This is a genomic window from Colwellia sp. MB02u-9, assembly GCF_014077085.1.
In the GTDB taxonomy this organism is placed as follows: Bacteria; Pseudomonadota; Gammaproteobacteria; order Enterobacterales; family Alteromonadaceae; genus Cognaticolwellia.
The window spans coordinates 1-57,671 of sequence record NZ_JACGVF010000066.1 but is presented as its reverse complement, the minus strand read 5'-3'; the positions used below and the strand labels follow the sequence as shown (position 1 = coordinate 57,671).

43 protein-coding genes and 1 tRNA gene are annotated in these 57,671 nt (G+C 38.4%); 23 read left to right on the top strand and 21 right to left on the bottom strand.

Annotated features, from left to right (window positions below; all coding sequences use genetic code 11):
* The first annotated feature begins 99 nt into the window (after positions 1-99).
* Positions 100-309, top strand: coding sequence for a TIGR02922 family protein (locus H4J65_RS01890; RefSeq protein ID WP_182135611.1), 210 nt, complete (start codon positions 100-102; stop codon positions 307-309).
* 463 nt (positions 310-772) lie between these two features.
* Complete coding sequence (locus H4J65_RS01885) at positions 773-2,284, top strand: DNA recombination protein RmuC (protein WP_259367469.1); 1,512 nt, start codon at positions 773-775, stop codon at positions 2,282-2,284.
* 510 nt (positions 2,285-2,794) lie between these two features.
* On the opposite strand, the gene H4J65_RS01880 is transcribed toward H4J65_RS01885, so the two are convergent.
* Together H4J65_RS01880 and H4J65_RS01875 are read right to left on the bottom strand one after the other, a co-directional pair.
* On the bottom strand, positions 2,795-4,132 hold the full coding sequence (locus H4J65_RS01880; protein ID WP_182194733.1) for a sodium-dependent transporter: 1,338 nt from the start codon (positions 4,130-4,132) through the stop codon (positions 2,795-2,797).
* Between the two features lie 365 nt (positions 4,133-4,497).
* On the bottom strand, positions 4,498-5,769 hold the full coding sequence (locus H4J65_RS01875; protein WP_182184242.1) for a glutamate-5-semialdehyde dehydrogenase: 1,272 nt from the start codon (positions 5,767-5,769) through the stop codon (positions 4,498-4,500).
* A 1,363-nt stretch (positions 5,770-7,132) separates the two neighbouring features.
* Here H4J65_RS01875 and proB point away from each other — a divergent pair.
* Complete coding sequence (gene proB, locus H4J65_RS01870; RefSeq protein WP_182135614.1) at positions 7,133-8,311, top strand: glutamate 5-kinase; 1,179 nt, start codon at positions 7,133-7,135, stop codon at positions 8,309-8,311.
* Between the two features lie 573 nt (positions 8,312-8,884).
* Complete coding sequence (locus H4J65_RS01865; RefSeq protein ID WP_182194728.1) at positions 8,885-10,357, top strand: NAD-dependent succinate-semialdehyde dehydrogenase; 1,473 nt, start codon at positions 8,885-8,887, stop codon at positions 10,355-10,357.
* Between the two features lie 245 nt (positions 10,358-10,602).
* On the opposite strand, the gene H4J65_RS01860 is transcribed toward H4J65_RS01865, so the two are convergent.
* Positions 10,603-11,400 (bottom strand): ion transporter, encoded by a 798-nt coding sequence (locus tag H4J65_RS01860; protein WP_182184244.1) that lies wholly within the window; start codon positions 11,398-11,400, stop codon positions 10,603-10,605.
* 396 nt (positions 11,401-11,796) lie between these two features.
* On the opposite strand from H4J65_RS01860, the gene H4J65_RS01855 reads away from it, so the two are divergent.
* Positions 11,797-14,682 carry a response regulator gene (locus tag H4J65_RS01855; RefSeq protein WP_182194725.1) on the top strand — a complete coding sequence of 962 codons (2,886 nt, stop codon included), beginning with the start codon at positions 11,797-11,799 and terminating at the stop codon, positions 14,680-14,682.
* Between the two features lie 322 nt (positions 14,683-15,004).
* The gene (locus tag H4J65_RS01850; RefSeq protein WP_182194722.1) at positions 15,005-17,809 is read left to right on the top strand and encodes a response regulator; all 2,805 of its coding nucleotides are present in this window, start codon (positions 15,005-15,007) and stop codon (positions 17,807-17,809) included.
* 312 nt (positions 17,810-18,121) lie between these two features.
* Here the strand turns inward: H4J65_RS01850 and H4J65_RS01845 are convergent, their stop codons facing one another.
* Complete coding sequence (locus H4J65_RS01845; protein WP_182135619.1) at positions 18,122-18,439, bottom strand: DUF962 domain-containing protein; 318 nt, start codon at positions 18,437-18,439, stop codon at positions 18,122-18,124.
* A gap of 9 nt (positions 18,440-18,448) precedes the next feature.
* Complete coding sequence (locus H4J65_RS01840) at positions 18,449-19,093, bottom strand: LysE family translocator (RefSeq protein ID WP_182135620.1); 645 nt, start codon at positions 19,091-19,093, stop codon at positions 18,449-18,451.
* Positions 19,094-19,680: 587 nt separating this feature from the next.
* On the opposite strand from H4J65_RS01840, the gene H4J65_RS01835 reads away from it, so the two are divergent.
* The 3 genes from H4J65_RS01835 to H4J65_RS01825 all read left to right on the top strand — a co-directional run bounded on the left by H4J65_RS01835 (position 19,681) and on the right by H4J65_RS01825 (position 21,700).
* Positions 19,681-19,866 carry a hypothetical protein gene (locus H4J65_RS01835; protein WP_259363118.1) on the top strand — a complete coding sequence of 62 codons (186 nt, stop codon included), beginning with the start codon at positions 19,681-19,683 and terminating at the stop codon, positions 19,864-19,866.
* A 391-nt stretch (positions 19,867-20,257) separates the two neighbouring features.
* Positions 20,258-20,926, top strand: coding sequence for a YoaK family protein (locus H4J65_RS01830; RefSeq protein ID WP_182184247.1), 669 nt, complete (start codon positions 20,258-20,260; stop codon positions 20,924-20,926).
* A gap of 180 nt (positions 20,927-21,106) precedes the next feature.
* Positions 21,107-21,700 (top strand): HD family hydrolase, encoded by a 594-nt coding sequence (locus H4J65_RS01825; RefSeq protein WP_182194719.1) that lies wholly within the window; start codon positions 21,107-21,109, stop codon positions 21,698-21,700.
* 77 nt (positions 21,701-21,777) lie between these two features.
* On the opposite strand, the gene H4J65_RS01820 is transcribed toward H4J65_RS01825, so the two are convergent.
* Positions 21,778-22,428, bottom strand: a complete 651-nt coding sequence (locus H4J65_RS01820) for a methyltransferase (protein ID WP_182135623.1) — start codon at positions 22,426-22,428, stop codon at positions 21,778-21,780.
* 336 nt (positions 22,429-22,764) lie between these two features.
* Here H4J65_RS01820 and metA point away from each other — a divergent pair, with 336 nt between their 5' ends.
* The 3 genes from metA to H4J65_RS01805 all read left to right on the top strand — a co-directional run bounded on the left by metA (position 22,765) and on the right by H4J65_RS01805 (position 28,680).
* Positions 22,765-23,715: a homoserine O-succinyltransferase gene (gene metA, locus H4J65_RS01815; protein WP_182135624.1), complete on the top strand. Its 951-nt coding sequence runs from the start codon at positions 22,765-22,767 to the stop codon at positions 23,713-23,715.
* A gap of 28 nt (positions 23,716-23,743) precedes the next feature.
* Positions 23,744-27,436 (top strand): methionine synthase, encoded by a 3,693-nt coding sequence (gene metH / locus H4J65_RS01810; RefSeq protein ID WP_310649900.1) that lies wholly within the window; start codon positions 23,744-23,746, stop codon positions 27,434-27,436.
* A gap of 824 nt (positions 27,437-28,260) precedes the next feature.
* Positions 28,261-28,680 (top strand): BLUF domain-containing protein, encoded by a 420-nt coding sequence (locus H4J65_RS01805; RefSeq protein ID WP_182194696.1) that lies wholly within the window; start codon positions 28,261-28,263, stop codon positions 28,678-28,680.
* 294 nt (positions 28,681-28,974) lie between these two features.
* Here H4J65_RS01805 and radA read toward each other — a convergent pair whose 3' ends face one another.
* Entirely contained in the window at positions 28,975-30,363 is a 1,389-nt protein-coding gene (radA, locus tag H4J65_RS01800; protein ID WP_182184250.1) for a DNA repair protein RadA, read from the bottom strand.
* Positions 30,364-30,730: 367 nt separating this feature from the next.
* On the opposite strand from radA, the gene H4J65_RS01795 reads away from it, so the two are divergent.
* Positions 30,731-33,184, top strand: coding sequence for a PilZ domain-containing protein (locus H4J65_RS01795; RefSeq protein ID WP_182194693.1), 2,454 nt, complete (start codon positions 30,731-30,733; stop codon positions 33,182-33,184).
* A 165-nt stretch (positions 33,185-33,349) separates the two neighbouring features.
* Here H4J65_RS01795 and serB read toward each other — a convergent pair whose 3' ends face one another.
* Positions 33,350-34,384: a phosphoserine phosphatase SerB gene (serB, locus tag H4J65_RS18160; protein WP_310649899.1), complete on the bottom strand. Its 1,035-nt coding sequence runs from the start codon at positions 34,382-34,384 to the stop codon at positions 33,350-33,352.
* A 107-nt stretch (positions 34,385-34,491) separates the two neighbouring features.
* On the opposite strand from serB, the gene H4J65_RS01785 reads away from it, so the two are divergent.
* Positions 34,492-35,094 (top strand): AhpA/YtjB family protein, encoded by a 603-nt coding sequence (locus H4J65_RS01785; RefSeq protein WP_259367471.1) that lies wholly within the window; start codon positions 34,492-34,494, stop codon positions 35,092-35,094.
* Positions 35,095-35,145: 51 nt separating this feature from the next.
* Here the strand turns inward: H4J65_RS01785 and H4J65_RS01780 are convergent, their stop codons facing one another.
* From H4J65_RS01780 to aceK, 8 genes are all read right to left on the bottom strand, one after another.
* Entirely contained in the window at positions 35,146-35,955 is an 810-nt protein-coding gene (locus H4J65_RS01780) for a TatD family hydrolase (protein ID WP_259367467.1), read from the bottom strand.
* 94 nt (positions 35,956-36,049) lie between these two features.
* Positions 36,050-37,789 (bottom strand): arginine--tRNA ligase, encoded by a 1,740-nt coding sequence (gene argS / locus H4J65_RS01775; protein ID WP_182194685.1) that lies wholly within the window; start codon positions 37,787-37,789, stop codon positions 36,050-36,052.
* Positions 37,790-37,918: 129 nt separating this feature from the next.
* Complete coding sequence (gene prfC / locus H4J65_RS01770; RefSeq protein WP_182135630.1) at positions 37,919-39,499, bottom strand: peptide chain release factor 3; 1,581 nt, start codon at positions 39,497-39,499, stop codon at positions 37,919-37,921.
* A gap of 531 nt (positions 39,500-40,030) precedes the next feature.
* Positions 40,031-40,888, bottom strand: a complete 858-nt coding sequence (locus H4J65_RS01765) for a delta-class carbonic anhydrase (protein ID WP_182194681.1) — start codon at positions 40,886-40,888, stop codon at positions 40,031-40,033.
* Between the two features lie 448 nt (positions 40,889-41,336).
* Entirely contained in the window at positions 41,337-41,801 is a 465-nt protein-coding gene (rimI, locus tag H4J65_RS01760; protein ID WP_182194675.1) for a ribosomal protein S18-alanine N-acetyltransferase, read from the bottom strand.
* Positions 41,798-42,271, bottom strand: coding sequence for a hypothetical protein (locus tag H4J65_RS01755; RefSeq protein ID WP_182194672.1), 474 nt, complete (start codon positions 42,269-42,271; stop codon positions 41,798-41,800). Before H4J65_RS01755 ends, rimI begins: the two co-directional genes overlap by 4 nt.
* 142 nt (positions 42,272-42,413) lie before the next feature.
* Positions 42,414-42,490, bottom strand: a tRNA-Trp gene (locus H4J65_RS01750).
* A 212-nt stretch (positions 42,491-42,702) separates the two neighbouring features.
* Positions 42,703-44,433: a bifunctional isocitrate dehydrogenase kinase/phosphatase gene (gene aceK, locus H4J65_RS01745; protein WP_182194669.1), complete on the bottom strand. Its 1,731-nt coding sequence runs from the start codon at positions 44,431-44,433 to the stop codon at positions 42,703-42,705.
* A gap of 224 nt (positions 44,434-44,657) precedes the next feature.
* Here aceK and queA point away from each other — a divergent pair, with 224 nt between their 5' ends.
* The 5 genes from queA to secF all read left to right on the top strand — a co-directional run bounded on the left by queA (position 44,658) and on the right by secF (position 50,337).
* Positions 44,658-45,710 carry a tRNA preQ1(34) S-adenosylmethionine ribosyltransferase-isomerase QueA gene (queA, locus tag H4J65_RS01740; protein ID WP_182135643.1) on the top strand — a complete coding sequence of 351 codons (1,053 nt, stop codon included), beginning with the start codon at positions 44,658-44,660 and terminating at the stop codon, positions 45,708-45,710.
* Between the two features lie 111 nt (positions 45,711-45,821).
* The gene (gene tgt, locus H4J65_RS01735) at positions 45,822-46,964 is read left to right on the top strand and encodes a tRNA guanosine(34) transglycosylase Tgt (RefSeq protein ID WP_182194751.1); all 1,143 of its coding nucleotides are present in this window, start codon (positions 45,822-45,824) and stop codon (positions 46,962-46,964) included.
* A 56-nt stretch (positions 46,965-47,020) separates the two neighbouring features.
* Positions 47,021-47,356 (top strand): preprotein translocase subunit YajC, encoded by a 336-nt coding sequence (gene yajC, locus H4J65_RS01730; protein WP_182135644.1) that lies wholly within the window; start codon positions 47,021-47,023, stop codon positions 47,354-47,356.
* 173 nt (positions 47,357-47,529) lie between these two features.
* Positions 47,530-49,377, top strand: coding sequence for a protein translocase subunit SecD (secD, locus tag H4J65_RS01725; protein ID WP_182184259.1), 1,848 nt, complete (start codon positions 47,530-47,532; stop codon positions 49,375-49,377).
* 12 nt (positions 49,378-49,389) lie between these two features.
* A complete protein-coding gene (gene secF / locus H4J65_RS01720) occupies positions 49,390-50,337 on the top strand; it encodes a protein translocase subunit SecF (protein ID WP_182190630.1) in 948 nt (315 codons plus the stop codon).
* 510 nt (positions 50,338-50,847) lie between these two features.
* Here secF and bfr (H4J65_RS01715) read toward each other — a convergent pair.
* From bfr (H4J65_RS01715) to H4J65_RS01705, 3 genes are all read right to left on the bottom strand, one after another.
* Positions 50,848-51,315 carry a bacterioferritin gene (gene bfr, locus H4J65_RS01715; RefSeq protein ID WP_182135647.1) on the bottom strand — a complete coding sequence of 156 codons (468 nt, stop codon included), beginning with the start codon at positions 51,313-51,315 and terminating at the stop codon, positions 50,848-50,850.
* Between the two features lie 35 nt (positions 51,316-51,350).
* On the bottom strand, positions 51,351-51,815 hold the full coding sequence (gene bfr / locus H4J65_RS01710; protein ID WP_182184261.1) for a bacterioferritin: 465 nt from the start codon (positions 51,813-51,815) through the stop codon (positions 51,351-51,353).
* A 155-nt stretch (positions 51,816-51,970) separates the two neighbouring features.
* Positions 51,971-52,165 carry a (2Fe-2S)-binding protein gene (locus tag H4J65_RS01705; RefSeq protein WP_182194665.1) on the bottom strand — a complete coding sequence of 65 codons (195 nt, stop codon included), beginning with the start codon at positions 52,163-52,165 and terminating at the stop codon, positions 51,971-51,973.
* Positions 52,166-52,423: 258 nt separating this feature from the next.
* On the opposite strand from H4J65_RS01705, the gene H4J65_RS01700 reads away from it, so the two are divergent.
* The 3 genes from H4J65_RS01700 to arsJ all read left to right on the top strand — a co-directional run bounded on the left by H4J65_RS01700 (position 52,424) and on the right by arsJ (position 55,189).
* Entirely contained in the window at positions 52,424-52,774 is a 351-nt protein-coding gene (locus H4J65_RS01700; protein WP_182135650.1) for a metalloregulator ArsR/SmtB family transcription factor, read from the top strand.
* A gap of 77 nt (positions 52,775-52,851) precedes the next feature.
* On the top strand, positions 52,852-53,901 hold the full coding sequence (locus tag H4J65_RS01695) for an ArsJ-associated glyceraldehyde-3-phosphate dehydrogenase (RefSeq protein ID WP_182194661.1): 1,050 nt from the start codon (positions 52,852-52,854) through the stop codon (positions 53,899-53,901).
* Between the two features lie 43 nt (positions 53,902-53,944).
* Complete coding sequence (gene arsJ, locus H4J65_RS01690; RefSeq protein ID WP_182194657.1) at positions 53,945-55,189, top strand: organoarsenical effux MFS transporter ArsJ; 1,245 nt, start codon at positions 53,945-53,947, stop codon at positions 55,187-55,189.
* A 28-nt stretch (positions 55,190-55,217) separates the two neighbouring features.
* Here arsJ and H4J65_RS01685 read toward each other — a convergent pair whose 3' ends face one another.
* Together H4J65_RS01685 and can are read right to left on the bottom strand one after the other, a co-directional pair.
* The gene (locus tag H4J65_RS01685) at positions 55,218-55,865 is read right to left on the bottom strand and encodes a sulfotransferase (RefSeq protein ID WP_182194654.1); all 648 of its coding nucleotides are present in this window, start codon (positions 55,863-55,865) and stop codon (positions 55,218-55,220) included.
* Positions 55,866-56,010: 145 nt separating this feature from the next.
* Positions 56,011-56,613, bottom strand: a complete 603-nt coding sequence (can, locus tag H4J65_RS01680) for a carbonate dehydratase (RefSeq protein WP_182135654.1) — start codon at positions 56,611-56,613, stop codon at positions 56,011-56,013.
* A gap of 239 nt (positions 56,614-56,852) precedes the next feature.
* Here can and H4J65_RS01675 point away from each other — a divergent pair, with 239 nt between their 5' ends.
* A complete protein-coding gene (locus H4J65_RS01675) occupies positions 56,853-57,131 on the top strand; it encodes a peptidylprolyl isomerase (RefSeq protein WP_182194650.1) in 279 nt (92 codons plus the stop codon).
* Positions 57,132-57,671: the final 540 nt, after the last annotated feature.

Genomic DNA, 57,671 nt, shown 5'->3' with positions numbered 1-57,671 from the left:
GATAGTTAATTAATTGCATGACGACTTTGTATTTCTGCTGTAGAATTTTAATTAATTCATCTAGTTATAAAGCTAAATTTGAAAGGTTGCAAATTATTAATGGACGAACATAACGATGTTGAACATCGCCTTATTACTATCATTTTTTATAGTGATATATCATTAAAACTTATGCATGAAGTGCGCACGTTTCCGCAAAGTAAAACCGGTCGAGTCGTGATCCCCGCAAGCTTTAAACTGGATAAATCTATCATTGCGGTTTGTGATGGTGCCGTTGCTATTATCGATAAGTTTGGCGACAGAATCTAATAACATCAGCCATGGCTGTTTCAGGTTAGTGATACCAATCTCACTAATTATCTAATCATTTTTACTGATTAAAATAACCCACTACTGCGTTATTTATTTAATAATTAGCACAACTAGTGATTAAATAAATGCCTTATATTTGGCCATTTTTACTACGTATAAAGTAGACTACCTAATTAATTAAATGGGTATGAACAAATCATTTTTACTACTAGCTGTTTTTATTGTTTAACTAATAGCTAGCTGTTGTGACTAAAATCACGCTATGTGACTAGATAAAACTAAAGTAGTGATTATTTTGTCTGGCATAAATTTAAACGTGTCTTTTTAGGTTATTGATAAATTGTTTGTATTGGCTAAATATGTATTCATTAACCGACCCGAGTTGATGTTAAATAACGATTAACCTTATTAATAAAGTATGCTTTAATAACTGTTAATATTTACAGTATTTGGCTTTACAATGAATTCACTATCCAACTCTTCACTTAACCCGCCACTTGACTTCCCATTCAATTCACCTTGGTTAGCTTTAGATAATTTTCCTGTCTTGGTCTTTATGGTGCTAGTATTAATTATTAGTTTAATTATCATTGCGTTAGTGTTATTTCGCCAAGTAAAAAAAAGCCAAGTATCCTCTCTAGCACAACAGCAACTTTTGCAGCAGTTAGCTGAAAAAGTAAACCTTAGTTATGAAGTTAACGGCAATAATCAGCAGCAACTACAACAACAGTTAAGTTTTAATCATCAGCAATTAGCTCATCAGCAAAGTGAACTAAAAACCTACTTTGAGCAGCAAATCTCTGATTTTAAATTAAAATTATTACGCCAACATGGTGAGCAAGGTGAAAAACAAGCACAGCAACTATATAGCCATAGTGAGCAACTTAAAAAGACCTTATATGAACACCACATCACTTTTAATGATAATCAACGCAACGCCACAGAACAATTATCCAGCCAACTTACAGCAACCTCTAAACTTGGCCGAGAAGAAATGGCAAAATCACTGCATTTATCCAGTGAGCAAATGGCTAAAAGAATTGATGACTTAACGATTTCAACTGATAACCGTCTAAAAGATATTAGTGGCCAGGTCGAAAAGCGTTTAGCCGACGGCTTCGAAAAAACCACCAAAACCTTTAATGACATTTTACAACGATTAGCTTTGATTGATGATGCACAGAAAAAAATTACTGAACTGTCCACTAATGTGGTGAGCTTGCAAGAAGTACTGTCAGATAAACGCTCACGTGGTGCTTTTGGCGAAGTACAGTTAAATGCTTTAATTCGTAACGTATTACCGGAACAGCACTTTTCACTGCAACATACCTTGTCAAACGGTAAAATTGCTGACTGTATTTTGTTTCTACCTAAGCCAACCGGTAATGTGGTGGTTGACTCCAAGTTCCCGCTAGAAAGCTTTAAAAAAATGGCTGACAATACCTTAGGTGAATTTGAGCGTAAAGCAGCCGAGCGGCAATTTAAAATTGATATTAAGAAGCATATTAATGATATCAGCGATAAATATCTCATTGAAAAAGAAACCGCCGATGGCGCGATAATGTTTATTCCAGCAGAAGCTATTTTTGCAGAAATACATGCACACCACGGTGACTTGGTTGATTATGCCAATAAAAAACGCGTCTGGTTAGCCTCGCCAACAACACTGATGGCGATTTTAACCACCGCACGTTCAGTGTTAAAAGACGAAGCAACCCGCAAACAAATACATGTTATTCAAGCGCATTTGTCGCATCTTTCAGCTGATTTTTCTCGCTTTAAGGGCCGCTTTGCCAATTTAGCAAAACATATTGATCAAGCGGCAAGTGACGTAAAACAAATCCATACCTCAGCGGATAAGATTAGCAACCGTTTTGATAAAATAGAGCAGGTAGAATTAAAGCAAGAAGATAAAGAAGAAAGTGAAAAAGAAGCAGAGGAAGAAGAGAGTGTAGCGATAACATCGGAATAAATACGACTATAACTTGAGTGCTCTAGCAGCAGTAGGTTAATGCTCAATCATTATCAGAGCTATAAATTATATGCTCATAGCTAACAGTAAGTGCTAACAGCGAACGCTAAATACCAAGTTGCCCACGTCGATATTTTACCTCGGTATTACGCTTGGGCAATAACATCAAAGCTCAATCCTAAACAAAGTGTAAAGTTAGCCCTCCAATATTATACCGACCTAAAACCGCTCGAAATAATATGAGCCAATAATTGAGATAGTAAACGCTTAGCTTAAGTACTTATAGGTACATCTTTATATACCTATAGGATTAATAAGGCTTGCCAGTTAAGTTTACGGCATAAATACCGAGCTATAGTTGGATGATAATGCTTTTAAAAACGTCCCTATACACTGGTATAGGGACGTTTTTAAATGATGGTTTACGCTAATAGGCTAAAGTAAAGTTAATCGCACAATTAGCAATTCCATCTATTTGACTTACCTTAATTTAACTTAAGTGAAGCGACTTTAATTTAATATAGCAACATTGACAAAAACTACCGTTAACAATAACGGACAAACAAAGCGTAAATAATTGCCCCATATGGGTAACCACTTTCTGCCTTCTTGCAAAGACACATCGCGTAGCTTGTTACCGCGTTTCCATAACCAGCCAACAACAATAAAGTAAAACAAACAGCTCAGTGGCTGTAAAATAGTCGTAAGTAGACGAATTACCATGCCAAACAGGCTATCAAAAAATGTGATTATGGTCATACTGGCGGTTAATACAATGGCTGATACCAACCAAGTTGCCTTAGAACGGCTAAGATTTTTATCTTCAACAAGATAAGCCACAGGTACTTCTGTTGAGGAAATGGTTGAGGTGAGGGCAGCAATTGATAATAACGAAAAAAAGCCTATGGCTACTACCATGCCTATGTTGCCCATAGAGTTAAAAAGCTCAGGCAATATGTTGAAAATAAGTTGACCCTCACCAATTAACTTATCACCTTGAAATACTTGCTGTCCGGCGGCTTCTGCAACATAAAGTGCTGGAATAATTAATAAACCAGCCATAAAAGCAATAAAGGTATCGAGTACGGTAATAGAAATAGCGAGCTTACCTATATCGTCATCTTTCTTCATATAGGAGCCGTAAACCATCATGCCACCAACGCCAATAGAGAGTGAGAAAAAGGCTTGGCCCATGGCAGAAATAATTAACTTTGGATTAGTGACCTGTGAAAAATCGGGTATTAAATATGTTCTTAAACCTTTTTCAGCCCCGGGTTGTTGCAATATGTAAGTAATTAACGCGACTAGCATGATCAATAAAACTGGCATTAATCGCGCAGACCACTTTTCAATGCCGGCGTTAACCCCTTGATGAATAATAGCCGCGCCAAGTAATATAAAAACGGGTGTAAATAATAAATTTCTTAACGTGCTTGATGTAGCAAGCCACTGAGAAATATCATGATAACCTAATAACTCTGCAAGTGGTGATATTGCATGTGCGAGCATCCAGCCAGCCACAATGGTGTAGAAACTTAACATCATGATAGCGCCGCCTAAACCAATCAGACCGGCATATTTACCAAGCCTTGGTGCGGTATCGCGACAAGCATCTTCTAATGCTGAAACTGGGTTTTTCTGTGCTTGGTTGCCAATATAAACTTCGGCATAAAGTGCCGGTAGGGCAAGTAATATGGTAACGACTAAATAAACAAATAAAAAGGCGCCACCACCATTATTGGCTGCTTGAGTTGGAAAACCCCAAATATTGCCTAAACCAATGGCCGAACCTGCGGCAGCGAGAACAAAACCTATTCTCGAATGAAATGAATCTCTGATATTACTCATAAATGATAATTATTATTGTGGTTGTTAATGCTTTGGTTTGAGCTTACCTAGTTAACACGGGTTAGCAAAGTTTTTTTAACGATTTGTTGGTTTTGATTTTATGTTTTTATCATTTTATTTTTGCAGGCTGACTTATGGGCTATTAAGTAAGCAATAGTTAATAAAACGTTAAGGATTAAAAATTTTAAATGTACAAGAAGGGTTTAAAAACATGGACCGTTTCTATAAATAAATTGCTAAGACATTTTTCTATTTCATCATTTTGTCGAAATCGATGGCCTGCACAAAGATAAAATAAACATAAAGCTATTAATCAATAGCGATTAATAGCTTTATGTTTTACTTAGTTCATCTTGTGCTTAGGATTAAGGACGGATTTGTCCTTGGCCAGCAACACGATATTTAAATATGGTTAGTTGCTCAAGACCTACAGGTCCACGTGCGTGAATTTTACCGGTAGCAATACCGATTTCAGCGCCCATACCAAATTCACCACCGTCTGAAAACTGGGTTGATGCATTATGCATCACTACCGCTGAATCAACGGCGCGCATGAAAATTTCTGCGGTTTCTGCGTTTTCAGTAATAATAGCGTCAGTATGTTTAGACGAGTGCTGGTCGATAAAATCAAGCGCTTCTTCTAAATCGGCTACAACTTTGACCGATAAAATAGCGTCAAGATATTCGGTGTCCCAGTCAGCGTCATTAGCGGGATTAATTCGTGCGTCACAGGCTTGAGCTGCAAGGTCACCTCGAACTTCACAATGCTCTAAGGTATTAAGCAATTTAGGCAAAAACTCAGCAGCTATTGCTTGGTTTACGACTAAACTTTCGGTCGCACCACAAACACCGGTTCTACGTAGTTTGGCATTTTTAACAATACTCAATGCTTTTGCTAAGTCGGCGTCTTTATCAATATAAATGTGGTTGTTGCCATCGAGATGCAATAATGTTGGCACCTGAGCTTCGTTTCTCACTAGCTCTACAAGGCCACGGCCACCACGAGGGATAACTAAGTCAACATATTCAGCACAACGCAGTAATGCAGCAACGGCAGAACGGTCATCGGTATCAACGAGTTGTATACAAGTGGTTGGTAAATTAGCTGCACGCAAGCCTGTTGCCATACACTCAACAATAATGCGAGTAGAATTAAGACTTTCAGAGCCGCCACGCAATATCACCGTATTACCTGATTTTAAACATAAGGCACCAGCATCTGCACCCACATTGGGGCGAGACTCATAGATCATGCCAATAACACCGATAGGGGTTGATACACGGGTTATTTTTAGGCCATTGGGACGATCAAATTCTGCTAGAGCTCGACCAATAGGATCGGGTAATTTGGCAATGCTTTCTAAAGCGACAGCCATAGCTTCGACTCTTTCAGGGTTCAATTCAAGGCGATCAATAAATGACTCAGCTTTACCCGCTTTTCTAACACTTAAAACGTCTAAAGCATTTGCTTCGAGTAGTGCTGGCGTATTCTGACGTAAAGCATCGGCGGCAACGGTTAATGCTTGGTTTTTTTGTTCGGTAGTGGCACTGGCCAGAATCTTGGCTGCGGCTTTAGCCTGCTTACCAAGATTTTCAATCATAGTTTCAGTATCGATAATTTTATTACTATTTGACATAAATGAGTTTCCTTTTGCTTATTCGCTTCACTCTAAACTGTTTGGTAAATTCAAGGTTATGCTATTGAATGGTTAACTTTTATTTTTATTGCCAATATTTATATTAAAAATAATATTAAAAAAATAGTAAAAGTTCAGCTTAAAGCACTTAGTAGTATTCACTGTGCTCAATACTACTTTAGATGTTAATTTAATCGTTATTTATTTAACCTTGAGCCACTTCATCACCTTGGCGAAGAAGTATCAACGCAGCGCGACTGGCTGTTGAGCAGTCGCTAAAACGGTCGAGTTAATGAGTGTATCTCATTTGACATTTTATTTAGACGCTGCTAATTCTGTTTCCATTGTACCATTTTTACTGATCACTTAGTTGCATCATATTTAGACGTGCTGTTCGTGCGTCATTGGCAGTTCCATTGAACCACCAAGTGTGTCGAGTAACTATGCTTTGGTGGTGCGAGGTAAAAACCCCATTGTTATCGCTGATTCAATTCAGTAGCGCGTAATTTTAAAAGCATAAACAGAGCCGTTTCTCACCAATACTGTCACTCGGTTTAGCTCAGCTTCGCTGGCAGCCAAATCCGTATAACCCAATGCTTTAGTTAACCCAACGACAGTGTCTAATTGCGCTAACACCTCGACCAATTTGCGCCAGCACATTTTGCATCAAAGACAGAATCGTTTGTTTGCCAACCCGCTTTTCTATTGAAGATACCGAGTAGCCCTCGGCGATAGCAATAAGGTAAGCTGAATCAGTAAGGTAGCGACAATAGGCTAACCATACTTTTTCAATAAGTGCGCTTTAATCGCCATAACCTTGATTAGACAGCTCTTTAATTGCTTGTGTGACAACAATACTGGGAGGCGTTTTGACTAAAGAAGGGTTAATGATGGTCATTGTCTGATCAGTAGAAGTTACCCAGTGAGTCAACAATGAAGCACAATCGTCCTACAACCAATCATAATTAATGACACAAAACTCCTCATGCTTTTAGTTTGCTGTTGAATGAAATACAGCCTGTTTTGCAAGTGTTCAATATAATCTTAAAAACTCGTTTTGCATTCGTTTTGCAAAGGTGATTTTAAGTTCAATTGAAAAAATAGGGTTTTTAGTATATAATCTCCCAACTCATTTGTCGATTGTTGTCAAATTTTAACGTTTTTTAAAACGTTTCAGCAATTTTTTATCTATCTTTTATCTATCATCCCCAAGGCAATATATTGCTAGTAAAACTGATGTTTTGATAATAAGATAATCGCACAACGACAAAAAATATTACGGAAATATCTGTAGACTTATGCACCAACTTTTTATTGGTTCAGCCCAGATGTTTAATTATATTAATCAGAAAACGGAGTCATTTTGCCCTCATTCGAACAACCAAAATCAGAAAAAGTTTCACGAATCAAACCTCGTATAGTCATTAAAGTTGGCTCGAGCCTTTTAGCAAACGTTAAGAATTTAACACCTAGTTTCGCCTTCATGCATGGCTTGCTTAGTGATATTTCTGCGTTACGTGATCAAGGATACGAAGTTGTACTTACGTCTTCAGGATCAGTTGCATTAGGTCTTAATACCGTTGGCTGTACCATTGAAAACGCCAGCGTTCAAGACAAGCAAGCAGCAGCGGCTTGTGGACAACCCATCTTAATGCATGCTTATAAGCAAATTGCATTAGAGTATGGTTTTGATATTGCACAGGTATTAGTTACCTTAGATGATCTCGAAAATCGACGTCGCTTTCTTAACGTCAAAAATACGGTACACCGTTTGATAAAACAGGGTGTAATGCCGATTGTCAACGAAAATGATACCGTGACCACCGAAGAAATTCGTGTTGGTGACAACGATAGACTAGCAGCGAAAGTCGCTCAAATGATTGGTGCTGAGTATCTGTTTATTTTAACTTGTATCGACGGCGTTTATGACCGAAACCCTTCAGAAGAAGGTGCGATATTTGTTGAGTCTATTGAAGATGTGAGCAGTTATATGGAAGCGGCAAGCAGTACCAGTTCTTTAGGTACCGGCGGTATGCTAACTAAATTGCAAGCAGCAAATATGGCACAGAATGCCGGTTGCACCACCATTATTGCGAGAGGAACAATGGAAGATCCTGTTACTGCAATACTACGTGGCGAACGCAAGCACACCAAATGTATTGCCCATTCATCTCCTTCATCGGCATGGAATATTTGGTTAACAGATCGCTTGCAAATGGCTGGTAGCCTAGTGATAAAACAAGATGTAGCTGACTCATTATATGGTGGTGACGATGGTTTTACCTGCCATGATGTTGTTTCTATACACGGAAATTTCGAACGTGCAGACGTACTTCACGTCTATGATGAAAAAGGTGAAGAAATAGCACGTGGTTTGTGTAATTTCTCATCAGATGAAACTGCTATTATTTCAAGCCGTCCAGAAGAGACTGTTGAGAATATACTTGGCTATGCTGCATCACATCGTTTGATTAACAGTGAAAATTTAGTCGTATTGGCTGAACATCATCTTTCTTGGGATGAACCTGTTCAAGGTGAATAGTTAATCACTTTGATATAACAACAAGGGCCGCTGTTGAATACTAATTTCGCTTTATCTGCGTTACTGTCGTATTCAAGCGGCCTTATTTTTATTTAAAAATTCTTACTACCCCTAATTTATTTTCACTTCAAAAAATTTAATAACCTTTATTTTTACTCTTAGCTTAAATGCTTAAGTGCTAATTGGCATAACTGAGTTTAAGTTTTAGCTAGGCTGATGATCACTATATTTCCCCGCACAACAAGATCACAAACTTAATGAAACTGCTAGAGCCTGTTATTTTATAACTTTTTATTAAAGTCATCGTTAGTATCGATTTGATTAATGAGGAACTCAGCTTTTTTATAACTGAAAATGAATAATGACCAGTCATAAAACGTAGTCAGTAGTTAGGCTACTTATAAATCTCATCACAGAGCAGCTGTTTATGTTAACCCTTAACGTGAGCAAGTAATTAATCAAATGGGCATAAATAGCTTTTACTTATTTTAAGATCATCAGCAGAGATGTCAGTTGACGTATTCCTTATTTTAATTGATATTCATAACTAAACAGATTGCAATGGAGCTTAATATGCAAAATAACTCAGATCTTGGTTTACAAGATAGTCAGTTAGTTAAAAATTGTTCATACATTAATGGTCATTGGCGTAGCAGTGAAGCTCAGATCATTGTGACCAATCCAGCTGATGGCAGTGAAGTGGCGAAGGTCAGTAATGCTGGTGTTGTTGAAACAGAATTAGCGGTAAATGCCGCTAAAGGTGCATTAAAAATGTGGTCGGGAAAATCGGCTAACGAACGTGCAGGCATAATGCGTAATTGGTTTAATTTGATGATGCAACATCAAGACGATCTTGGGCGAATATTAACCTTAGAACAAGGTAAGCCACTTGCCGAAGCTAAAGGCGAAGTAGCTTATGGCGCGGCATTTATTGAATGGTTTGCAGAAGAAGGCAAGCGGGTTTATGGTGATACTATCCCAGGACCATCAGGGGATAAGCGCATTATAGTGATTAAACAGCCGGTAGGTGTCGTTGCCTCGATCACACCCTGGAACTTCCCTAATGCTATGATCGCCAGAAAAGCCGGGGCTGCACTAGCCGCCGGTTGTACCTTCGTTGTTCGTCCGGCAACACAAACACCACTTTCAGCGTTAGCCATGGCTGAGCTTGCCGAGCGAGCAGGCATTCCTGCAGGGGTATTTAATGTGGTGGTTGGTGACGATGCTAGTGGTATAGGCAAAGTGTTAACTCAGCACCCTGATGTTGCTAAGTTTACCTTCACAGGGTCAACGCCCGTAGGAAAAACGTTGTTGAGCCAATGTGCTACAACCGTGAAGAAGGTATCAATGGAGTTGGGCGGCAATGCGCCTTTTATCGTTTTTGCCGATGCTGACATTGATGCGGCTGTACAAGGGGCGTTGCTTTCAAAATATCGTAATGCTGGCCAAACTTGTGTTTGCACTAATCGTATTTTCGTTCAAAACCAAGTGTTGGAAGAATTTACTGAAAAATTCACAGCTAGCGTGGCGAAATTAGTTATAGGTAATGGTTTAGATGACGGGACTATTATTGGTCCTATGATTTCTAGCCAGGCGGTTAATGATGTTGATAAATTAGTGCAAGCATCTATTGCCGCGGGCGCGAAAGTCATTTTGGGTGCTAAGAAAGACCCCGCGGGCGAAAACTTTTACCAAGCAACAATTTTGAGTCATGTTACCAATGATATGCCCGTTGCTAAAAATGAAATATTTGGTCCAGTTTCTCCCATTATCGCCTTCGATAATGAAGCCGAGGTCATCGCTATGGCTAATGATACAAAATTTGGTCTAGCCGCTTATTTTTATGCCAGAGATATTGGCAGAATTTGGCGTGTTGCTGAAGGGCTTGAGTATGGAATGATTGGCATTAATGAAGGCATTATTTCTAATGCTGCTGCGCCATTTGGTGGTGTTAAGCAATCAGGTAGTGGCCGTGAAGGCTCGAAATATGGCTTAGATGATTATTTAGAAATTAAATATTTATGCCTGGGTGGTTTAGATAAATAGCGCTATTGTGCCAGTATTATCACTCGCTTTATTGATAATGACGCAGCGGATAATCACTAGGTATTAGCGATTTTCAGCCATGTTAAATAGGGCTTGACTGGTTAAACGATAGGGTTAAATTTGCTGTTACTTGCAGTGACGCCAGATTTTTATGTTATTCATACTGATAATTAAAAGTTGTCGATAAAGTTATCAGTATGGCTAAGGCGTTAACTTGTAACGCGCGTAGCCAAAAAGCCACTTACCTAGTGATCCTTTTTGTTATCCAGCTGCAAAATAAGTGTTTTTAATTCTGTTATCTCTTGTTTTAAGTCACTCAACGTTGGCTGATTTTTGTTCTTTACTTTTGAGCGCTCTTCTTCCATCACATTAACCACAATGCCAATGACCATGTTGAGAAAGGCGAATGCGGTAAAAAAGATAAAGGTCATGTAGTAAATCCAGCTATAAGGATAAATTTCCATCGTCTCATACTGAATGTCGGTCCAATCTTCAAACGTCATCACCCTAAAAAGTGTCAGCATCGATATAGCGATGTCACCCCATAATTTCGGGTTAATGGTATTAAACAAAAAACTACCAACAGCCGCATAGATATAAAAAATTATAAACATCAACAACACGACATAGCCTAATTGCGGCATGGCCTTAACCAGTGAGTTAATGAGTATTCTAAGTTCAGGCACAACAGAAACCATTCTTAAAACACGAAACACTCTCACTAATCTAGCCAGTAAAGCCATTTCAGAATCATTTATCGGGATAAGGCTGATAACAACAACTAGCGTATCGAAGATATTCCAAGCTGATTTAAAAAAGTTTATTTTCTTTTCTTCTGTCAGAAAGCGTAACGAAATTTCAAATAAGAAAAAAAGTGTGATGAAAGTATCGAGCAGTGAGGTAATAGAAATAGCTGTATTTGAAAGCGGGAAAGTCTTAGCGCCAATTTCAAGTGCAGAAATTATAATGACACAGATAACACTTAATTCGAAAAATTTATTGTTTTTTAACTGGGTGAATGCAACTTTAGTTTTCTGATACATTGGGATAACTTTAATCATGGATTATGGGGATATTTAACCTCGGATTATAAGCCTTTTGTTACGCTTTTGGCTAAGTTTTTAGTGAAATTTTTAGTAAAGTTTTAGTAACTATTTATGTTGAAATAACAGCCATTTTTCTGGATAAATTGTCGAGGTCGTACAGCTCTAATGTTAAAGTAAGACAATATAATAAAATATAACACAATATAATAAAACATAAGACAATGTAAGATAAGGTAAAAATCAATTACCCTTTGCATTGTTAGTAGAATAGTAAAATGCTATAACTACCAACCACATATACTTTTATCAATTGAAATAATAGATTATAACTATATGAGCAAATATAAGCATTCACTTGGTAGTAAACAATCAGCGTATTTTAAGGTGTTATGGATGACGGTTCCCAACCGAACGTTGTTAGTATTTTTCTTGATTTTATTTACAAACCTATTGGTTGGCTTTACTGCGCAAAGTCAAGGTCAAAGTCAAAGCCAAGACCAAGACCCAAGCCAATTCGTCGATAAAAACTTTGGTCAGCAGCTATCGACAATCGAAGCCATGGTGGATCAACACCAAGCTTTAGATTTAATCACCTTACTCAGTGCAGACAAAACCTTATCAACCTTAGATAAACTTTCCGTTTTAGCCAGTCAAAGTAGAATATATCATCAATTAGGCCAACTTGAGCACGCCATTGAAACGGCCCAAAAAGAGCAGCAACTTGCCAATGAATTTGACTTAAAAAGGCTTGCTGCTAATGCTTATAAAAGAGTGGGCGTTTATGCCTATTATAACGGTAAAAATCGCTTGGCTTTATACTCATACCAACAAGCACTTAATTACTACCTTACTCTCGACGAGCCTATTGCCCAAGCCAACTTATACAACAACATTGCTTTGGTTTATGGTAGAACAGCCCAAAATGAACTTGAGCTAGCGATATATCAGAAAATTCAACCTATTTATCAGAAGTTTGGCAGTAAAAAAGATCAACTTGACGTCTTAAATAATATTGCCAATTTGCATTTACGCTTAAAGCGCTACGATGCATCAATTCAAATGTTTTATGACATTATAGAAAAACGCAAAGAAATTTCAGATAAAATTGGTCTAGCAATGGCGTATAGTGATTTAGGCTCCTCCTATAAGTATGCTGGCGATTATCAACAAGCTGAACACTTCATGAAATTGGCACTTAGTTTACATCGTCAAAATAAAGATGATTATAATGCCGCGTCTACATTACATAACTTGGCCGAACTTAATAATGATCTTCACAACATCGACCAAGCGATAACTTATGCTAAGGAAGGTATTAACTTAAGTCTTGAACAGGGACACAACAATGCTTATTTGGGGGCAAAATATAGCTTAGCTACCGCTTATTTTTATCAAGGAAAGTATGAACTAGCATTGCAGCATCTTGAACAATCTACTGAAGTGATCAACCAAATCGGCAATAAAGAACAACTTAAGCACAACTTATCACTACAAGCCCTTATATATGCAGCGCAACATCATCCGTTTAAAGCCGTTAAAAGCCTACGTGATTTTATGCAAACACAACTTGAATTAGCCAATAACCAACTTAACTCGCAATTGGCTATTTTTGATTCTGAGCAACTAAAGCAACAAGTTGAGCAGTTAAAGCAACAAAAACGTTTACAAGTACTGGAAATGAGCCGTTCGTCACAAGTGCGTATTATGATTATGATTATGATTATTGCCAGCTTACTGATTGGTTTTTTAATTGCACGTCGACTAATAGAGCGGCGCTCAAAGCAAGCACTTGAGTCAAAAGTCAAACAAAGAACCACCGAACTCGAATATTTAATGCAAGAGCTACAAAGTGCTAACAAGATCAAAAGTCAATTTTTAGCGAACATGAGTCATGAAATTAGAACACCTTTAACCACAGTTATTGGTCAAGCTGAGGCGATAATGAGTGGTGATGTTGAAGATGAATTTATTGGTAAAGAAGTTAAAATTATTCATGGCAATAGCTTACATTTACTTGAACTGACGAACAACATTCTCGATTTAAGTAAAATTGAAGCCAATAAAATAGAACTTGAAATACAAACACAAAACTTGCACGACATTTTGCAAGAACTCGCGAATATGTTCAGCTTACAAGCAAGTTCTAAAGGCTTAACTTTTGACATTATTCATTGCTTGCCTGAGCCTTTTTTAATCGAGATGGATGGTTTTCGAGTTAAACAAATCTTGATCAACTTATGCGCTAATGCCGTTAAGTTCACCCCAAGAGGACATGTAGAATTAAACATTAGTCAAAGCAAAGGTAATTTGATATTTAAAATTACCGACAGTGGCATCGGCATGAGTAGTTCGCAGCTGCAAAGCCTATTTGAAAGCTTCACCCAAGGGGATAGTAGTATTAGTCGACGCTTTGGTGGTACCGGCTTAGGCTTATGTTTATCAGACCAGTTAGCTAAAATCATGGGCGGTAAAATTGAAGTTGAAAGTGAGTTAAATCAGGGCAGTGTTTTTGCCTTTAGCTTACCTTGTACCGCCAATTTCAGTGAGCAATGCGGTGAAAGTAAAATATCGTCCACCGAAGTTACTATTGAGGAAGAACACCCAAAATTGCAGGGCACCATTTTACTGGCGGACGATCACAACGATAATCGACGACTTATTGCTCGGTTATTAGCGTCATTGGGGCTAGAGGTGTTAACTGCCCGTAACGGTTTAGAAGCAGTCGCTTTATTTGAACAACACCAACCTGAGTTGATTTTAATGGATATTCAAATGCCAGAAATGGATGGTATCGAGGCATTTAATATTTTGCGGCAAAAGGGCTGTAAAACGCCGATTATTGCCTTAACGGCAAACGCCATGTCGCATGAAATAACGCATTATTTATCCTTGGGCTTTAATGGCCATTTATCTAAACCTATTGAACGAAATATTTTTATACCAACCATTATAAAATTTTATGACGGTAGTCTTTCGCACGAAAAAGCCAGTGAAATTTTTAATAACCTTGATATGTCAGACTTAGTGCAAAAATTTAAATCAAACCTAGTGTTAGAGCAACAAGATTTAGTCTTACACATTAATAATAATGACTTGGATCAACTGGGCAGACTGTCGCATCGCATTGCTGGTGCCGCGCAAATGTTTGGCTTTGCTGAGCTATCTAAATGTGCCCTGCAATTAGAAACAGTGATTAAAAATAATCCAAACAATCAAAACTCGAGTGTTAGTCATCACACCCAAGAATTATTGAATGAGATAGACCAAGTGCTATGGTAAAACGTAACTAAATAAACTTTGCTATGTAAATTAAAGGTTATTTTTTAATTATTAAGTTGTGTTTTATTGTTGATTAAATGTTGGTGTTATATCTGCTTAAAGCAACAAAATAAATCAATGACCTAGAGCGTTGTTAGTCGAATACTAAAATGCTATAACTAGCGGCTAAATAATATATTTATCAATTGAAATAATAGACTAAAGCTAAATGAGCACAAAGAATAATTTACTTGTTAGTAAAAAACACGCGTATTTTAAGCTGTCATCGAAAGTAATTTTCAAGCGAATATTGTTATTACCTTTATTCATTTTATTGACAAATTTGTTCACCAGTTCTGCGGTGCACAGTCAGAACCAAAGTCAATATATAGGTAAAAACTTTGGCCAGCAGCTATCGATAATCGAAGCCATGGCAGACAAAAAACAAGCTTTAGTTTTAATTACCTCGCTCAGTACAGATAAAACCTTATCTACCTTAGATAAAATCTCGGTTTTAGCTAGTCAAAGTAGAATACTTCATCAATTAGGCCAACTTGACCATGCCATTGACGTTGCCCAAAAAGAGCAACAACTTGCTCAGGAATTTGACTTAAAACAACTTGAAGCTGACGCCTATAAAAGAGTGGGAGTTTATGCCTACTATAAAGGTAAATATGCTTTGGCTTTACATTCATATCAGCAAGCACTTAATTATTACTTTATCCTCGATGAGCCCATTGCCCAAGCAAATTTGTATAATAATATTGCCTTAGTTCATGCAAAAACCAGTGAGTTTGAAAGTGCGCTGTTGAGCTATCAACTAGCGGAAAAAATATATCAAAAATTTGGTAATGAAACCGATAAAATTGATGTGAAATTTAATATTGCCGACTTTCATTTAGAGCTAAAACGCTACGATATAGCGATATCTATGTATCTGGACGTAATAGAAAGTCGGATAAAAATTTCAGATAAAAAAGGTATCGTTATGGCATATAGTGATATAGGCAAGGCTTACAAATATGCTGGTGATTATGAAAAAGCTGAGTACTACATGACACTGTCGCTTAACTCTTCCCGTAAAAATAAATATGATTTTTATACTGCTACGGTGTTATATCACTTAGCCGAACTACATAACGACCTTTATAATATCGACCAAGCTATAGCTTATGCCACAGAAGCTCTTCGCTTAAGTATTGAGCAAGAACACGACACTGCTTATGTAGCTGCATTATATAGTTTAGCTAAAGCCTATTTTTATCAAGGGAAATATGACTTGGCATTACAATATACTGAGCGTTCAAGTGAAATGGCTGAAAAGAGGGATCATAAAGATCAAATGCAATATAACCTTTCACTACAATCACTTATATATGCCGCGCAGCATGAAAACTTTAAAGCAGTTAAAAGTCAACGTGATTTTTTGCAAGTAAAATTTGAGTTAGATAATAACGAACTTAATTCAAAATTAGCCTTATTTAACTCTGATCAATTAAAACAAGAAGTAGAACAATTAAAGCAACAAAAACGTTTACAAGCACTCGAAGTAGAGCAGTCTTCACAAACGCGTATTATTATAATTATTGTGGTTATTGCCATCTTAATGATTGGTTTTTTAATTGCACGTCGACTAATAGAGCAGCGTTCAAAGCAAGCACTTGAGTCAAAAGTAAAACAAAGAACCACCGAACTCGAATATTTAATGCAAGAGTTGCAAAGTGCTAATAATATTAAAAGTCAGTTTTTAGCGAACATGAGTCATGAAATTAGAACACCATTAACCACAGTTATTGGTCAAGCCGAAGCGATAATGAGTGGTGATGTTGAAGAAGAGTTTATTGGTAAAGAAGTTAAAATTATTCATGGCAATAGCTTACATTTACTCGAACTGACGAACAACATTCTCGATTTAAGTAAAATTGAAGCCAACAAAATAGAACTTGAAATACAAACACAAAACTTGCACGACATTTTGCAAGAGCTCGCGAATATGTTCAGCTTGCAAGCAAGCTCAAAAGGTTTAACTTTTAAAATTATTCATTACTTGCCAGAGCCCTTTTTGATCAAGATGGATAGTTTTCGAGTTAAGCAGATTTTGATCAACTTATGCGCTAATGCGGTTAAATTCACCCCAAAAGGCCATGTAGAATTAAACATTAGTCAAAGTGAAAATAACTTAATGTTTAAAATTACTGACAGTGGTATCGGTATGAGCAGTTCGCAGCTGCAAAGCATATTTGAAAGCTTTACCCAAGGGGATAGCAGTATTAGCCGACGCTTTGGTGGTACCGGCTTAGGACTATGTTTATCAGACCAGTTAGCCAAAATTATGGGGGGTAAGATTGAAGTTGAAAGTGAGCTAAATCAGGGCAGTGTTTTTGCTTTTAGTTTACCCTGTACAGCCAGTTTCAGTGAGCAATGCCGTGAAAGTAGCATATCGTCTACCAAAGTCACTGTTGAAGAAGCTGCGCCATTACAGGGCACTATTTTACTGGCTGAAGATCACAAGGATAATCGACGACTTATTGCTCGATTATTAGCGTCATTGGGGCTAGAGGTGTTAACCGCACGTAACGGTTTAGAAGCGGTCGCTTTATTTGAACAACACCAGCCGACGTTAATTTTAATGGATATTCAAATGCCAGAAATGGATGGTATCGAAGCGTTTAATATTTTGCGGCAAAAGGGCTGTAAAACGCCGATTATTGCCTTAACGGCAAACGCCATGTCGCATGAAATAACGCATTATTTATCCTTGGGCTTTAGTGGCCATTTATCTAAACCCATTGAACGAAATGTTTTTATACCAACGATTACAAAATTTTACGATGGCAGTTTTTCGTACGAAAAAGCCAGTGAAATTTTTAGTAACCTTGATATGTCAGACTTAGTGCAGAAATTTAAATCAAATTTGGTATTAGAGCAGCAAGACTTAGTGTTACACATTAATAATAATGACTTGGAACAACTGGGCAGACTGTCGCATCGCATTGCTGGAGCTGCGCAAATGTTTGGCTTTGCGGAGCTATCTAAATGTGCCCTGCAACTAGAAATGACCATTAAAAGCAATCAAAAAAATCAAAGTTTGGTGATCAATCATCACACCCAACAATTGTTGAATGAAATAGACCAGGTGCTATGGTAAGCGGTATTTAAGCAAGCTTATGGGGAGTTAAACTGTGTTTCTAAGGGGGTGTTTAAGTCTGACGCTTTGTTAAATGTGAGCGCTAATGACGGCGAATAGCTTTGAATCACAACTATAATTTGTCACCAGCCCCGACATGTCAGCCAACATTTGTTATGTGATTCTATTGCTCTTAAAGCGCTATTGTTGCGACTGCGCTATCAAGTCTACTATTTTAATTTTATGTTGGTTGGCAAGCTCAATCCTACTAAGTAACCTTTTGCTATACTCAAGTAAACTAAAGCTAAGCAAACTAAAGCCAAGAAAAAACCCTTAGAACTTAAGTTTACCCATCAAGATGTCTTTATACATAACCCAGTCACCTAACAGGCTATACCAAGGATAAGTGAAGGTCGCTGGTGTATTTTTCTCAAAGAAAAAATGACCAAGCCAAGCAAAGCCATAACCTAGAAAAGGTAAGGTCCAGAGCAATATCCAAGCAGCATTAATCAAGACATAGGCCAGAGTAATTATAATTAAACTAGAGCCAATAAAATGTAACCGTCTGCAGGTAATATTTTCATGTTGGCTTAAATAAAACGGATAAAACGACTTGAAATTTTTATATTTTTTAACGGCTGTATTTGTCATGAAAATCACCTAATTTATTTTGCTGAGCAATACTTTTAAGCCGATTAAAATCATAGCGCCACCAAGTACACGGTCGATCCAATGGCCTAAGCGTTGAAATTTTTCATTAACACTTGGCCGAGAAAGTAAAACCACCACAGTAGAAAACCACAGCAGTTGTAATATCATCATCCATATACCGTAAATAACCAAGTGTAAGAGTGGTAAATTCGGTGATAAAACCACAGTAAACAAGGCTACAAAATATATTGGCGCTTTTGGGTTTAAGGCATTGCATAAAAACCCTTTCGCAATTGCGCTTAAATGGGTGTGTTTTTTCAGCACTTTTTGCTCGCTGGCTTTGCCAATAGGGTCAAGGTTACTGACCGGTTTAGCGCTTAAACCTTGCACACCTAAGTAAATTAAATAACCACCACCGATAATTTTTATCGCCCACAATGCGGTTGTTGAGTTAGCGATAACAGCAGCTAAACCTAGCGCAGAATAAATAATATGCACCGACAAGCCCAATGCAATACCAATACTGACCATAAAACCTGTTTGTTTGCCGTTAGACAAAGTTTGTTGCGACACCAAAACAAAATCAGGCCCTGGTGATGCTGCCGCCAACAAATGTATGGAGGTTATTAATAGTAAGCCTTGCATTAAATCCATGAGTATTCCCTAAACAGCCACCTTAAAAATATTCTCGTAAAATAGCCTAAAAAGCGACTAATAACACCTATATCGATAACATGAACAAAACTCATTACTAAATTAACACTGCTAAAATATAGCTGCAAATATTAGTTTAGAAAGCAGACTTATTGATAAAAACACTCATTTGTATTAAACACTTTATAGCGTTGGGCATTTTTTAGGTGCCACTTCAGTCCATCAAGCGCTAAGCCGGCGCTTAATGTGATGGGCCGAATATGTATGGCCAAGTTAATTTCATCTAGACGACATAATGAACGACAACAGAGCAATTAAAACGGATAGATCGTCAGAGATTAATTTGGTTGAAGTTCAGCACAATTTGGCGTTTTTCGCTAAATCTGTCTAGATATTGCGATTTTATGCCATTGGTAAGAGTTAATAAAAACTCGTATGTTACAGTGCAGGTATTATTTAATATTATTGCCAAGAATACTGAAACTCTATTACACGTACTTGGCCAATAAGTAAGGAAATCTGATGAGCAGTTGAGGTTTTATCAGCTATAAAATAAGACTAAGTTATTACTTATATTGAGAAGTTTTATGATGAAAGATGTAAAAAATGAAGTTACGGATGAAATTAAAGCAAAACTATTGTATTGGCGTAATATAAAAAGTAAGAGAAATAAAACCCTGCTCATTGTTTTTCTTTTAAGCTTGGTTGGCTTAAAGGTATTTACCACAGTGTTAACTTTTGAGTGGTTAGCGGGTTTATTTAACTCGGTATAAAGTAAGGTTTAAAATAGATGAGTAATTGCACAACTTAGGTGGCCTTAGTTGTGCTTACTGAGCCTTATTTAAGTCAGGTATATTTAAGTCAGATATATTTAACTCAGATATATGTACCGATGAATTTATATCAAGTTGATTATTTGCTGTTAAAGAAACTTAAGCGGTTATTCAAGATGATTAACTCGAGTTAATTAAACAATAGACCTCGAAAGTTTTTTAAACATGTAAGGCAATATAAATGCTGATCAACTTGTCACTAGGGGAGTAACTCGCTATTTTGATAGCGTTAATTATTTTAGCTAGTTTTTATTTTAACTTATTTAACTTATTTAATTTCAGCTGAGCTTAATTTTATACTCAAATAGGTGCTAGCAGCCTAAGGAATATAGTGACTTCAAAATTACCCCGATGGGTAGAATACGGTGCATTTGTGCTTGCTTTAGTGGCAGGACTTATTAATGCGGTTGGATTGTTAGGCTTTAAACATCAATCTATTTCGCATTTATCTGGCACGGCTACACTGCTTGGCACAGGAGTCGTAAACTCAACATTTACTGATGCTTTTCATTTACTGCTTATTCTATTTAGCTTTTTAATGGGGGCGGGTATATCGGGTTACTTTATTCATGGTGGGGCCTTAAAATTAGGCCGCAATTATAGTGGTTTGCTTTACCTAGAAGCGGCATTGCTTTTTGGCGCTATTTATTTCTTAACCAAAGATTCTTTAAATGGCCATTATTTGGCCTCAGCAGCGTGTGGATTGCAGAATGCCTTAGCCACTACTTATAGTGGTGCGGTGATCAGAACAACTCATGTCACCGGTATTTTTACTGATTTGGGTATTATGTTAGGTGCAAAATTAAGGGGCGATACATTTGATAATAGAAAGGCATTATTATTTCTGTTAATTATTATAGGATTTATTGTCGGTGGGGGCTTAGGTACTTATTTATTTAGTTTGTTTAAATTTTATGCGCTATTTGTACCCGCAGGTATTTGTATTTTATTAGCCTTAATCTATTCAATTTATAATGCTAATGCCCAAGCTAAGAGCTAGCACTTTTACCATTTTTTCAGGTTACCAAGGTAGGTGGTAAATTTATCACTAGTATATTAGCTCGCTTTATCGACACTTCAGCAGATTGTGTTGTTACTAAGGTGGAGTTATCGATGAAAGACCCCATATCAACTTATGTGAGTATAAAATCATCGTGCTAGCTTTCATATAGGAGAAGTAATGCAAGACTTGAAGCAACAATTAGATTTTATTTTAGAGTTAGACCGTCTTAAAGCTGTCTACCGAAAAGTGATGGTAAAGTCGGATAAAAATAGACCAGAAAACAGTGCTGAGCATAGCTGGCATATTGCCATGATGGCGCAAACCTTACATGTTTATGCCGCAGAGCCAGTCAATGTTGCTCGAGTTACCAGCATGTTACTTATTCATGACATAGTAGAAATTGATGCCGGCGATACTTTTGCCTTTGCAGCACAAGCCGAACTTGATGCACAAGAAGCAAAAGAGCTTGCAGCGGCAAAGCGTATTTTTGGTTTGTTGCCTGAACAGCAATGCTCAGAAATGTTAAACTTGTGGCTAGAGTTTGAAGCGGCAGAAACAACCGATGCTAAATTTGCCAAAGCAATGGATCGGGTCTTACCTTTACTGCAAAATATGAAAAATGACGGAGGGAGTTGGGCTAAGCATAATGTTAGCCGATCTGAAGTTATTGCCCGTAACAATCTCTTAGATGGTTTAGCCCCAAAATTATGGATTTATGTTGCTGAGCAAATTGATTTTGCCGTAGAAAAAGGCTGGTTACGCAACGCGTAGCGGTAATAAAACTTCTAGGTGTGTAGAGCAATGCCTTAGCTGCTTGTTAATATATAAGTCAACAAACAGCTAAGCTTCTATCTTTTAAATTTAAGAATATGACCTTTGAAGTCTTGTTTAATGTAATCGGTATGCTCAGGTTTAATATGGGTAGAGCTAAAACCAAAATCTAGCATTTTTGTACTTAATTTAGTTTTGCGCCCGCGACCCGGATCAACAAGAATAACTTCACAACTTTTGTTTGCATGGGCTTGGATGAAGTTGGCAAGCAATTCAATATGTTCATTTTCATATAGTAGGTCACTACCTATGATTAAATCAAAAAGTCCTAAGCTATCTTGTTTATTTGACCAATTAGTTTGCTCATAGTTAATCGGACCGTCTTGATTAAGCAGGGTGTTTCTCAGTAAAAATTTCCCTACTTCGGGGTGGTAATCTGTTGCGGTTATATCCGCTTTTTGTTTGTTTAAGAGTAAGCTACTAAGCGCTATGCCACAGCCTACTTCTAATACCCGTTTTGTGCCAACGGGGTATTGCGAAATAAAATGTGCCAGCACTAAGCTTGATGGCCAAATAACACCAAATAAAGACCAAGTTGCCGATGAAATGCCTAAGTTTTGGGCGATGTCTTCAGGGTCATAAAATTCTTGTTTATCACGTAAGGTACAAAGATGGATATCAGTGTTACCAAACTCGATGGTTTGATAACTGTAACGAAGGTTTGTCATTGTGCTGCCTAGGTAGGCGCGGAGCCAAGTCTCTTAAGACAAATGACAAAGTGCGCGAGTCGGCTAAGAGTACAGTGTTTAGCTTAAATGACAATATATTTCGTGCGCTATAATTTAGCTGATACAGCTTTTTTGTCGCGAATTTTCTTTGCGACTAAACGATAAAATGCTAAATCATATTAAAATGTTTAGACGTCTATACGTTTAGAGGTTGACATAGCTAGCAATCCAAGTCACATTGTAGTTAGATATAAATGGTAAAGAGCAATATTTTTTTTCAGCGTTATTTTATTACTATTACAGATATAACGAATTACCCGACATTAGGTTATTACTATGCCCATAAAAATCCCCGATGAATTGCCCGCTTTAACGATTTTAGACAAAGAAAATATTTTTGTTATGTCTGAACGTCGCGCTGCAGATCAAGAAATTCGCCCAATGGAAGTGGCTATTCTTAACCTAATGCCCAATAAAATTGAAACTGAAGTGCAAATTCTGCGCATGTTGGCCAATACACCATTGCAAATTAATGTTGAATTTGTCCGCATACATGCCAATGAATCTAAGAATACGCCGCAAGCACATCTAGATAATTTCTACCGCTTATTCGACGATATAAAACATAAACAATATGACGGTTTAATTATTACCGGTGCGCCGCTGGCATTGTTGGATTATCAGCAAGTAACCTTTTGGGACAAAATTTGTCAAGTGTTTGACTGGGCAGAAAAAAATGTGACTTCAACCATGTTTTCTTGTTGGGCAGCACATGCCGCGCTTTATCATCATTATGGTTTGAAGCGACATTTGCGTAAAAAAAAGCTCTCTGGCGTCTACCACCACCATTGTTTGAAACCAGAAGAGCAGTTAACCCGAGGCTTCGATGAAAGTTTTAATGTGCCTCATTCTCGCTATGGTTATATCGATAAGTCGGATTATCAAACACTGGAACATCTAGAAATATTGGCGGAGTCAGCTGAGGCAGGGGTGTATTTATCTGCGAGTAAAAATAAGCAGCAAGTCTACCTTACTGGCCATCCAGAGTATGACGCAACAACCTTGAGTGAAGAGTATTTTCGTGACCTTGAAATGGGCCGTACCACGTCAATGCCTGAGCATTATTTTACTGAAAATGATCCCCATTCAACCACAGCAAACACCTGGCGCAGCCATGGTAGTTTGCTTTTTACCAATTGGTTAAATTATTACGTTTATCAAATTACGCCGTATCAACTAGATGCAAACCATATTAAAGCCATCCATCCAGGGAAATCTCGTGTCTAAGCAAGTAAATACTCAATCAAAAGCACCTGTGGTGCAGTCAGTTTCTTATGGCCGATTACAAGCCGAATTAAAAAAGCGCATTCTTATTTTAGATGGTGCTATGGGCACTATGATCCAAGCGTATAAATTTGAAGAGCAAGATTATCGTGGCGAGCAGTTTGCTGATTGGCATAGCGATGTTAAAGGTAACAACGATTTGTTGGTGCTGACTCAACCTGAGGTTATTAAAGCTATTCACCGCGAATACCTTGTTGCCGGTGCTGACATTCTTGAAACCAATACTTTTAACGCCACCACTATTGCCATGTCGGATTACGATATGGCGGAGTACAGTGCTGATATTAATTTCGCGGCGGCGCAATTAGCACGTGAAGTGGCTGATGAATTCACCGCGAAAAACCCAGATAAACCCCGTTTTGTGGCTGGCGTGTTAGGGCCAACAAACCGCACTTGTTCAATTTCCCCTGATGTTAACGACCCAGCGTATCGTAATGTCACCTTTGATCAGCTCAAAGACGCTTACATTGAATCGACCAACGCCTTGATTGACGGCGGCAGTGACATCATCTTAATTGAAACAATATTTGATACCCTCAATGCTAAAGCCGCTATATTTGCTGTTGAAACCGTCTTTGAAAGTCGCGGTGAACGTTTACCTGTGATGATCTCAGGCACGATTACCGATGCCTCAGGGCGAACGTTATCAGGGCAAACCACCGAAGCTTTTTACAATTCTTTACGTCACGCTAGACCGATTTCATTTGGTTTGAACTGTGCGCTTGGCCCGGTTGAATTACGCCAATATGTGGAGGAATTAAGCCATATTTCAGATGTGGCGATTTCTGCTCATCCTAATGCGGGTTTGCCTAATGCTTTTGGTGAATATGATTTTACCGTTGAAGATATGGACGAGCATGTTGCTGAATGGGCCAATGCAGGTTTTTTAAATATTATTGGTGGCTGTTGTGGCACCACACCAGCGCATATTAAAGGCATGGCTGATGCCGTAGCGAATATCGCACCTCGAGAAATTAAAGCGAAAGAAATAGCTTGTCGATTATCCGGCTTAGAAGCACTGACCATTAAAGACGATAGCTTGTTTGTTAACGTAGGCGAGCGTACCAACGTCACGGGATCTGCGGTTTTTAAACGCTTAATTACCGACGAAAATTACGATCAAGCCATCGCAGTAGCCTTGCAACAAGTTGAAAACGGCGCACAGATTATCGATATCAACATGGATGAAGGCATGTTGGACTCACAAGCAGCCATGGTTCGATTCCTGAATTTAATTGCGGGTGAGCCAGATATCGCCAAAGTGCCGATTATGTTGGACTCTTCTAAATGGGATATTTTAGAAGCGGGTTTAAAATGTATTCAAGGTAAGGGCATTGTAAATTCAATCAGTTTAAAAGAGGGTGAAGACAACTTTCGTGAACAAGCCGAACTGCTGCGCCGCTATGGTGCTGCGGTGATTATTATGGCGTTTGATGAAAAAGGTCAAGCTGATACTCGTGAACGTAAGTATCAAATTTGTCAGCGCGCTTATCATATTTTGGTCGATGAAATTGGCTATCCCGCGGAAGATATTATTTTTGATCCTAATGTTTTTGCGGTGGCTACTGGCATCGACGAGCATAACAATTATGCGCGTGATTTTATTGAAGCGGTAGGTGACATTAAGCAAAACTTACCCCACGCCATGATTTCTGGTGGTGTGTCTAATGTCTCGTTCTCATTTCGCGGCAATAACCCAGTGCGCGAAGCAATACATGCGGTTTTTCTTTATCATGCGATAAAAAATGGTATGGACATGGGCATAGTTAATGCCGGCCAGTTAGCGATTTATTCTGATATCCCTGACAACCTACGTCTAGCCGTTGAAGACGTGATACAAAACTCTGATGATGGCGCTACTGAACGCCTACTCGATGTGGCACAAGAATATCGTGGCCAAGCCGGTAGTCAAAATAGCAAAGCTGATTTAACCTGGCGTGAATTAGAAGTGAATAAGCGCCTAGAATATTCGCTCGTTAAAGGTATTAATGAGTTTATTCTTGAGGACACTGAAGCAGCTAGATTAGTCGCTAAACGGCCATTAGATGTTATCGAAGGGCCGTTGATGGACGGCATGAATGTGGTCGGTGATTTATTTGGTGCTGGCGAAATGTTTTTACCGCAAGTGGTAAAATCTGCCCGCGTAATGAAACAAGCGGTCGCGCATTTAAACCCTTTTATTGAAGCAGAAAAAACTGAAGTAAGATCTAACGGTAAAATATTACTGGCAACGGTGAAAGGCGATGTTCATGACATAGGTAAAAATATCGTTGGCGTGGTTTTACAGTGTAATAATTACGAGATTATCGACTTAGGTGTGATGGTGTCATGTGAAGAGATTTTACGTGTTGCCCGTGCTGAAAAGGTCGATATTATTGGTTTGTCAGGGTTGATCACTCCCTCACTTGATGAAATGGTGCATGTTGCTAAAGAAATGAAGCGCCAAGAATTTAACTTACCCTTGCTTATTGGTGGCGCTACAACCTCTAAAGCGCATACCGCCGTTAAAATTGAACCTCAATATCAACATCCTGTGGTTTATGTACCTAATGCTTCACGTTCGGTTTCTGTGGTAAGTACACTACTCTCTGATGAGCATAGAGCGGCCTTTGTTGAGCGCCAAAACGCTGAATACGTTAAAGTGCGTGAGCGCCATTACAAAAAAGGCCCGCGTTCAAGTTTGATTTCTTTGAAAGACGCGCGCGCCAATGCGGTGCCGATTAACTTTGATAACTATACCCCTAAGGTGCCAAATAAATTAGGTGTGACTGTACTGGATAATATCGACTTAAATATTGTTAGGCACTATATCGATTGGACGCCATTTTTTATGACTTGGCAGTTATCTGGTAAGTATCCCTTAATTCTTAAGCATGAAGTCGTCGGCGTGGAAGCAACTAAGTTATTTAATGACGCTAATGCGATGTTAGATGATGTTATTAATAATAAAAAATTAACCGCAAAAGCGGTATTTGGTTTGTTCCCAGCCAATCGTGAGCAAGATGACTTACAACTTTATACCGACGACTCGCGTACTGAACCCTTAATGAAATTGCACCAATTACGTCAACAAAGCAAAAAGCCCACGGGCCAATATAATCGTTGCTTAGCCGATTATGTCGCTGATAAAACCTCAGGTGTTGATGACTACATTGGCGCATTTGCCGTATCGGCTGGTTTTGGTGTTGAGGCGTTAGTGAAAGCCTTTAATGCCGATCACGATGATTATAATAGTATTTTAATTAAAGCGGTTGCCGATAGACTAGCTGAAGCCAGCGCTGAATATTTACACCAGCAAATTCGCAAAGAATATTGGGGCTACGCGCCAGATGAAACCTTGGATAACGATAGTTTAATTCGTGAAAGATATCAGGGTATTAGGCCTGCGCCAGGTTATCCTGCCTGTCCAGAACACACAGAAAAAGGCTTGCTTTGGACCTTACTTAATGTCGAAGAAAACATTGGTATGGACTTAACCTCAAGTTTTGCTATGTGGCCTGGTGCCGCGGTAAGTGGTTGGTACTTCGCGCATCCAGAGTCTAAATACTTTGCTGTGGCAAAAGTGGCACAAGACCAAGTTGAAAGTTATGCAGCCCGTAAAGAAATGACCATGCCACAAGCTGAACGTTGGTTGTCGGCTAATTTAGATTATGAACCTTCGTAAACTATAAATTATAAGCTTTAGCTTGAAGTGACGAGGGGAGATGTTTTATTAGCCTATCTTATAGCGTAGAAGTAACAGCGCAGAAGTAATAGCAAAGATAAGATAATAAATAAACGGTATAAAAGCTAAAAAGCGCTATAGCAAGACAAGCTATAGCGCTTTTTTAATATTGGTCATCAGCGTTATTTTTAGACAAGATAATGTCGTAAGATTCAGGTCATTGTGTACTTAATTCACGTTATACAATAACGCCCCCCTTAAGTGAACCTATGTTGGAGTTAAATTACTTTCAGCAATAATGTAGCTTTGATGATATCAATAGTTATATTGAGTGACACTATCTCAACAAGCAGACTCAGCTAAGGCAAGTGTTTCATCAGTGATGGTGGTTGAGCTAAGTTGAATTTTAAGTTGTCAGATTCAGATTTAGTGAGCGGTTGTTGGACTGAAAATGTTGCACTGAAAAAATTAACGACTTTTTTGTGCATTTAAAGTGCTGACTATTGCTTTAACGCTAGTGCTTCTGCTCGCTAATTGCCATTATTTCATATCAACTAGGTGAATCAGAGGTTTAAATTCTTAGCAGGCGTTATCGACATAACACGGCTCCATTTTGTATGGCCAATCTCATGGGGTAAATAAACCTGTAAAACGATTGTCATGATAGCTAAAGAATATTTTGTGAGATTTTAATAAACATTAAATTTACTCTTTCTAATTATTTAAAATTGTGAAATATTGTTCAGCAGATATTACTGAGAAGTTTGCATAATATTGTTAGGGTTTCAATCTACTTAGAATGATTAAAATGGGGTTAACTTATTATGTTTGAATTGCTTTATACAAGTATTTCTCCTGCAGGCCTATCAGAGGTCGAATTAATGGGTATGCTAAAACAGTGGCGATTAAAAAACCAAGCGCTCGATATAACCGGAATGCTGTTATATCACGACCGTGAGATCATGCAAATTCTAGAAGGAGAAGAAGATAAAGTTAAAGCACTGTTTCAAACTATTCTTATGGATAATCGACATAGAAATATTGAAGTGATCTATGAAGGGAATATCAAAGATAGAGCTTTTAGTGAATGGTCAATGGCATTTAAGCTACTTGACGAAAATATCATCAAAATGATTTCAGCTGGGTATGAGGAATTTAACCTAAAAATGTCTCCTATTACCATGATTAAAGAGAATCCGAACCGTGGTAAGAAAACATTTTTATCCTTACGAGACATGCTTTAAAGTAAAATGAGCTACTTCATATAGTCACCAGCGTTTACAGTTTGATAGCAAAAGCTCAAATTGTGGCATAACTGAAGCCGGCGTTAGCAATATAATATTTAATCAAAATCAAAATCTCTAATCCCTCTCAATTTTTCAACCTGAACCGTCGCTATCGTATTCAAGTGATCGTTAAACAAAGTGATTTTTATCACAATGTAGCGCACTTTGTCGCATTAGTGCCAATTGAACTAATGCTATTTTATGCACATTTACTGTGCAATAATCTCGCTAATTATGTCTGTTACAAAGGCGCTATTTAATCAGTTCAATTAACTCATGAATAGTTTTTACGGGTGATATTTTAGCGCCTAAGCCTTCCATCGATTTATGATAATTTCGAAACGGAATAAATATTTCAGTAAAGCCATGTTGGGCCGCTTCTTTAACCCGCGGCACACCGCTGTCAATCGGACGCACATCACCATTTAAGCTCAACTCACCCATGATGCAGGTGGTTCTTGGGATAACAAATTCATTCAAGCTGCTTAACAATGCTGTCACTAACGCAAGATCAATACAGGTTTCTGACTCGTCTATTTTTAGACCGCCAATAATATTGAAAAATGTATCATGATAAATTTTGGTTTTGGTATGTTTGCGTAAAATTCCGGTTAACATCTTAATACGGTTCATATTGAGGCCAACACAAACGCGTTGTGGAAACTCAGCTTCGGTTTCTGTGGTGAGACACTGAATTTCTAATAATAAGTTTCGATTGCCTTTGCGAATACAAGTAATGGCTGAGCCAGGTGATTCAGTGCTCGAGCCGGATAAAAATATTTCACTGGGATTATCAACACTGAGCATACCGCGTTCACACATTTTAAAAATGCCCACGGTATCAATGTCACCAAAGCGATTTTTATTCGCTCTTAAGGTGCGTATTTGGCCATCATTAGTGTCGATATGTAGTAAGGCGTCAACAATATGCACTAAGGTTTGAGGTCCGGCAATTTCATTGTTTTTATTAACATGGGCAATCAGAAACATGGTGACGTTATTTTGTTTACAGTATTGCGTTAACAACTGAGCAGCACCTTTTACCTGTGATGGTGAGCCCGGGCTACCATTGGCATTGTCGGTAACCACAGCTTGAATGGAGTCAATAACGGCAAACTTGATTTTTTTTAGCTCTAGTTCTTCAATAATGGCTTCAACACTGGTTTCTGACAACAAGTACAATTCGTCTGGATTATACTCAAGCTTTAAACGCTGGACCCTATTTTTGAACTGCGAAAGCGACTCTTCGGCAGTACAATAAAGTGACGGCATTATTTTTGACATACGGGCAACTAAATCGGACAGTAAGGTAGTTTTCCCCGCGCCTGGATCACCTGATACGATATTGACAGAGCCTGTGGTAACGCCGCCACATAATACTCGGTCAAGCTCACCTATGCCGGTTAATTGCTTTTCAGCCTCAGTAGAGGCTATTTCATTAATTTTTTTAGAGCCACCGCCAGTACCACCGGCATAGCCACCGGTTGAGATACGACTTTTTGTTGGGTTTTTACTTTGGCTGGCGGGGATTTTCATCTCAGCTAAGGTATTCCATGCCCCGCATCGGCATTGTCCCTGCCAACGAGGGTAGTTCATGCCGCAATCGGTACAAACGAATTCTAATTTTGCTAACTTTGCCATTGGGCTGCCTATTGTCTAAATTTAAATTTTTTAACCTCTTGCTATGCAATCAGTCAAAATTATGACAAAACATCAAGGTGAAATGCTTAAATGCTGTTTGTCAGAAAAATTATTATGCTTTATATTCAGGGTTTTAGTTGAACTAATGTCAGTATTTAGTTTATGGTAAACAAAGTTTTTTAGTTCTACTGCTTTTAGAGCAAGTTAACCGGTATAGTTATTGCAGTAAAATAAAAACAGTTAAAGATAAATTGTTTACTATTCAACGTTGAATATAGTGTTGTGGTGTTGATTTTATAACATGGTACGGATACTAAGTTAATATACGATGCGTAGTTGGCTTTATTGTAAAGATATTGAAGCGTAAATGAATAAAGATTTTTCAAAATATAAAAAAATTATTGATGAATTTAGTGGCCAAGTCTTAAACAGTGACTTTGAAACTAAATTTTATGCTGTCTCCAAGAACCTTCCGCAGACTGAACGTTTTCTGTTAAAAATGGAATTAAAACGTCTTGCTGCACCTTGTACTCGTTTGATTGATTTACGAGGTCTTGTCGATGGTGAATGTAAGATTTTTCAACATGAACAAAGGATACACTTTTTAGACAATGTGGCCAGTTTAGTTTTTACAGAAGCGTTTACGCGTTATGGCAGCTATAGTTTGGCTGTCTACGAAGCAACGATGAATACCGAAAATAACTTTCGGGTTATTTATCAAAAAGAGAAAGCTCAGCTCAGTAAAGGCTCGCCAGAAGCCAGTACTAAAATACTTGAAAAATCACAATATCCAGCAAAATTTTATAGCTTTGGTCCTTATCATAACCGCATTGAAGAGCGGATGAATTTTGTCATCTCGATTCAAGTCACGATCGGTAATGATCGAACATTTAAATGTAGCACTTTAGACTTAAGTGTCAGTGGCTGTAAGTTCAAAGTGAATGACCTCAGGCCTATTGCTATTGGTCAAAAAATCACAATACGTTTCAGTGGCTTGGAAGACCAGTTTCAACTAATGGCTGAGAGCGACTTTACTTATGAAGTTAAAAATTTGACCGTATTGGATAACATGCAGCTAGTGGGTGTTAAAAGAGCTCATCAAGACAAGTCTGGCCCCAATAGTTTTACCCAATATATGCTTAGCTTTATTCAAGAGAATAAACGTCGCTACAAAATAAATTTAGATAATAGTATTAGTGCCTTGCAAGCTCGCAGTTTTGAACAATATGTGCTGCCTAAATCTAATGAACTAGCTGTTTTTATTGAAAAAAATAATACTAGCTTAACGCCAAAATATGCGCTGACTTGCCCTAATAACCAAGGTCTTTATCAGTATTGGCAGGATGAACAACATAATTCGACATTATTTTGTTTAATTACACCAGAACGAATCACTCGACTTAAAAAGCTGGCGCTATCTGGACAGTCGCTATTAGTGTTTAGTTTTATTCATCAAAGCCAAGGTAAGTCATATTTTTATACTGCCGATGAACTACAGCTTGGCGATGATGCTGAATTTATGACTCAATTTTTGGCTTTTGCAGCGTCAAAAGAAAACTTCTTAATTACCCAACTCGCTTTGTTGGATGTAGTGCCAAGTCGCGGCCAGTCAAATTTTACTTTATCTAATAGTATGACTGAGAAAAACGCGTATTTAAATGCGCCACTATCTAATGAGATTCAGGCATTATTGGCTAAAACACCTTATATTGTTGTGGTAAATGATGTTACACAAAATGAAAGCGTTCAGGCATATCAATCCTTGTCTTATGAGGGCATTAACAGCGTTAAATTGAAAAGATTTGGTCATAAACGCTTAAGTGAAAAGTTGATTGTTGATAACATCGGCATAAACTATAGAAATAAGCGACAAGAGTTACGTTTTACTTATAAAACGCCAGTTCATGTTGAAATTAATGATGTTATTTTAACCGGTGTTTCTCTTGATTTTTCTCCCTCTGGTTTGAAGGTTTCACTCGATAAAACAACCATGTTGCTCAAGGGTGACATGGTTTACTTAAGTTTCCCTAAGCTACAAAAAATAACTTCAGCGTTTGCTTTAACTGACTTACCCTATGAAGTTGTGCGGGTAAATAGTGCTAAAAATATTATTAATTTACGGGTTTTTGTTCAGCAGCATCAACATATTGGCCGTAAATTTTTTAAAGCTTTGATTGATAAAAACAGCGATAAATTGACCTCTGACGAATATGATACGTTTAGCCCCGACTTAGCCAGAGCATTGCGTAATATCTACAGTGCAAGTTCAACCGTTCCTGCGCTTGTTATGCAAACAAGCGGTAGTCGTTATAAATCAGAAGTTATTGCTGGTGGAGACTGTCATAGCAACTTAATGTCAGTAATGCAGCAATTAAGTGATGGGAATTTATATTACAACTTATATCCTATCTTGGGTCACGCGGATATAATGCCAAGCTTAAGTGTTAAGCTAAAAAAAATGCAGGAAATGGACTCGCCCAGTTGCCATGTACTTTATATTGCGCTTAAGGCTAGTGTTGACACGGTAGACAAAGCGGTCAGTATAAAATTGTCTTCAGAGTTAAACAGTGAAGCATTAAAACAAGGCTTTATTCATCAGGCGCTGAAAAATGGCCAATTTTTCTGTCTGATGATAAAGCTTTCACGCGTTGGCGAACCTGACATGAGTTATCTTCATCATGAATTAAGTTATATAAGTGCTTATGCACTTCATCGCGGCAAACAAATTGAACAAAATATTTGGAGTGTTTCCGGCATTGCACAAATTTTTGATATCAGCCAAGAAGCGCTTTTTCGCTATCGTTTAACGCGCAACGCTTAAAACTTTATTACTAGGGCTGATACCAAGTTGATTAATTAAGTGATCAGCTTTCTCATCTTAACCATTAACCATTAACCATGAGCAGATAATGAATCAACTGGCTATGACATATTAACGCTGAAAATGTTGGGGCAAGTTAGCTAAGGGCTAACGGCCCCTGAAGATCTACTTAAGCCAATGCAACAAACAATCTAGGCCTGAGGTGGTAATACAAGCATCAGCTTGCGCTAGTACTAAAGGCTTAGCGTGAAAGGCAACACCTAAGTGTGCTGCGGCCATCATGACTAAATCGTTGGCACCATCGCCCATAGCAACTGTTTGTGTCGGCGCAATATTAAATTCATTTTTCAGCTGCACTAAGCAATTTGCTTTGGCTTTGGCGTCAATAACTTCACCTAGCACTTTTCCGGTTAAAAGATTATTTTTTATTTCTAAAACGTTAGCCACAGCAGCGTCAAGTGATAACATTTGTTTTAAGTGGTCGGCAAAATAGGTAAAGCCGCCTGAGGCAATAGCAACGCGCCAGTGATGTTTTTTCAGTTCGCTAACTAAGGTTTCTAAGCCTTCCATTAAGGGTATGTTACTGGCGACTTGTGCCAAAATGTTTTCAGGCGCATGCTCAAGTTTAGCAACACGTTGATGTAAACTCTGGCTGAAATCTAGCTCTCCTAACATGGCCAGTTCAGTCACTGCTGCTACTTCTTCACCAACACCCGCCAGTGCCGCTATTTCATCGATACATTCAATTTTTATGGTGGTTGAGTCCATATCCATAACCAATAAGCCAGGTATTGAAAGTGTTGGCGCATTCAGTAATAACGCCGATTCAATTTGTTCACTAATATTAAAGTTGGCGAGGCGATCTCGTGCCTGTTTAATATCCTTTACTTGTACGCCAAATCGATAGCTTGTGGCGTTATTACGCTGATTAATTTTATGCAGACAGTGCAGGGTTAATTCACACACGCTCAGCAAATTGACTAAGGTAGTAACTTTAAGATCACCAAAAACAATAAGCTCTAGGGTTTCTGATGAATTTGTTGGGGTTGATAAGTTGTTATTATCAAATAAAACAAAGGCTTGTTGCGTTTTATCAAAAACAATGGCGATATTGTTCGAGCTTGAGTCAACCGGTAGCCATTGTGTTAAATTTAAGTGCTGGATATTGTCTAAAGAAACTGATTTTTTTTGGGTTGTCACGATACTGCCTTATATGAAAAACACGATTTAAAATAACTGTCCTAGTATAAAAAGTTGAAATATGGTTCTATAATGCAGTTATAGAAATATAGGAAGCAATTCGTTTGATGAAGCAAATAGAACAGCCTTTATACCCTAAATTATCACCGATTTATAATAAAATATTACAATTAGCGCTCGCTATTTTATTGTTGGTATTTTTGATGGATTTTTGGGTAACTAGTCGTGATAGTCAGCAACTGCAGATCCAAGCTCATGCCAAGAAAATGGGCAAGCTTTATTTAGCACAAGCAGCAACAAGCACATTGCCTTATTTGGCGCAAAACCCTAGCCAGTTAAAGCAATATACCGACAACTTAGTGCAGCAGCCGTTAGTAAAGAGTGTGCATATTTATGGTATTACTGGACAAAACATCGCCAGTTCAGAGCAAGCAGAATCTATTAATGATCTTTTTGGTCTTAGTCTGCGAAAAATCAACCAAACTGATGATGTGATCCCTTTCGTGCAGGAACTGCGCACAGATAAATTGCACGGCTATATTCGACTCTCACTCTATCGCTCAATATTAGCCGATGAACTGATTAAAAATAGCCGTGATCAATACGATATTATGCGTTTGTTGATGATGGTTGCCGGTGTTATTGGCTTTCTCTTAACCCGTGGTTTAAATCGTTTCAGCCGTCAAGGTTTCAGGCCACCTAGCCGTTAGTGTAAAGCATTTTTTAACACTGTTTAGTAATGTTTTAATATTATGTTTTACCTAGCTTTTAGCGAAAGCTAAAACAGTGTTTATATTCGACTCCAATGCATGGGCAAGTTCACTCGCTGATTCAGAACGAATGCTCACCAGTGCTTGAAATACTTTGATCAGCTGTAAGGGCGAATTATCTTGGCCTTGAAAACCATATAATGGCATTGACGGTGCGTCTGTTTCCAACACTAAGCTTGCTAGTGGTAGTCGCTTTATGGCTTTAATGGTTTTTTCCGCGCGTGGATAGGTAATTGTGCCGCCGATACCCAGCTTAAAACCTAAATCAATATACTGACATGCTTGCTGGTAACTACCTGAAAAAGCGTGAATAATTCCACCTTTAGTGAGGTTTTTTTGTCGTAGCATAGCGACAATATGCTGATGCGATTTGCGATGATGAACAATAATGGGTAATTGGTAGGATTTTGCTAAGGTCAGTTGTTGTTCAAAAATTTGAATTTGTTGCGCTAAATTATTTTCTGCTTGAGCAATAACGCCATCAATACCCGCTTCACCGATAGCCACAATCTCATTGCGGTGGCTTTTAACTAAGTGTTCTAAAACAGTCAGACTATCAGCATGTAAGTCATTGAGAAACCAAGGGTGAATACCTAAACACGGATGCAATGTTAGTGTTTCACTACTGTGATTTTTTGCTAGTGTTAGTGTCTTATGCCAGTTTTTAGGGCCAATGCTAGGTATAACGATATGGTGAATATTCGCTTGCTGGCATTGCTTAAGTAAGTCGGGTAAATTTGCAGAAAAAGCGTCAAAATCAAGATGACAATGGCTGTCGGTAAAGCTTAGCATGTCTGTCATTTGCTCCCCCCACCTTAGGTTAACTAACCATTTTCGAAGTGTTAATTCACTTTTTTAATGAGCGAATCAACACTACCTAGAATGGCTATTTTATTTACATGCGTTCCATTACGTCAATGCCTAAAATATCTAAACCTTGTTTAAGCGTATTGGCAATTATGTAGCTTAGTGCCAGTCGCGATTGCTGTACATCACTGGCTATATCATCTTTTAATATTGGGCAGGCTTCGTAAAAACTCATATAAAGACTGGCCAGTTCATATAAATAATTACACAGCAAGTTGGGTGTACATTCACTAATAACTGAGTCGATAACATTTTCTAGCTGCAATAACTTTAGTGCTAACGCTTTTTCTTGTGGTTCAACAATAGCAATGGCGGGTAAGTTATTATTGGCTGAAAAGTCGGCTTTAGTAAAAATACTTTGAATACGTGAATAAGCATACTGTAAGTAGGGCGCGGTAGCACCTTCAAAACTCAGCATGGTTTTCCAGTTGAAAATATAATCACTGGTACGGTTTTTTGATAAATCAGCAAACTTGACCGCGCCAATTCCCACTTTTTTGGCAATTTCAGTTAAATGTGCTTCGCTGTAATCAGGGTTCTTTTCAGCAATAACGGCTTTGGCTCTAATAACGGCTTCATCAAGTAATTCAGCTAGTTTTATTGTGCCACCCGTTCGTGTTTTAAAAGGCTTACCGTCGTCTCCCATCATCATACCAAATGGGCAATGATCATAACTGACATGTTCAGGTAAGAAACCGGCTTTACGCGCGACAATTTCAACTTGCTTAAAGTGTAAAGCTTGACGAGCGTCAGTAAAAATAATAATACGATCAGCTTTTAACTGACCACTTCTGTAGCGACAAGCTGAAAGGTCGGTGGTGGCATATAAGTAACCGCCGCCAGACTTTTGCACGATAAATACTGAGGGCTCACCATCTTTGTTGGCCATTTCATTAATAAACACAACTTTAGCGCCTTGATCTTCTACCGCTATTTTTTGTGCCATGAGTTCATCAATAACGTTTGATAAATCATTGTTATAAGCACTTTCACCCATAATATCTTTACGGGTTAAGGTCACGTTGAGTTTTTGATAAATATCTTCACTATGGCTAATTGAAATATCAATAAACTGTTGCCAAAGTTTTGCACAATGGCCATCGCCACTTTGCAATTTTACGACGTAATCACGAGCACGATCAGCAAAACCGTCTTCGTTATCAAAACGCACTTTCGCTTCACGATAAAAGTTTTCTAGATCTGACAGGGCAGTTTCTGCCACTTCATTAGACGCCAACTTGTCGCTTAAATGGGCTAATAACATACCAAACTGTGTACCCCAATCACCCATGTGATTTTGGCGGATAACATGTTCACCACGAAACTCAAGCGCGCGCACAACGGCATCACCAATAATGGTCGAGCGTAAATGCCCTACGTGCATTTCTTTTGCCAGGTTAGGAGCAGAGTAATCAACGACAACATTTTGAGGCTTTATTGCTTGTATTACGCCTAAATTTTTGTCATTTGATATTTCATTTAATTGCTTTGCTAACCAGCTTTTGTCTAAATGAATATTAATAAAGCCAGGGCCGGCTAATTCAACTTTTTCAGCGATACCGGTTAAGTCCAGGGCGGCAACGACTTTAGTTGCCAGTTCACGTGGATTGGTTTTTAATTTTTTAGCCGCACCCATGACACCATTAGCTTGGTAGTCACCAAAATTTGCTCGGTTAGATAAACTTATCGCAGGGTTTGTGCCTTCTGGTAAACCTGCCGCTGTCATGGCTGCGCTAACTTTTTCATTCAGGATGTTGCTAATATTCATTTAAATTAACTCTTCTTCGATTAAAGGCTCAAGTGAGCGGCGATAACTTGAGTGAATAAGCGTGATGTTTTTCATTACGCTTATGGATAAATTATCGGCTATCAATGGTTTTCACTTACAAGACACTTATTAATGCTCGCGTGTTTTGTGAAACTCAATATCTGGGTGGCGCTCTTGCGCTAGGTTTAAGTTAACCATAGTAGGGGCGATATAGGTTAAATTATTGCCACCATCAAGTGCTAGGTTATCATAAGCTTTCTTTTGAAATTGCTCTAAAGTACGCTCATTATCACAACTACACCAACGTGCAGTTGCTACGCTGATCGGTTCATAAATAGCGTCAACTTTGTATTCAGTTTTTAAGCGTTGTACGACAACTTCAAACTGCAATACACCTACCGCACCAACGATCATATCGTTAGAGTTGAAAGGTCTAAATACTTGTACTGCACCTTCTTCTGATAATTGGATCAGGCCTTTTTGTAATTGTTTGGCTTTGAGTGGATCGCGTAAACGAATACGACGGAACATTTCTGGCGCAAAATTTGGAATACCACTAAATTTCATATCTTCACCTGCGGTAAAGGTATCGCCAATTTGAATACTACCGTGGTTATGTAAGCCAATAATATCGCCGGCATAAGCTTGCTCAACATTAGCGCGATCACCGGCCATAAAAGTTACAGCATCCGCAATTCTAACGTCTTTGCCGATGCGGACTTGTTTCATCTTCATGCCTTTTTCGTACTTGCCTGAACAAATGCGCATAAAGGCAATGCGATCACGATGTTTAGGGTCCATGTTGGCTTGAATTTTAAAGACAAAACCAGAAAACTTCTCTTCTTCAGCTCTAACAATTCGGGTGTCAGTTTCGCGCGATAATGGCTTGGGAGCCCAGCGAGTTAGGCCGTTTAGCATATGGTCAACACCAAAGTTGCCCAATGCGGTACCAAAATATACCGGTGTTAATTCGCCTTTTAAAAATTCTTCATGATTAAATTCATGAGAAGCGCCAACAACCAGTGCTAATTCTTCACGTAAGTCTTCAGCGTAATTACCAATAACGGCATCTAGCTCTGGGTTATCTAAGCCTTTAATGACGCGTTTTTCTTGAATAGTATGACCTTGACCTGTCTGATATAAAAATATCTCATCAGTCAAAATATTATAGACACCTTTAAACTCTTTACCCATGCCAATTGGCCAAGTAATAGGGGCACATTTTATTTTCAGTATGTCTTCAACTTCATCCATGACTTCCATTGGATCTCGCACATCGCGGTCCATTTTATTCATGAAGGTAATGATAGGGGTGTCGCGTAAACGGGTAACTTCCATCAGTTTAATGGTACGCGCTTCAACACCTTTAGCTACGTCAATCACCATTAAGCAAGAGTCGACTGCGGTCAGTGTTCGATAAGTATCTTCTGAGAAGTCTTCATGGCCGGGGGTATCGAGCAAATTGACTAAACAATTGTTATACGGAAATTGCATTACAGAAGTGGTAATTGAAATACCACGTTCTTTTTCCATTTCCATCCAGTCAGATTTTGCATGTTGTCCCGACTTTTTACCTTTCACGGTACCTGCTTTTTGTATAGCTTGACCAAAAAGTAAGACCTTTTCAGTGATAGTCGTTTTACCTGCATCAGGGTGACTAATAATAGCGAAGGTGCGTCTAAGGTCGACTTCTTGCTGTTGTACAGACATGCAAATTACCTGTTTTTAAAGTGGATGAAAAAAAATTAACTTAAATTTTAAAGCGCAACATTATAGCGAAAACAAGTGCGAAGGGCAGTAACAATATCTTGTATTGTCACTTTATTTGCTATTTTTTACCCTGATAGGCAATAGTTCTTGCTAGCCAAGGCATTTCTTTAATTGTGCTAAGGCAAATTTAAATTATTGATGTGCGCTTAATCAATGTTGGGTTAGCTTTTTTATCTAATGAATATCTAATAAACAACTAAAAAATAGTTAAGAAAGTAGTTAAAAAAATATAAGTATGATCAGCCTTTGAATGTTTTATAACTGATGATGTGATTTTTCTAAATAAGCTTATATTATTTAAAGTTTTTGTCTGTTCAGTGCAGTAGATATTTGATTTGTTTTAAGTAAAGGAAAGGAAGGCGTTGTATTGTCGGTCAATTAGAACCGCCTAAGGTAAAAAAGCAAACCCTATGGATTGCTTTTTGCCTTTTATTTTTGTGTTACTGAGTTATTGATATTATTAACATCTGACTACTTGATCGGTGAAAGTAGTTCATGATTAGTGATTAAGTTTCTGACCCCATGGGCATGATCTTCGTTAAACTCATTGCTTTCACACCACTGAGCTATTGTATCAATATTGACTTTAGCCACTTCAGGTCGAACACTCCAAGTGACTTGAAAAGGTGAGCCTACTTCATTATAACTAGGGCCAGTGGTTGAACCACTATATACCACGGGTTTACCGGTATTGTTGGGCAGGTTTAATGCTTGATACTGTTCGTTTTGTTCGCCAACTAAGGTTAACTGAGTAAAGTTCAAGGCGTTATTATCGTTAACCAGGACATAGACTTGAGTTTCCACTCGTAGTTGGGGGTTTTTAATCGACTCACTTAAACAAGCACCTAAGGTCGCTCCAGGTTTTATCTGCGCAGATGAATGAACGTAATGTACTTCAATGGTATCGCCAGATTGTAAGCCGCCGTGTTTACTAGGACAAACATTTTTAGATACTGGTTGTAGTTGCTGTGCAGTTAACTTGCCTGAATATAGATAGCCGCTTTGATATCCTTGACCATCACCATTACCGGCATATTGGGTAAATTGTCCACCGGTATGCTCAGCATTTTTGTGAAAATGAATGTTACATAAGTTCATGGTTTCGTAGGCGGGTGCTGTGCCAAAATCAATAGTGTTTGTGCCCACAACAGCATCTATATCTCTAGGAGATTGTGGGCCAAAACCTTTATTTTTTGTGTTGTGAGCAAGTGCGGCTCTTTGCTGGCTAACAAGCTCGTCGCTAACCGTGTTTAAGTGCGTTGAATTTGCCTGCACAGTGAGTGATAAAGCCAGTGGCATAATGGCTAGCAAGTAATTTATTTTATTCATTAGAGCTCCAAAATTAGCATTAATCTAGTAATCGAGACATTATTATGTTTTAGACAAGGTGTTGAATAATCGACTATTAAAAATATGAGAAATAATAGGTAAAATATAATTGTAATGACTCAAGATAATATAGCAAGCAGTAATGGTTTAGTTAATGGCTGAGTTATTGGCTATAAATTTAGTGATCGTTATAAGTTGTTAAGGGCTGTGTAATTCTACTGAGGCGGCTAGAGATAGGTTAAGCGGTAATTGCTCAGCTTAACCAGACAATTTTGGCCAGACAGAATTTGCCTGACACTATTTTCCAGACACAATGGCTCGATAATAAAGTCAGTATTATCCCAAGTGTTGAGGAGAAAAATGGTCAGGGTTTTACTGTGCATTATTATGGCAAAATCACACAGACTTTAATTTAACTTCACCTAACTTCACCTAACTTTAGCTTATTTTATTTTAGTTTTTTTGACATCACTATAGCGTCTTCATAACCAAAGCCGGTATTGCTTGGGTAATAGCCGGTTCTGCGTGATATTTCAGTAAAGCCCTGATTAATATAAAGCATTTGTGCGCTAATATTTTTTGCCCGTACTTCGAGGAAAATACTGTCGCTAGCGAGTGTTTTACAGTGTGCGAAAAACTGTAACAACAGAGCTTTACCGTAACCTTTACCTTGTTGCTCTGGGCTAACACAAATATCCATTAATGTTGCTTCACCTAAGATGAACTCGCCAACATAAAAACCGACAATACTATTATCTACAGTTAAATAATCACCAAAATATCGCCCACTGATACAACTTCTAAAGGTTTTTTCACTCCACGGGTGTGGGTGGCAGGCAAGTTCAATCACCATAAGCTGTTCAACTATATCCTGATGCACAGGCGTAAAAGTAGTGTTTATTATTTGTTTCATGTTGAGCTTAAAGATCCTATTGATTGCCACAATAATTTTTTTAATTCTGGCGAGTTGGCAAGCGTGGTTAAATCGGGTGTACTTAAGCAGTTATGCTGAAATTCAATGCGTTCATTTTCCGTGAATTGCCAATTAATAATACCTAAATCGATTTTATTATGGCTAATGGATAAATCGGCGCTATTCGCACCTAAACAACGAATAATATCTTTAAATAGCGGTTGTTTAAGCAATGACTGTAGATCGACAGTAATATAGTCACTTTGTGCTGTTTGCTTAGTTGTATCCGGACTTGATTGTGATAATGCGGGTGAGGTAACTGCGGTGCTTGAGTCGCTATTTGTAGCGTTATTTTGAGCAGTCTCAGTAGCATTAGCTGACAATAAGTTATGGCTGGATAATTCTCGCCTTTGCCAAACGGTGATGCCCATGGCTTGTAATAATTCAAATTGTCTTTTGTTAATGCTCATATCATTTTAGCTACAGTTAGAAATCACAGTTATCATGACAGAGTTTTGAAATAGGAAGAACTAGAATTTGTTATAAATACGATTTGTTAGTTAATTAATCAAATTAGTAAGAACTAACATGATCTAACATAAGAAAGGATATTGGCAGGGGTGGAGAGATTCGAACTCCCAACCGTCGGTTTTGGAGACCGCTGTTCTACCAATTGGAACTACACCCCTGCAACAGATTCGAATTATACTGATGCCGAGCTAAAGGTAAAGCGTAAATTTAAAAAAAATGACTGTTCGGCTAAATAAACAGCAGATGTGCGGGTTTTTATTCATTTCTATTAGTTTTTGTTGGTTTTATAGTCGTTCACTTCAAGGTTCTGCTTGAAGTAGAATAGCGAAATAGCCAGACAACTAAAGTTGTTTGGCTATTTCGTGTGGTTTTATTTACTTTTCCAATGACAAAAACGTGATTCTTCAGGATACGGGTAAACATCGGCAAAAACGCCTTTAGCCACACTCGCTTGGCAGTCTTGCCAATATTGAGCTTGCAGTAAATTAGCATGATGACCTAAAAATGCTTGTCGATAACGCTTATTGGCTAATGCAAAAGTGGCTATTTCTTCTGGAAATACATCACCAGGGTCAACTGAGTACCATGGCTCTGCCGCGTAAATTTGCTCTTCTGTGACGGCTTCTGGTTTAACGCGAAAATTAACCTCATTCATATAGGTAATTTCATCGTAGTCATAAAAAATTACTCGACCATGGCGCGTGACACCAAAATTTTTCAACAACATATCGCCTGGAAATATATTGGCGGCAATTAGCTGTTTAATCGCTTCGCCGTAACCATACATAGCGTTGTCTACTTGGGCATCATTGGCTGTTGCCAAGTACAAATTCAGTGGCGTCATTTTACGTTCGATATACATATGTTTAATGATCACTAAATCATCTTCATATCTTAACAACGAAGGGGCAACGGTATTGAGTTCTTCAAGTAGCTCGGCTGAGAAGCGCTGTTTTGGAAAGGCCACTTCTGAATATTCCATCGTATCAGCCATTCGTCCCACTCGATCATGCAATTTAACTAAACGATATTTGCCTTTAACATCTTCCCGAGTCATATTTTTACTGGGGGAAAACTTGTCTTTAATAATTTTAAAAACATAGGGATATGATGGCAGCATAAATACCGACATCACCATACCTTTGATACCCGGCGCGAGTACAAGTTTGTCATCACTGTTATTCAGGTGGTTTAAAAAGTCACGATAAAACTGGGTTTTTCCCTGTTTGTGAAAACCGATGGCAGAATATAAATCTGCGCTAGTTTTATGGGGGGTTAAACGATTAAGAAAAACAATTAACGCGTGTGGGTGCTGACAATCAACAAAGAAATAAGCACGAGCAAAACCAAAAACCACCGCCATATCTTCACCTTCGGTGATCAAAGCGTCAATAAACAAACCTTCTTTTTCAGTGTTTAATAGCGAAATAATAAAGGGTGTTTCACCACCTGGGGAAATTACCCGGCCAATAATGTAAGCGCCTTTATTACGGTAGAATACAGAATCTAAAATATCGAATTGTAAATCTGATAGCTGATAGAGCGTTTTATCTGCGTGTTGACGAAATTTTGCTATCAGAATATTGATATCTTTTTTCAAGTGCGTAAATGGCACTGAAAAATTTTGTTTATTCATAATGTGGTTGATGGTTTGAAACAATCCTTGTTCGGCAGGAAAGTAACTGGTAAATATTTTTGGTGTCGGTAACGTATCTAAGCGTGTGGCGGTTGATTGCACGAAAATATAGGCATTATGATAATATTCACGCTCAAACAGATGGCAAAATATTGAATTATAAAAACTCTCAGCTAACTCTGGTTGAGGATGTTTACTAAGTATGTCTATATAGCAACTTTTAACATATTGCCAAAGTTCATCACTTAACTCAGTGACCAGAAAATCTTGTTTAATAGTGGTGAGTGTTTCTTCTATACGTTGATCATAAAAGTCAGTACGGGCTTTAGCGGCTAATTGTATGTCATGCCAACGTTGTTGCTCAAAACGTTGTTTTGCCGTTTTTGTTATTTCACTGTAAAGATAAATATGTCGCTCAAAACCGTTGATAATAGTTTTTGCGATAGCGAAAGCAAGATTTTTCATGTGCTTACCTGACTAAGTTATTTTATTTCAGCATACGTCAAAATGAAGGTTTTAGGTGATTAATTTTAAATTATAGTCGCTATTTATGCTCGTGATAGCACTGAGGTACTTTAGGTGATATTGCTGTTATAACCTATGCTGAGTTTTACAAGTTAATACTTGCTATTCGTGACGTGCAGCACTAAAATTACGCGTTTTTTAACCTTTAAACTAGTTTATTTACCATGCGTGTTGCTGATTTTTCATTTGATTTACCCGAAGAGCTTATCGCTCGATACCCAAAAGCCAACCGTTCAGCCAGCCGTTTAATGACCTTAAATGGTAATAGTGGCGTGCTTAATGATGAGAATTTTACTGACCTTGTTGCCCATGTTAAAGCGGGAGACTTGTTAGTTTTTAACAATACGCGGGTGATTCCAGCGCGCATGTTTGGTCAAAAAGCCAGTGGTGGTAAATTAGAGGTTTTAGTTGAACGTTTACTCGATGAACATCGGGTGTTAGCACACATTCGCTGCAGTAAATCGCCAAAGCCGGGTAGTGAAATACTATTAGAAGGTAAAGTTAAAGCCACTATGGTAGCAAGACATGACGCCTTGTTTGAGCTTAAATTTCATGGTGAACAATCAGTGTTATCCATATTAGATGACGTTGGCCATATGCCGTTGCCGCCTTATATTGATCGACCTGATGAAGACAGCGATCGTGAACGCTATCAAACAGTTTATAATGAAAAACCGGGTGCGGTAGCCGCGCCAACAGCGGGTTTGCATTTTGATGATGCACTCATGGCAGCACTGAAAGCCAAAGGTGTAGATTTTGCTTTTGTGACTTTACATGTAGGTGCAGGCACCTTTCAACCCGTAAAGGTTGAGGAAATCGCTGACCATATTATGCATGCTGAATATGTTGAAGTGCCCGCGAGTGTTGTCACTCAAATTGAGCAAACTAAGGCCAATGGCGGTAAAGTTATTGCGGTGGGCACCACGTCAGTTCGTTCGCTAGAAAGTGCCGCTAAAGTGGCTAAAGAACAAGGTAAAGCCTTTAGTGAATTTTATGGTGATACCGATATTTTTATTACCCCAGGTTATGAATTTCAAATTGTTGATAGTTTAATTACTAATTTTCACTTATCGGAATCAACCTTACTGATGTTAGTTAGTGCCTTTGCCGGTTACGACAATATTATCGCGGCTTATCAACATGCGGTTGCACAGCAATATCGCTTTTTCAGTTATGGTGATGCCATGCTGTTAACGAAAAAAGATCACAATACTTAATCGTAAAAAATACAAGTTGGCTAGGTTTAGCCACTTAAACGTAAAAGCAGCTAGCCTGTTTCGCTAGTGGGCGAAGGATGAAATATGACAGATAAAACAGAAAAAAACGCTATGCAGTACGAGTTACTCACCACAGACGGTAAAGCTCGACGTGGTCGCTTAACCTTTGACCGTGGCACAATAGAAACCCCAGCGTTTATGCCAGTAGGTACTTACGGCACAGTAAAAGGTATGAAAGCTGAAGAAGTAGCAGAAACAGGTGCCGAAATTATTTTAGGCAATACCTTTCACTTGATGTTACGCCCAGGTACTGAAATTATCGAACAACACGGTGGCTTACATGGCTTCATGAATTGGGATAAGCCCATTCTAACCGATTCAGGCGGCTTCCAAGTATTTAGCTTAGGTAAAATGCGTAAAATCACCGAAGAAGGGGTTAAATTTAGCTCGCCCGTGAACGGTGAAAAAATTATGCTAACACCTGAACGCTCAATGGAAGTTCAGCGCAGTTTAGGCTCTGACATCGTGATGATATTTGATGAATGTACCCCTTATCCCGCGAGTCATGAAGAATCAAAAGTGTCAATGGAGCTTTCATTGCGTTGGGCGCAGCGTTCAAAAGATGCCCATGAGGGTAACCTCAATGCTTTATTTGGTATTGTACAAGGCGGCATGTATGAAGATCTACGTGAAGTCTCTGTTAATGGCTTAACCAGTATCGGTTTTGATGGCTATGCTATTGGTGGCTTATCAGTTGGTGAACCCAAAGAAGATATGATTCGAATATTAGATCATACCGCGCCCTTGATACCAGAAAATAAACCCCGATATCTTATGGGAGTTGGTAAACCTGAAGACTTAGTTGAAGGTGTGCGCCGCGGTATTGACATGTTCGATTGTGTGATGCCAACACGTAATGCCCGTAACGGACATTTATTTGTTACTAACGGGGTTATCAAAATTAGAAATGCTCGTCACAAAACGGATACTGGCCCATTAGATCCTGAATGTGATTGTTATACTTGTAAAAATTATTCGCGTGCTTATTTACATCATTTAGACAAATGTAATGAAATTTTAGGCTCGCAATTAAATACCATGCATAATTTACGTTTTTACCAACGTGTAATGCAAGGATTGCGTGACGCGATAGAGCAAGGCAAACTAGATACGTTTGTTGCTGAGTTTTATGCGCTACGTGATTTACCTGTTCCGCCATTAGCTAGTTCATTAGCGGACAATGAAACAGCATAAACAGCTGTAATTTCGCCATTTTATAAAATTAATCAGAAAAATAAAAAGAGGTATTTATGAGTTTATTTATTAGTCAAGCCCACGCTGCTGCAGGTCCCGCTCAAGGGGCTGATGGTATGTCAATGTTAATTATGCTAGCTGTATTTGGTTTAGTATTTTATTTTATGATCTATCGTCCACAAGCTAAACGTGTGAAAGAGCATAAAAGTTTGATGTCTGAATTATCAAAAGGTGACGAAGTACTAACACAAGGCGGCATTGTTGGTAAAATTGCTAAAGTTTCAGATGAAAAAGATTTTATCGTCGTAAGCATCGCCGAAGGTACTGAAGTTACAGTACAAAAAAGTGCAATTAATGCTGTATTACCTAAAGGTACAATGAAATCTCTATAATGAGATCTTGTTGGCTTTTTTCGCTATAGCGGTTTTGAAGGTGTGCATTGATAGTGATCAATTGCACGCCTTACATAGCTTATGCAATAGTGATAACAAAAATTATAACAAACTTTCGTGCGATAACTTAGTTTAGTATTAGCGCGCGATTCAAAAGAAAATAGGGTGATATTGTGTTAAACAAATATCCATTATGGAAGACATTGATGGTGCTATTTATAGTAGCTGTTGGTGCTTTGTATGCGACTCCTAACCTTTATGGTGAAGATCCCGCAGTACAAATTTCTGGCTTGCGCGGTATTGAAACAAACGCAGCAACGTTAGACGTAGTTAAGTCACACTTAGATGAAAAGAAAATCTCCTACTTAAGTCTTGTGATGGAAAACGGTCAAATATTGGCGCGTTTCAATGACACAGAACAACAATTACGTGCGCGTGATCTACTTGATGACAATATTGGTGATGAGTATTCAGTTGCCTTAAACTTAACACCTGCAACACCTTCTTGGTTAGCAAGCATTGGCGGTACGCCAATGAAGTTAGGTTTAGATTTAAGTGGTGGTGTTAGCTTCCTAATGGAAGTAAACATGCAGGAAGCGATTGTTAAAGTACAAAAAAGTTTAATTGATGATTTTCGCACGGGTTTACGTGGCGAAAAAATTCGTTATCGCTCAGTTAAAGAAGTTAATGATGCCATTAGTATTCAATTTCGTAATGCTGAAGACTTAGCAAGTGCAGAGTCATATCTAGAAAAACAAAACCGTGATGTAGAATTTGTTAGTGATGAGGATAGCTTAACCTTATCCGCCAGAATGACTGATCAAAAATTAAAAGAAACCCGTGAATATGCATTGCAACAAAACATTACCATTATTCGTAATCGTGTTAATGAGCTAGGTGTTGCTGAGCCGCTAGTACAACGTCAAGGTCAAAAGCACATTGTTATTGAATTACCGGGCGTGCAAGATACAGCGAAAGCAAAAGAAATTTTAAGTGCAACTGCGACGATTGAATTTCGTTTAGTTGATACTGAAGGTGATTTAGGTGCAGCGCTTAATGGTCGTGTTCCAGGTAGCTCAGAGTTACTAAAAGAACGTAATGGCCAACCGGTATTGTTGAAAAAACGTGTGATGCTTACAGGTGATCATATTGTTGATGCGGGTTCAAGTTTTGACGAATATAGCCGCCCACAAGTTAATATTACCTTAGATTCTGCTGGCGGTAATAAAATGTCAAGCAGCACTAAAAGTAATATTGGTAAGCCGATGGCGACGGTATTTATTGAATTCAAACCAACCGACCGTGTTGATGCTGAAGGTAATACTATCTTCGAGAAAGTTGAAGAAGTGATCAGTGTTGCTACTATCCAAGCACGCTTAGGTAAAACGTTTAGAATTACGGGTGCGGGTAGCCAATCTGAAGCACATAACTTAGCCTTACTGCTTCGAGCGGGTGCTTTGGTTGCGCCGATTCAAATTGTAGAAGAACGTACTGTTGGTCCAACATTAGGTGCTGAAAACGTAAGACTGGGTTTCCAAGCCATTATGATGGGCTTTGGTTTAGTCTTCATCTTTATGCTGATTTATTACCGTGCCTTTGGTGTGGTGGCAAACATAGCGTTAGGGGCGAACTTAATCTTAATTATTGGCATTATGTCGTTGATCCCAGGTGCAACACTATCGTTACCAGGAATGGCCGGCATAGTGTTAACTGTCGGTATGGCGGTTGATGCTAACGTACTTATTTTTGAGCGTATTCGTGAAGAAATTCGTGAAGGTAAATCAATTCAGCAGTCAATCCATCAGGGTTATGACGCGGCCTTTTCAACTATCATTGATGCCAACATTACCACGTTAATTGCTGCCTTGATTTTATTTGCTATCGGCACAGGACCCGTTAAAGGTTTTGCGATCACGTTATCAATCGGTATTATCACTTCGATGTTTACCGCAGTTATTGGTACTCGTACTATCGTTAACGCTGTTTGGGGTGGTAAACGTCTCGATAAACTTTCTATATAGGGCTTCAATTATATGCAAATTTTACAATTAAAAGAAACTGTTGCCTTTATGCGCTACCGCAAGGTGGCCTTGATATTCAGCATTGTACTCATGCTAGCCTCGGTTGTTTCATTGGCGACCAATAAGCTTAACTTTGGTTTAGACTTTACGGGTGGTACTTTAATCGAAATTGGTTTCGATGAATCGGCTGATTTGACAAAAGTTCGCGCTATTATGGACTCAAACGGTTTTGATGATGCGGTAGTTCAGTTATATGGTTCAAGTCGTGATGTGGTGATTCGTTTAGCACCACGTGAAGATGTTAAAGCAGAAATGCTAGGTAACCAAGTACTTGATATTTTACAAGCAGGTACTGGGCAAACTATTGATATGCGTCGCATCGAGTTTGTCGGGGCGAGTGTTGGCGATGATTTAGCAGAGCAGGGCGGTTTAGCTATGTTAACGGCGCTGATCTGTATTTTAGTCTATGTTGCCTTTCGTTTTGAATGGCGTTTTGCCTTAGGCTCAGTTATCGCGTTATTTCATGATGTATTGTTAACGTTAGGCTTGTTCTCTGTTTTACAGTTACAGTTTGATTTAACGGTACTTGCAGCGGTACTGGCGGTAATAGGTTACTCACTCAACGATACCATAGTGGTCTCGGATCGTATCCGAGAAAACTTTAGAAAAGTGCGTTCTGGTACGCCTGAAGATGTGATCAACATTTCTTTAACACAAACCTTATCACGGACCGTTATTACTTCAATTACTACCTTGTTAGTACTTGCTGCTTTGTTCTTTAAAGGTGGAGCGCTAATACATGGTTTTGCGACAGCATTATTATTAGGGGTTTTTGTCGGTACTTACTCATCAGTTTATGTAGCCAGCTCGGTTGCGTTGGCATTAGGTATTTCTAAAGAAGACTTAATTCCTGAAGTGATTGAAAAAGAAGGTGCGGATCAAGAAGAAATGAGACCGTAAAACGCCCTTAGCGCTTATGGTTAGATTTCATTAAGGCTCGCATTATGCGGGCCTTTTTTTGATCAGCACTTTATAACTCATGGCTTGATTTACTCGCTGAGCTATTCTATGCGAAGAGACATTGACCAAGGTAAGGGGTATTTTAATCACGTTTTATGCTAATGATTAAATAAGCCATTGATTGCTTATCTAAACCTAGATGAGTGCTGACAAAGTTACAAAGGGTGATTGCTTTTTATTCAGTGAAGATATGGCGTTGGCGCATTAAAAAAGCCAGCGAGCAAACTCACTGGCTTTTTATCTATAGAATGGCGGTCAGGATGTAGGCACTGCTATGATCACGCTGCCGCTCTTAAGTATTAACCATCCATAGCGCTGTAGAGCATTAATACAGCTCTATAATTGCCCCTAATAACTTACCTCCATGTAAGCACATGCAGGTCGGTGTGAAAGTGTGACAATATTAAGGCTACCTATAGACTATTTTAGTGACTATATTGGCTATATTGGTTATAACTGCGATTGAATATAGTTTTGTAAACCGATAGTTTTAATGAGACCTAATTGTTGTTCCAACCAGAAGGCATGATCAACTTCAGTATCGTCTAATAATTTTTCTAGAATCTCACGTGTTACGTAATCTTTTTCCTGTTCACACAGCGCAATAGCGGCTCTAAGCGCTTTTGCATCGGCATATTCCACATCTAAATCACTTTGCAGCATTTCAGGAACCGTTTTGCCAATATTTAAGCCTTGGCGCGTATGCATATCAGGTATACCTTCTAAGAATAAAATACGCTGAATGAGCATTGAGGCATGTAACTTTTCGTCGTCAAATTCGTGATCGATACGTTCAAATAACTTATTCATGCCCCAATCTTCATACATCCGAGAATGAATGAAATATTGGTCCATTGCGGCTAGTTCATAGGAGAGTAGGCCGTTTAATGCTGCAATAACTTGCGTATTACCTTTCATATTATTTTCCTTCTAAATGGTCTAGATTAAGCCGTTTACAGCTGTGCCTGAATAAATTTTTCAATACCCATAGCGTTAATTTGGTATTGCTGAGTTTCCAGCCAATCTAAATGTTCTTCTTCGTCATTGAGTATAGTGTCTAACATTTCACGGCTGACATAATCTTGTTGTTGTTCACAAATAGTAATGGCGTTACGCACTACCGCAATTTGTGCGGTTTGAAAACCAAGATCACAACGGATCATTTCTTCGGTATGTTCACCGATAGCCAGTGGTGCTAATTGTTGTAAGTTAGGTAGGCCTTCAAGAAATAATATCCGCTCGATAACCTTGTCAGCTTGCTTCATATCTAGGATTGATTTTTTATAGCACTTGCTGTTTAAGGCATTAATACCCCAATTTTTGTACATGCGAGCGTGTAGAAAATATTGATTAATCGATGTTAGTTCACTGGTGAGTACTTTATTAAGTATGGTGAGTACTGAGGTGTTGCCTTTCATTAGCATCTCAAATTTAAGTTAATTAAATATTGGCTGCAATTATAGAAAGAAAGTAGGTAAATGAAAAGGATAGATTAAAAAAATATTTAAAAACAACAACTTGAGAATGTTAATCGTTATCAGTTGCAGTCAGGTTATTAACGCAAGTGGGCTCTTTAGCCGACTTCTTTAAATAAGCTCTCATTGATAATAGTGTTATTAATAATATTTTGAGCAACCTTAACGCAAGTACCACACTGTGAACCTAATGGTAAGTGCTGTTTTAGTTCACGGATAGACCCGACACCGGATTCAGTGACTAATTGTTTAATTTGATGATCTGTGATGCTTTTGCAAATACAAACAAACATGATAAAAATTCGCTGGTGATTGATAACACGATTGATAATAGTTCTTATTTAGTTTCGTTTCAACAATTAATTTGTGCTTTTTATTAGTACACTGATAAACCTAATAATTTAAATTATTAAAGCGTGCTGGGCATTTTAATACCCAGGTTCGTTAAGCCACTTTTATTTTAATATAATTGCTTTATTATATAACTATTTCGTTATTAAGTGGCTTGGGTTATTATCACCTAAACTGAGCATTAACCAGAAGAGCAGCAAATGAATCCAACTGAGTTTTATAAAAATTTGGCTGATGATATACGGCTTAAAAGTATATTGCTGATTGCCCAAGAAGGTGAGCTTTGTGTTTGCGAACTCATGGCGGCACTTGCTGAGTCTAGTCAGCCAAAAATATCCCGACATTTGGCGGTATTAAAAAGCTCGGGCTTATTATTAACACGTAAACAAAAACAGTGGGTTTTTTATAGCATTAATCCTGATGTAGCCACATGGGCACAACAGGTTATCAGTTTAACCTTAAAAGAAAATATCAACTTTATTACTCCACATTTGCAAGCGTTACATCTTATGGGCGCTAGGCCTGAACGCATTGCAAATTGTTGTGAGTAAGCGACACCAAGCTTAAATGAGCCAGATCACTTAGCGGGCTAAGTGATTATAAAATAAATTTTGACAGGAAAATCATCATGACAATTAAAATTGGTATTAACGGTTTCGGCCGTATTGGACGTTTATCGATGCGGGTGGCCTATGGCTGGGATGATATTGAAATTATTAAAATTAACGACCCCGCTGGTAACGCAGAAACCTTAGCACATTTACTTAATTTTGATTCAATACACGGTATTTGGCAACATCAGGCGCAGCATAAAGCTGAAAATATAGTGATTAACAACCATGAAATTACCTGTAGCCAAAACAGCACTATTGCCGACACAGATTGGTCAGGTTGTGACGTGGTTATTGAAGCAACGGGTGTGATGAAATCTACAGCATTATTGCAAGCTTATTTAGACCAAGGGGTGAAACGTGTGGTCGTTACTGCGCCAGTGAAAGAAGACGGCGTATTAAATATTGTTATGGGCGTTAATGATGACCAATACGACAGCGACAAGCACCCGATAGTCACTGCTGCCTCTTGCACCACTAACTGTCTTGCCCCAGTGGTAAAAGTGATTCACGAAAATATTGGCATTAAACATGGTTCAATGACCACCATTCATAATATCACCAATACGCAAACCATCTTGGATGCACCGCATAAAGATTTACGTCGCGCTCGTGCTTGTGGCATGAGCTTAATTCCAACCACTACCGGCTCAGCAACGGCTATTACCCATATTTTCCCCGAACTTAAAGGTAAACTTAATGGCCATGCGGTACGAGTGCCACTGGCTAATGCGTCAATTACCGATTGTGTTTTTGAGCTAGAACGAGCTACAACAGAACAAGAAGTGAATGACTATTTACAAGCGGCGGCGAAAGGCGAGCTAAAAGATATTTTAGGTTTTGAACAGCGGCCACTGGTTTCAATTGATTATAAAACCGATCCACGCTCGTGTATTATCGACGCACCTTCAACTATGGTGGTTAATGGCACACAAGTTAAACTTTATGTTTGGTATGACAACGAATGGGGCTATGCAAATCGTACAGCGGAAATCGCTCGTATGGTGGGTCGCTCTGATCTGAACTCTAACCTGAACTCTGATCTGAATTCTGATCTGAATAGTTAGACATAAAACTCACCAAGCTAAAAGCTAAAGTAGATTTGCATAAATGAAAGCACTCAGTGGCCTATCAGTTCAGGTAAAACAATATTTAATGATCACCGGTAATTATTGGGCATTTACCCTAACCGATGGTGCGCTGCGGATGTTGGTTGTGCTGTATTTTTATCAGCTCGGCTATAGCCCGCTAAATATCGCCTTGCTGTTTTTGTTTTACGAAATTTTTGGCGTAATCACCAATTTAGTGGGGGGCTGGTTGGGCGCTCGTATTGGGCTAAACAAAACGATGAATATTGGTTTGGCCCTACAAATAATCGCTTTGGTTATGCTACTGGTGCCAAGTGGTTTTCTTACTGTGGCCTATGTCATGGTGGCGCAAGCTTTGTCTGGTATCGCTAAAGACCTTAATAAAATGAGCGCAAAAAGCGCCATTAAACTTTTAGTACCAGCAGGGCAGAGCGGTAAACTGTATCAATGGGTGGCACTATTAACTGGCTCTAAAAACACCTTAAAAGGCATCGGGTTTTTTCTCGGTGGCGTGTTGTTAACCTGGTTAGGTTTTACCGGCGCCATTGCACTGATGGCGGCCATGTTAACGATTGTGTGGCTGTTCAGTCTGTTTAAGTTGCAAGCAGACTTAGGTAAGGCTAAATACCAACCTAAATTTAAAGAGATACTATCAAAGAGCCGAGCGATTAATTTACTTTCAGCCGCGAGGTTATTTTTATTTGCCGCGCGTGATGTGTGGTTTGTTGTCGCTTTACCTGTTTTTTTAGCCACCGAATTCGCTTGGTCACATAGTGGGGTCAGTGGCTTTATGGCTGGTTGGATCGTGCTTTATGGTCTAATGCAAACGCTAGCGCCAACATTAACTAAAAAACCTGCCAATAAAGCACCCACAGGCAGAGATGCCGCGATATGGGGTGCTATATTGGTTGTTGTTCCTGCAGCAATGGCGCTTGCCTTACAGAGCGATTTTTCAGCAAAATGGGTGGTTATTATTGGCTTAATGGTGTTCGCGGTTTTATTTGCCATTAATTCGTCATTACATAGTTTTTTGATTGTTGATATGGCGGGTAAAGACGGTGTGTCGCTTGATGTAGGTTTTTATTATATGGCTAATGCCTGTGGCCGGTTGTTAGGTACTGTACTTTCAGGCTGGATTTTTCAGCTTTATGGCTTAGTGGCCTGTCTATATATATCAGCAGCTTTTATTGCTTTCGCTGTGCTATTTGCCGGCTTAATTAATCCCGCTAGTGGTGACTTGACCAAGCAATCAAGCAACAGCGCTTAATTAGGCGAGATACACTTGATGATGGTGTTTAGGTTAAATAGGGCAGTTTAGTTACTCTACCTTTATTGGTAGAGTTAACTTTTAAGGTGTTTTTTATATCTTTCCAAGCGGTGATCTTACCGCCGACATTAAGTTTTTCAAAACCTAAGCCAGCGGCTTTATGAGCATTAATATCGCCAGTTAACGCTAAAAAGCTCAGTAAGTGTTTATAGCTCTGACTGTCGCTAATATCTATCGATAAAAAGTCATCTTCCCGGCCTTGAAAATACTGATAAACCTGACTTTGATGTTGTTGGTAGCATAGTGCTAAAAACTCAAAATCATTGATGTTATCTAGATTATAGGGCGTAAATATTGTTTGATAACAGCGTTTAATTATCGGATTAAAGCCACCATCGTCGCGAATAAGGTTGGTATGCATACGGGCGAGTAACTTCTGGATGGAAGGTAGCCATTTATCCATAGCACGTCCTAAGTAGATAAACTTAGCGTTGGGATAAGCCTTATCTAAATATTGATAATCACAAAATATCGGCGTGTCAGCCATCACTTGCGCTTCAGTGAATGAGCGATCGGTATACGCGGTATGTGCGACATGAAAACCTAGCTCAAGCATAGCAGCACAAATACTGGTAGTACCGGTTCTAGGTAAGCCAATAATAAATATTTTGTTCATAATAGTTGCAATGTTAGTGCTGGAAAATTCACTATTGTACAAGGTGAGTGCACCATTGTATAAGCTGAGGACAATAAAAGTTAAGTCTTTTTAGTGTCTTATGACCCGGTAACAACATTTGCTATAGGGCTAGTTTTAAGCGCCATTATTTATTGCAATCAACCGAGACCTGTAAGTCTTTTAAAATACCGTCATGCAAATTATAAACAAAGCCATGCACGGTAACATCTTGCTTTATATCCCAAGCTTTTTTTAAGATAGTTGTGTTACAAACGTTGGCAACTTGTTCTATGACATTTAATTCGCAGAGCAATTTTAGTCGTTCAGTTTTATTTTCAACAGCGTCTAGACGCGCTTTATGAAAGCGATAAACATCTTTAATATGATGCAACCAATTATCAATTAAACCATGGCTTTGATTGTCTACAGAAGCAATAACGCCGCCACAGCCATAATGTCCACAAACAATGATGTGTTTTATTTTTAAAACATCAACCGCGAACTGAATCACAGAAAGGCAATTTAGGTCAGTATGGATAACTTGATTAGCAATATTACGGTGCACAAAAACTTCACCCGGTTGCATACCCAGTAATTCATTAGCCGGTACGCGAGAGTCTGAGCAACCTATCCATAAATATTCAGGGTTTTGTTGTTCTGATAAATGCTTGAAAAAATTAGGATCTTCTTGTTTTATCTTGTCAGACCATTGCTGATTATTGTCAAATAAATGCTGTATTGAACTCATGGGGGGAACAACTAAGGAAAATATACCGTGATTCTAAGTTGTTACGCTAACAAGTAAAGAAAAAACTGGTCTTATATCTAAGGCTATTCGCCTAGCTATGGATAAAGTGATGAGTTTTTCTCAAGATGATTCAGCGTTAATTACCGTTTTAACTAATTACAGCGTTAATTAAAAGTATTTACTTTGCCTTGGCCATAATTAGTTATAATAACGCTATTAACCCTAAATTGGAGAATAATGTGGCTGCTGCATGTGCCCGTCATATTTTAGTTAAAAGCGAAAATCTGGCGCAAGAATTAAAGGCTAAAATCGCCAAAGGGGCTGACTTTGGACAGTTAGCTAAGAAAAACTCGACTTGCCCATCAGGTAAGAAGGGTGGAGATTTAGGCGAATTTAAGCCAGGCCAAATGGTAAAAGCCTTTGATGATGTGGTTTTTAAAAAAGCGATATTAACGGTACATGGTCCAATTAAAACCAAATTTGGTTATCACCTTATTCAAACCATTTATAGAAACTAATCATAGAGCAAAACTAAGTCTTCGTAAGGCGGAGTACTTTTAAAACGCAGTAGTTATAAAACTCAGTACTTATCCATCTCAATAGCTATAAAAATTGAAGGGCTATCCACTTAGCCCAATCAACCACTATATTTTGTGGTTCCTTTCTTTTGTCATTTAGGTCTGGTTGGTGCGCTTTGTTGACGTTAGCTATTGGTTATTCTTTAGGTCAACTGATAGCCATAAGCGGTCATTGAGTTATTGTGAAACCATGATCATATTCAGGTTGATTTTAACCAAAATACTCAACTTGTTTATAGGGCTTGTTTAAGCTCAAAGCCGCCAGTCGCATTTCGTTTCTGAACGCTAACTTTTGCCACAGTATAAACATTAGCATCAAGTGACTAAAATTGAATTCAGATTAGATTTTGTATCGATAACGCCCCATTAAGAGGCAAAAAACAGCTTGCTATAATGCCTGAGGAACGAAGGACAGCAAGCTGTTTTTTGTCCTTTTGAATGGCTTGTTATATTTTTTGTTCTCCTATGCTAAAAACATTC

Coding starts and splice junctions, on each gene's coding strand:
- H4J65_RS01890 (WP_182135611.1), top strand. CDS start 100: ATGGACGAACATAACGATGTTGAACATCGCCTTATTACTATCATTTTT.
- H4J65_RS01885 (WP_259367469.1), top strand. CDS start 773: ATGAATTCACTATCCAACTCTTCACTTAACCCGCCACTTGACTTCCCA.
- H4J65_RS01880 (WP_182194733.1), bottom strand. CDS start 4,132: ATGAGTAATATCAGAGATTCATTTCATTCGAGAATAGGTTTTGTTCTC.
- H4J65_RS01875 (WP_182184242.1), bottom strand. CDS start 5,769: ATGTCAAATAGTAATAAAATTATCGATACTGAAACTATGATTGAAAAT.
- H4J65_RS01865 (WP_182194728.1), top strand. CDS start 8,885: ATGCAAAATAACTCAGATCTTGGTTTACAAGATAGTCAGTTAGTTAAA.
- H4J65_RS01860 (WP_182184244.1), bottom strand. CDS start 11,400: ATGTATCAGAAAACTAAAGTTGCATTCACCCAGTTAAAAAACAATAAA.
- H4J65_RS01855 (WP_182194725.1), top strand. CDS start 11,797: ATGACGGTTCCCAACCGAACGTTGTTAGTATTTTTCTTGATTTTATTT.
- H4J65_RS01845 (WP_182135619.1), bottom strand. CDS start 18,439: ATGACAAATACAGCCGTTAAAAAATATAAAAATTTCAAGTCGTTTTAT.
- H4J65_RS01840 (WP_182135620.1), bottom strand. CDS start 19,093: ATGGATTTAATGCAAGGCTTACTATTAATAACCTCCATACATTTGTTG.
- H4J65_RS01835 (WP_259363118.1), top strand. CDS start 19,681: ATGATGAAAGATGTAAAAAATGAAGTTACGGATGAAATTAAAGCAAAA.
- H4J65_RS01825 (WP_182194719.1), top strand. CDS start 21,107: ATGCAAGACTTGAAGCAACAATTAGATTTTATTTTAGAGTTAGACCGT.
- H4J65_RS01820 (WP_182135623.1), bottom strand. CDS start 22,428: ATGACAAACCTTCGTTACAGTTATCAAACCATCGAGTTTGGTAACACT.
- metA (WP_182135624.1), top strand. CDS start 22,765: ATGCCCATAAAAATCCCCGATGAATTGCCCGCTTTAACGATTTTAGAC.
- H4J65_RS01805 (WP_182194696.1), top strand. CDS start 28,261: ATGTTTGAATTGCTTTATACAAGTATTTCTCCTGCAGGCCTATCAGAG.
- radA (WP_182184250.1), bottom strand. CDS start 30,363: ATGGCAAAGTTAGCAAAATTAGAATTCGTTTGTACCGATTGCGGCATG.
- H4J65_RS01795 (WP_182194693.1), top strand. CDS start 30,731: ATGAATAAAGATTTTTCAAAATATAAAAAAATTATTGATGAATTTAGT.
- H4J65_RS01785 (WP_259367471.1), top strand. CDS start 34,492: ATGAAGCAAATAGAACAGCCTTTATACCCTAAATTATCACCGATTTAT.
- H4J65_RS01780 (WP_259367467.1), bottom strand. CDS start 35,955: ATGACAGACATGCTAAGCTTTACCGACAGCCATTGTCATCTTGATTTT.
- argS (WP_182194685.1), bottom strand. CDS start 37,789: ATGAATATTAGCAACATCCTGAATGAAAAAGTTAGCGCAGCCATGACA.
- prfC (WP_182135630.1), bottom strand. CDS start 39,499: ATGTCTGTACAACAGCAAGAAGTCGACCTTAGACGCACCTTCGCTATT.
- H4J65_RS01765 (WP_182194681.1), bottom strand. CDS start 40,888: ATGAATAAAATAAATTACTTGCTAGCCATTATGCCACTGGCTTTATCA.
- rimI (WP_182194675.1), bottom strand. CDS start 41,801: ATGAAACAAATAATAAACACTACTTTTACGCCTGTGCATCAGGATATA.
- H4J65_RS01755 (WP_182194672.1), bottom strand. CDS start 42,271: ATGAGCATTAACAAAAGACAATTTGAATTATTACAAGCCATGGGCATC.
- aceK (WP_182194669.1), bottom strand. CDS start 44,433: ATGAAAAATCTTGCTTTCGCTATCGCAAAAACTATTATCAACGGTTTT.
- queA (WP_182135643.1), top strand. CDS start 44,658: ATGCGTGTTGCTGATTTTTCATTTGATTTACCCGAAGAGCTTATCGCT.
- tgt (WP_182194751.1), top strand. CDS start 45,822: ATGCAGTACGAGTTACTCACCACAGACGGTAAAGCTCGACGTGGTCGC.
- yajC (WP_182135644.1), top strand. CDS start 47,021: ATGAGTTTATTTATTAGTCAAGCCCACGCTGCTGCAGGTCCCGCTCAA.
- secF (WP_182190630.1), top strand. CDS start 49,390: ATGCAAATTTTACAATTAAAAGAAACTGTTGCCTTTATGCGCTACCGC.
- bfr (WP_182135647.1), bottom strand. CDS start 51,315: ATGAAAGGTAATACGCAAGTTATTGCAGCATTAAACGGCCTACTCTCC.
- bfr (WP_182184261.1), bottom strand. CDS start 51,815: ATGAAAGGCAACACCTCAGTACTCACCATACTTAATAAAGTACTCACC.
- H4J65_RS01705 (WP_182194665.1), bottom strand. CDS start 52,165: ATGTTTGTTTGTATTTGCAAAAGCATCACAGATCATCAAATTAAACAA.
- H4J65_RS01700 (WP_182135650.1), top strand. CDS start 52,424: ATGAATCCAACTGAGTTTTATAAAAATTTGGCTGATGATATACGGCTT.
- H4J65_RS01695 (WP_182194661.1), top strand. CDS start 52,852: ATGACAATTAAAATTGGTATTAACGGTTTCGGCCGTATTGGACGTTTA.
- arsJ (WP_182194657.1), top strand. CDS start 53,945: ATGAAAGCACTCAGTGGCCTATCAGTTCAGGTAAAACAATATTTAATG.
- H4J65_RS01685 (WP_182194654.1), bottom strand. CDS start 55,865: ATGAACAAAATATTTATTATTGGCTTACCTAGAACCGGTACTACCAGT.
- can (WP_182135654.1), bottom strand. CDS start 56,613: ATGAGTTCAATACAGCATTTATTTGACAATAATCAGCAATGGTCTGAC.